This is a genomic window from Streptomyces hoynatensis (genome assembly GCF_003626535.1).
GTDB lineage: Bacteria > Actinomycetota > Actinomycetes > Streptomycetales > Streptomycetaceae > Streptomyces > Streptomyces hoynatensis.
Genome location: NZ_RBAL01000009.1, coordinates 57,411 through 109,295, shown reverse-complemented (window position 1 = coordinate 109,295; position 51,885 = coordinate 57,411). Strand labels below are relative to the sequence as shown.

Here is a 51,885-nt window from a genome sequence, read left to right as displayed (position 1 = left end):
CGTCGAACGGCGTGCGGGAGGCGGTGAGTTCGTGCCCGTACAGCGGCATCCCCGCCTCCAGGCGCAGGGTGTCGCGGCAGGCGAGGCCGCAGGGCCGCAGTCCCTCCGGCTCCCCCGCCTCGGTGAGGGCCTGCCACAGGGGAGTGGCGTCCCCGGGCGCGCAGAAGAGCTCGAAGCCGTCCTCCCCGGTGTAGCCGGTGCGGGCGAGCAGCACCTCGCGCCCGGCGACGGTGGCGGCCTCGGCCGCGTAGTAACGCAGCCCCGCCAGGTCCGCCTCGGTGAGGCGGGCCAGCACCGCGGGGGAGGCCGGGCCCTGGACGGCGATCAGCGCGTAGGCGTCCCGGTCGTCGCGGACCGCGGCATCGAGCCCGGCCTGCCGCTCGGCGAGCGCGGCCAGCACGGTGCCGGTGTTCGCGGCGTTGGCCACCACCAGGTAGTCCCGTGCGGTGAGCCGGTAGACGATCAGGTCGTCGAGGATGCCGCCGGACGCGTCGCAGATCATCGTGTACCGCGCGCGGCCGGGGGCGAGCGCGGAGAGCTGCCCGACGAGGGCGCGGTCGAGGAGGGCGCCGGCCTCGGGGCCCGAGACGGTGATCTCGCCCATGTGCGAGAGGTCGAAGAGACCGGCCGCGGTCCGCACCGCCTGGTGCTCGGCGCGCTCGCTGCCGTACCGCAGCGGCATCCGCCAGCCGGCGAAGCCCGTCATCGTGGCGCCGAGTGCCAGGTGCACGGACTGCAGCGGGGTGGCGCGCTCCCCGGCGGGCAGCACGTCGGGAGCGCCGTCCCGGGGACGGCCGGGGGAGGGGGGCGTGGCGTCGGTCATGGGCTGGCTCTCCGGGAGTGCGAGGCGGTCTGGGCAGGACGGGGTCCCTACCCTCCCCCTCTGTCATCGGCACCTGAGAGGTTCGCCCCGGCCCGGCGGCCGGCGGCTTGCACCGTGGGTGGGGCCGCGCCGCGGCGGCCCGCTTTTCAGATTCGCCTTCCACGCGCGGTATCTGGGCCTGAGAGATTCAAGGGAGGACTTGCTCCTTCGGCGCCCCAGAGGCTGGGGACTCTCCCGCGCGGGGTCGAACGGCCAGTATGCGGTTGTCCGGGCTGCCCGGCGCCGCGTGGCGGTGGCGTGGGCACGCCGCCCGGACATCATCGCACGAACGCCGGGAGCGAGCCCGGCGGGCCGAGCCGTTAGGGTGCCTGCCGTGGGGGGAACGGGAGTTCAGCCGGACTAGGGGACGAGTAAGCGATGACCATGCCACGGCAGGGACCCGGCTTCGGCGGCGGCTGGCCGAGCAACGAGCTGGAGGAGGTGCTGGCCGCCTCCCTCGGCGTGGCCGACGCCGGGCCGAGACTGCTGAAGGTGCTCTCCCGCAGCGCCGTGTGGGTGCCGCTGCCCGAGGGCGGCAACCGGGAGAGCCGCAGCCTGGACCTGCCGACCGTGGAGGTCAACGGCGGGCTGTACGTGCCGGTGTTCAGCTCGGCCGAGCAGCTGCACCTGGGCGGCGCCGCGCACCTGCCCTTCGCGGTGGCGCCCTCCTGGGAGTTCGCCCGCGGCCTGCCGCCGCAGCTGGGCATAGCCGTCAACCCGGGCGGCACGGTCGGCATGCCGGTGCCGCCTGCCGCCGTCGCCCAGCTGTGCCGGGCCACCCCGGGCGAGCGGGTGCCGGGCGTGCCCACCGGGGCCAGGATGCGCCTGTTCCAGCCGGACTGGCAGGAGGACCCGGTGGACTTCCTGGCCGAGGCGGGCCGCGAGCTGTCCGCGCTGTGGTACGTCAGGACCGCGCGCCGCGGCCTGGCCAGCGCCGAGGGCGGGCCGCCCTCGCTGTTCGTCGGCGTGGAGCTCGACGAGCTCGACGAGGAGCGGCGCGCCGAGGTGAACGAGGCGCTGGGACGTGCGCTCGCGCGCCGGGCGGTGGCCTGGCCGGTGCAGCTGGTGCTGCTCGACGCCGCGGAGGACCCGGTCGTGGACTGGCTGCGCGAGTGCGTGCGGCCGTTCTACGCACGTGACGTGTGAGACGGGGGCCGTTTTCGCACCTTGCCGCCCGGCGGAATGCCTCTCAAGCTGCTGTGGTGGGCATGTGACTAGGGGAGCGAGATTTCCGGGACAGCCGAGCGCGAGGAGGACCGGCCCAGGTGACTGCGCGACGAGGCGTCGAGGAGCTGCTGCCCCTGATCACCGCCGATCGCCCCGACCGCTGGGACACCTACGAGGAACTCCTCGCCGCGCTGGCCGACAGCGAGGTGTGGATGCTGCTGTGGCACGGCAGCCCGGGGGAGCCGGAGGCCCAGTACGGCAGCGTGGAGGTGGAGGGCCACGGGTACGCCCCCGCCGTCACCTCGGAGCGCGAGCTGGCGGCCAGCGGCTGGACCCGCAAGTACGAGGTGGTCGGCGGCCGTGACATCGCCGCCGCCCTCTACCCGGAGCACTGGGGGCTCTGGCTGAACCCGCATGCGGGCGGCGGCGGCCTCGGCGTCCCGTGGCTCGACCTGCGCCGGATCGCCGGCGGCCTGGACCGGCTGCCCGCGGGGCCGTTACGCATCGGCGAACCGAGCGTCGCCGCGGACGCGTTCTACGCGCGGCTCGCCCTGGAGGCGCGGCGCACGCCGGTGCTGCGCAGCCTGCGCCGGGCCTGGGTCCAGCCGGCGGTGGGGGCCGCGTACCTGGTCATCGGCCTGGAGGTGGACGACCCGGACGAGCCGGCCGCCGAGGAGGTGCGGGGGATGATGCGGCGGGCGATCGCCGACGTGCCCGAAGGGCTGCCGGTCGGCACGGTGGCGATGGCGGACGCCTACGACCCGGTGGCGATGTGGCTGCGCGCCCACACCCGTCCCTTCTACGACCGCGACGCGCCCGCCGCCCAGGACCCGGGCGCGCTGCGGCAGGGCGGCTACGGCTACCCGGGCCCCTGAGGCGGCGCCCCGCACGGTCTCCGGCCGCCTTCCGCCGCGCCCGGCCGCGCCCGGCCGCGTTCCGTTCCGTTCCGGAAGGGCGGTTTCGGCGGCGCCACTCGGGTTACCCGTGACCGACAACCTCCCGAGGACCACGACGCCGGACACCGGGAAACACCGGGGAACTCTGGGAAACACCGGGGAACTCTGGGGAACACTGGGAAAGGGGCCGCCGCAATGCAGGCCGTCAAGAGCACGCTGCCGGACACCACGCTCAAGATCATCGGCGAGGCGATGCAGGGCGCGCTGGTCGATCTCGTCGACCTCTCCCTGGTCGCCAAGCAGGTCCACTGGAACATCGTCGGGCCGCGCTTCCGCTCGGTGCACCTGCAGCTGGACGACGTGGTGGAGACCGCGCGCACGCACTCCGACACGGTGGCCGAGCGGGCCGCCGCGCTGGGTCTGCCGCCCGACGGCCGGTCCGCGACCGTGGCCTCCGGCACCGGGATAGCGACGGTGCCCGAGGGCTGGCTGCGGGACACCGACGCGATCCGGACGATGGTGGAGGCGCTCGGCGCGGTCATCGTCCGGATGCGCGAGCGCCTGGACGACGTCGGCCAGGTGGACACGGTCACCGAGGACATCCTGATCCAGCTGACCAAGGACCTGGAGAAGCACCACTGGATGTTCCAGGCGGAGAACGCGGGGTGAGGTCGGGGCCTCAGGGGGCCTATGACCTGCTGAAATATGCGTGACGTGATGTGACGGGGCGCGACGAGGACGCACGAGAGGTGACGGAAGAACACCGGAATCTCGCGGGTGACCGGAACGCGACCGGAACGTAGTGAGGCCCCGACCGGACCCTGTGAAGGGCGGTCGGGGCCTCCTGAGGGCGCCTCGGCCGGGCGTCGGGACCCGGGCAGGCGCCCGCCCGTGAGGGCGCAGTGAGGGTGTGGTCTGCACCACACCCTAGGTGTCTCTCTAGGGTGTGACCACCCCTTTGCCCACATCGTGATTTACCACGCCGTGGTATGGGCTAACTGATCTTGGTCCGATGATGTGGTCCGGGTGCCAGCCGCCCGGCCCCCAGACCACCTCCTGCCGCTCCGCGCCGCCGTCGGCGACCGCATCCGCGCCGCGCGCCGCGCCCGCGGCCTCACCCAGGAACAACTCGCCGAGCTGCTCCTCGCCGACTTCAAGACCGTCTCCCGCATCGAGGGCGGGGTGACGTCGCCGCGCCTCGACCGCATCCTGGAGATCGCCGTCGCCCTCGACGTGCCGCCCGCGGCCCTCATGCCGGCCGGCCCGTGGCCGGACGGGCTCGGGCCCCGGCCGGCGGCGTAGGCGAGTGGCGGGCCGCGGCCCCGGTGGTGCTGGTGCGCCTGCCGGACGGACAGGAGGTGCACGCCGCGGTGCTGCGCCGCCGGCGGGACCCGGCCGGCGGCTGGGCGTACCTGCTGGAGCTGCCGCTGTGGGCGCGGGCGGAGCTGGGGGGCGGCCGGGGCAGCTCCTCGGTCAGGGGTAGGTCCCCGCGTCACAGGGGGAGCAGGACGCAGGGGCCTGAGGTGGGGGTGTGGAGACGATACGCCCGGGGCGGCCGGGAAGCGCCCGGCGTGCGGCCGGAAACGGGCACACGGCCCCGACGCGTCTGCCAGGGTGGTCCCATGGACTCGACGGTGACCCTCTACGGCGGCCCGCTCGACGGCGAACGCCTGGATCTCTACGACCCTGGCGACGACAGCGTGCGGCGCTGGGGCGGGGATGTGCCGTGACGGAGCCGCGGGGATGGAGTAAGGCCGCACGCCGCCGAAGCGCGGGCCGCACGCCGCCCGGCGGTTGGCCGGGCCCGGCGTGCAGTCAGTGCGGGCAGCACCCGGGGCGGCACCCGCGGACCGACGCAGCCGGGGTCCGGGGGGTCGTGTGTGACGACTGCCAGTGGGAGCCGCGCGAAGGGCTCGCGTTCGGCTGACGCTACGCCGCAGGCACCTCGCCTGCGGCGATCTGGCCCGCGGTCCACGGCTCGCCGGGGCCCGCGGGGTCCAGCAGCACCGCCACCGCCTCAGTCACCTGCTCCAGCCCCACCGTGACGCCGCCCACGGCCACCGCGCCCACCGTCATGACGGGAGGATCGCACGGCGAGCGCCGCGACGGCTACCGGGCCTCGTCGAGCCGGGCCGAGAGGCGCGCGGCGAGGCCGTAGGCGGGGTGGTCGTCGAGCTGTCGCCGGCGCCGGTTGTACCGCTGGGTGGTGCGCGGGTCGGAGTGGCCGACGGCGTCCTGCACGCGCTCCAGCGGCACCTCGTCGGCGAGGTTGTCGGTGATGAACGCGTGCCGCAGGACGTGGGGCTTGATGCTGTCGGCCTGCGGGAGCCCGGCCTTCCTGGCAAGCATCCGCAGGTGCTTGTGCACCTCGGGTTCGGACCAGCGCCGGCCGGTCGCGGTGATGAACAGCGGGCCGTCGGCGCGGTCGCCGAGGTAGGTGCGTAGCGCGTCGTAGGCGAGGGGGGGCAGGGGCGCGGCCTTCCGCTTCCCACCTTTGAGCCGGAGCGGCAGGGTGTGGTGGCCTCGGTCGTAGCCGAGTTGGTCGGCGTCGAGGGACAGCAGTTCGTCGATGCGGGGTCCGAGGAGGTACAGCAGCGTGACGAGGGCGTAGGAGCGCGGGTCGTGCTGCCGGGCGGCGTCGATGAGCGCGGCGGTCTCTTCGGGCAGCAGGCCCTCGGTTGGCGAGTGGTCGGGGTCGATGCGGGGCCGGAGGACGCTGGCGAACGGGTCGGCGGGGACGGCTTCGACGCGGACGGCGTAGGTGTAGAAGCTGCCGCAGGCGGCGAGGGCCTGGGCGCGGCCGGAGTCGGAGAGCGGCGGCCCCGTGGGCGCGGCCTCGCCCGGTCGCCCGCCCTTGACGCGGCGCATGGTGGGCGCGGTGGTGAGGTGGTTGCTGTAGGCGTCGGCGAGCGGCAGCTTCGCCTGGAGCGGGTGGATGCCGGCGGCACGGGCGTAGTCCTCCCAGCGGAGGAGGTTCCGAGCGTAGGCGCGGCGGGTGTGCTTGCTGCGCTGGCGGGCGATCCACGCCCCGGCGACGGTGGGCAACGGGTCGTGGTCGCCGTAGATCTCCGTGAGCCGGTCGCGGAGGGCCTTCGCTTCGTCGGGCCAGTCGTCGCGGGGGTCGTGGCGCGCGGTGGAGACGGCGCCGGCCTGGCGCGGGACGAGGGCGGTCATCGCCTCCTCACTTCGCGCCTGAACGGTCGGCGGCACGAGCAGCCTGGACTTCCTCGGCGGTGACGGTCTCGAAGTGCCACCACCGACCGTTCTCCCACTGCATGATCCGGGCGGTGTCGGCGCCGGAGCCAAGCGCGTTCCGCACGTGCTGGTACGCCTTGGCCTCACTGGCGTGGTCGATCTCGACGAGTTGCACTCCGTTCTGGGTGAGGATCACCCGCCACGGCTTGCGGGGCTTGATGGTCATGGTCGACTCCCTCTCACCTTCTCACTAGTAGTGGATAACTGTCATTATCCACCATCGAGAGGAATGCGAGCGAGGGGCGTGGGTCGTGCAGACGACGGTCGTCCCCGGCGGAAGCAGCAACTGGACGCGGGTGTGGGACCCGGATGCCAGGCCGGCGACGGTGGCGGAGCGGAAGAGGCTTCAAGAGCTGCTCTTCGGAGGCGCTGGGCGTACATCGAGGTGCAGATCCCGGCCGCCCGCTGACCGGGCACACGACGAACGCCCCGCCCCCGCCATCACGGCGGGGGCGGGGCGTTGTCGCGAAGCGGTCGCACGGCCAGCATGGCACGCAGGTCTGACAGCGGCGTCAATCGGCGAGCCAGGGTGGCACGGGAGGCTCGGGCCGGCCGCCGCCGACCTCGGCCGCGGCGCCCTGTGAGGCGAGCGTGCCGGAATCCGCGGGCGGGGGCCCCGTTGGCGCGGCAGGGGCGGGCTCTTCGGGCATCGTCACCCCTCCGGGGAGAGGCGGGCCGTGCGCCGGTCGACCCGGTCGACCGCATCGCGGAGGCTGGCGCCGGAGTTGGGGTGCAGCTCGTGCTCGATCGCGGTGACACGGTCAGCGATCTGCGCGGTCTGCTCCTCGATGGCCGCGACCCGCGCCATCAGCCCCGGCCGCGCCGGCACCCCGGACCGAGCCGGGGTGCCCTTCCAATCGTCCACCAGGTCATCGACGCGGCCGACGACCCGGGCAGCCGCCCGCGCCGCCCGCCACCCGGCACCGATCAGCGCGAGCACGCCCACGCCTGCGCCCGTCCAGGCCGCGATCTCCTCCGGGCTCACCGGGCGGCCACCTGGTCGCGTGCGAGCGCCGCGGCGAGCGGATCGCCCGCGGGCGCCGGGTACTGCGGCGGCCGGGCCCAGCCGAGGGCGATTCCCGCCGCGGTCCGCAGCCAGCCCGCGCCGAGGCGCCCGGCCCACTGCTCCAGCAGCCGGAAGGCCGCGTAGTAGCCCATGGTGAGCGCGGCCGTGACCTCGGTGGCCACGGTGGCGTCGTCCAGGTCGAGGCGCATCCGGGCCGCGGCGCCGAGGATCAGGCCCGCGACGATCGGCACGACCGTGCGCATCAAGGACGTGAAGAGGTTCATCGGTCACTCACCCCGCCGAGTGCGTCGCCGAGCTCGGCGAGCGCCGCGCGGGCGCCGGCTTCTGCCGCGGCCTGGATCTCGGCCGCGGTCAGGCCGCCGCCCTCCGCCAGGCGCGCGAGCACGGCGCCCTGCGCGCCCTGCGTGGCGATCACCTCGCGGAGCCGCGCGCCGAGGTACGTCAGCCACGTCTCGGCGGTCACATCCGGGTTGCCCTTCGCCTTCGCCTCGGGCGCGGCGGTCAGGAAGTCCCGGCGCCACACGCGCTCGGCGATCTTGTCTATCTCTGCGGCGGTCAGCGCCACGTCATCCTCCTCAGGGGTGGTGTTCGGCGACCAGCTCGCCGGGTGCTTGAGCCGCTCGGCCACGCGCCGGCGGATGTCGGGCATCGAGATGCCGGGGCCGCGGGGGTCGATCTTGCCCGGCTGCCACTCCAGGTGGCCGATCACCGAGGTGTCGCCCGCCTTGCCCCAGCCGTGGGCGCGGCAGATCGCGGCCGAGGCCCGGACGATCGCCTCGACCTGGGCCGCCGGCCACGGGTCGCGGTTGTCGCCGAGGTTGACGCACTCGAAGCCGTAGAAGCGGGTGTTGCCGTCGGTGTCGGCCTCGTCGACACGCGGCAGGGCGCGCTCGGCGATCACGGCGGCGAGGACGTCCCCGTCGCCCTTGCCCGCGTGGTTGGCGCGCCCGTGCCCGACGAGGTGGACCGTGCCGTCCTTCGCGATCACGCCGTGGCACAGCGGCCCCGGCAGGTCGGAGCGGCCGTTGTAGCACAGCTTGACGGAGGCGTCGGTGCCGGAGGTGACGGTGTGGTGGATCATCACGCCGTTCACCGGGCCCCAGGGCCCCGCACTGTTGCGGTTGTGCGTGCGCCAGGACCGGTACTCGACCACGCGCACGCCCTCCGCCCGGAGGGCCGCCAGCAGCCGGTCAGCAGACAGCGGGGTGGCCACGTCACGCCTCCTCAGCGGGGGCGGGCCACGGCTCGCCGGGGGTCGTCAGGTCGTAGCGGCGTCCAGCACCGAATGAGGCCTCAGGGAACGCGGCGGACAGCTCGCTGAGGAGGAGGTTTGCCGCGGCCTCCATGGCGGCGTCGATCCGGTCCCCCTGCGCCGGGTCAAGGCCGGCGGGGAGGGTGATGTCTACCTCGCCGTCGTCCGTGTAGCCGCTGATCGTGTAGGTGACGCGCTGGGCGCCGGCGGGCATGGCCACGTGCCTCTCCTTCAGAGTGAGGTGAAGGTGCCGTCGAAGCTGATCCATTGGGGGCGGACGTTGGTGTCGACGTCGTAGAGCCGCATCTCGCCGGACGGCCGCACGTCCACGCGGATCACGGTCTTGGCGCTGCCGACGGCGGAGCAGGCGACGGGCATGCGCCGCAGGGCGACCGGCCGTGCTGCCGCCGGGAGCCCGGCGTCAAGGCCGGTGATCGACACGTAGGGGCTTGGGTCGGTCGGCCAGGTGGCGCGGCTGATGCAGCCGCGGAACATGAGGGCGCCCTCGCCGAGGAGGTTGACCACGCGGTACTGGAGCGCTGGTGCGCCGTCCGCGCCCTGGGTCCAGTCGGAGGTGATGGGCACGTCGGCCCAGTCCTGGGCGCCGGTGCCGACGGTGACCCACTGGGTGCCGTCGTACCAGGTGAGCTGCCTTTCGGCCTGCGTGGATGCAAGCATGCCGAAGGCGGGGCTGGCCAGGGTGGCGTTGCGCTCGGCGCTGGAGGCGAACCGCATCGCGCTGCGGGGCACGAGCCCGTCGGCGAGGTCGCGGGCGAGCCTCGGGCCGTTGGGGGCGTCCGTCAGGGCCGCGATCTGCACGCCCTGCCCGTAGTCATCGGTCGTCGGCACGGGGCCTCCTCAGATCGTGTAGTAGGTGACGCAGTCGAGCGAGATCCACTGCGGGCCCGAGGTGTCGAACAGGCGGACGATGCCGTCTGGCTGCACCTCGACTCGGACCGGCGCCGCGGTCGACCCGTTGCGCGGCGAGGACCAGCCGATCGGGTACGGCGGCCTGGCGGCGGCCGGGATGATGGCCAGGGTGGTGTTGTTCGGGATGGCGCCGGCGTCGGTGCGCCCCAGGCGCCCGCGTAGCATCACGCGGCGGCCCTCGAGGAGGTATCCCGGCGGGGCGCCTCCGCCAGCGGCGGTGTAGCCGCTGGTCAGCGGGATCGCAGTCCACGCGCCGCCGCCAGCGGCGAGGGGCGGGGCGGCCTGCCAGTTGCCGTCTCCGGCCCGCCACAGGACGCATAGGTCGCCTGCCTGCGGCAGGAGGTATCCCTGGGTGCGGCGGGCGCGGATCTGCCCGCAGTCCACCGTGCCGTCGTTTCCGACGGCGGTGACCTGCGCGGTGTGCCAGTCCGCCCCGCGCACGTCCGGCGTGGTGGCGCCCTGGATGCGGGCGGCGGTGGCGATGGCGTCCGCGAGGCGCGCGGAGGTGCTGGTCATGCGTCCTCCCTGCCGGAGATCATCTCGATGGTGAACGCGTCGCCGAGCCCGAGGCCGATGCTGTACGCCTGCACCTGATACAGGTCGCGCCGCCCGGAGCCGTACACGGCGCGGACCACGTCGCCGGGCTCCAGCAGGGGGTTCGGCAGCGAGGTGATGTCCGCGGTGACCGCTGGCTTGACGGACTGCTTCAGCAGGGCCGCAGCGGCGGCCTCGGCAGACCCGGACGTGATGATGGCCGGCGAGCTGTAGAAGTACGGCACCCGGCCGAAGGGGCCGTCGACGTAGGTCGGGCTGGTCGGGTCGTCGTCTTCAGCGACCGCCACCACCCGCGCCGAGCCCGTCTCCGCGTTCTCGCCCGAGGCGACGACGACGTTGTAGATGCCGTCGCGGGACCAGCCGGCCGACGCCTCGATCAGCACGCCGCCCTCGCCCGCGTCGATCTGCCACGCGACGGGAGCCGTCAGCAGATCCGGCAACGGCTCGATGTGGAAGACGCCGTCGGGGTCGGCCCAAACCTCGGCGCCGACGGTGGTGGCCAGCTCCTGCACGGCCGCCCACCGGTCGTCCCCCGCGTCCCATGTGCGGGGCCCCAGCAGCGTGTCGGGGGCGGTGCTCGTGACGACCGCGGTGGGCAGCGTCGAGTGGATCAGGGCCGTGATCGCGGTGACCGCCGCCGCGGCGAGGCGCGTGCTGTACGGCGCGGTGAACGAATCGTCGGCGATCACCGCTTCCAGCCCGCTCGCCGTGATGGTGACCGGCCCGACGTCCGGGTCGCCGTCCAGCGAGTCGAGCCTGCCGTAGAAGATCGGCACCGTCTCGGTGATGCCGTCCGGGTGGGCGACGCCGTACAGAACGCGCACCCGCGCGCCGGCCACCCGCAGGAAGTCCGCGGGGCTGGCGGGTAGTAGCGACAGGTCGGTCGAGGTGACGGTGGCGGTGCGGCGCACGGCCTGCCCGCGGTCCACCCGCACGCTGCCCCCCGTATGCGGCACGGTCGTGACCGAGCCGTCAGGCCAGTGCAGTTCCACAACCGTGACCAGGCGGTGCGTCTCTCGCAGGGCGGCCAGGAACCGCGGGCTCGGGGCTGGATACACGAAGTCACCCCCCGATGCGACGGTCGAGGAGCACGTCCTCCCACGTCGCGTAGGAGTCGAGGACCTCCTGCCAGGTGGCGCACTCCGTCAAGATGTCGCGCCATGTTCGGCCCGCGCTGCCGTTGACGCCGGTGGCGGTGGGCATGTCCGTCTCCGTCAGCGGAAGCGTCCAGCCCCGCCACGGCTCCCGGCCGTAGGGCGAGACGCGGGCCTCCGTCACGTCGCCGACCGTCGCGTAGACCTGCCCGACGCCGAAGCCGGGCGCGGTCTGCCACAGCAGCGGCGCGCCGGAGGAGAGCAGCAGCCGCAGCGCCTCGCGCTCGGCATCGTCCCGGGTCCACACCTGGAGGTCGCCGACCCGGCCCCCACGCACATCCGACACGGTGACCGGGTTCTGCCGGCCGCGCACCACGTACTCGGCCGCGCGCGCTGGCCGCGTCCAGTCCGGGCCGCCCCCGGCCTGCACCACCAGCCGCATGTTCCGCTGCGGGTTCGCGGGGTCCTTCAGCCAGCAGGTGTTCGGGTCTCCCGGGTCGAGGGTGACCGGGTCCGTGTGGCGCCGCTCGGTCAGGGCCCCGGTGCCGGCGTTGTAGGTCTCCACCAGGTACGTCACCGGCGTCCCGAGGGGCGCCTCGTAGTCCTCGATGATCAGTTCGTCGGCCGGGATCGGCACCCGGTCGTACAGCCCGCTCGGCCCGCGCACCAGCACCCGGGCACCGTCCGGCGTCACCCGCCAGATGCTGATGAGCTGCCCGACGTGCAGCTCTCGCAGGGTGAGCCGGATCGCGCCGATGTCCGGGAGCGGCTCCGCGGTCTGGAGGCTGAGTGCCTGCCACAGCGCCACCCGGTCCAGCCACAGCGTGCTCGACGCCGCGGTGGCGGTGAGGGTGTACTCGATCGCCGCCTGCGTCGCACCAGCCGGGGCGACGGCGTCGTTCGTAAGGCTCCACCAGCCCGGTGTCGGGGCGGCGCCCGAGGTGTCGGTGGTGACCCCCACCTCGGTGCCCTCGTCGTCGTACCAGCGGACGGACCGGGCGATGTCCCAGGCTCCGGAGGCGACCTGGGCCCACACCTGCCACCGCCAGGACAGGCCGCCGCCGTCCGTGCGCAGCGGCCAGATCCCGGAGCGCAGCACGCTGGCGGCAGCAGTCGCGGAGGTGACGACCAGGTAGTAGGTGCCGTCCCCGGCGGCCGACGACCACACCGAGCGGGCGATCGTCCCCGGGCCCGAGACGATCTCCCAGGAGCCCACGCCCTGCTCGAAGCTGGCGTCCGCGTAGGGCACGACCGTCCCGGCCTGGAACTCGGGCGTGAGCGCCATGACGACGCCCTCGGCGAAGAGCGCCTGCCCCGCGGATGCCGAGTCGATACCTGCGGCCATGCCCGCGCGCACGGTCCCGGGTGGGGCCGTGCCGGAGACGATCTGCCGGTACAGCCCCGTGCCGGGCTGGTCCAGGTAGGCGCGGACCGTGTCGATCAGCGCGTCCGCGGCGTCGTACCAGCGCAGCTCCACCCAGCAGTCAGCGGTTGAGGTGGGGGGTGCGAGGTAGGCGTAGGCGAGGTACTCCGTCCCCGCCTCGGCCACCGGCCGCTCCGCCGCCGCCATCACCATGTCGCCCGCGACAGAGGCGGTGGCCGCCGCCATGTGGCCGCCACCAAGGTAGAAATCGACCGGCCAGCTCACCGCAGGCACCACGCGGCTGACCGTCGCGTTGGTCTCCCCCTCCCAGCCGGAGGCGTCGATCTCCGCCGACTCGACGTTGAACCCGAGCAGATTGCCGGTGTACCGGATCGGCAGCCCCAGATAGAGGTTGTCCCAGTAGTGCACGGCTCCCGCGGCCTGGGCCGTGGCCGATACCAGTACCTGGGCCTGCACGGCGTCCGCCGGCGCTGGGCCAGCCACGCTGACGCGGTGCCAGCTGGAGCTCGCCGCCGAGGTGGTCAGCGACCACGTGATACCGAGCTCCGCGTTGCCAGCGGACAGCCAGCGGATCCCGATCCGCTCCGGCTGCGTGCTCGAGGAGGCATCGGCGAACGCGAAGTACGTCGTACCGCCGATGACCGGGTATGACGCGGCGGTCCGCGCCTGCATCTCCCCGGCCGCCGTGGCGGTGAGCCGCAGCGTCCCGGGGCCATTCCGGCCGCCGCTGCCCAACGAGATCGCGCAGTTGGCCAGTGCCGCCCAGCCGGACGTGTTCGGGTCCACCATCTCCGTGGTGGACCCGAGGAGGTTCCCCGGGATGGGCATGGTCACCTCCTTCGGGCGCCGAGCGCGGTCGCGACGTTCCCGAGTTCCTGGTGGACGGTGCCGCGGAACGCGCCCATCAGCTCCCCGCTATCGAGGACGAGGGTGCCTGTCATCGCACTCGGACCCACGCCCGCGGCACCGAACGAGGAGTCGGAGACAGCGGCCTGGATGCCGGCGAGGTTGCCGTGCGCGATACCGGCCACGGTCAGCGCGGCGGCCCGCACCTGCCCCTGCCGGTCGAGGATGCCGTCCGCGAGGGACTCAGCGATCGACCGGCCCGAGTACAGCGTCCAGCCGCGGCCCGAGAAAGGCCCCTCTCTCGCGGGGCTGAAGGGCAGCAGGGCCCGGGCTCCGGACAGGACTCCGCCCACCGCATCCTTGACAGCGCCGCCCATGTCCTTGATGCCGTCGACGAAGCCCTGGATCAGGGCTCTTCCGCTGTCGTAGAGGTAGGAGCCGATATCGCCGAGGGCATCGGCGGCCTTACCCGGGAGGTCCCCGACGGCGTCCGCTGCGTCGCCGATCTTGTCCTTGGTCGCGCGGACCAAGTCGCTGCCCGCCTCCCACATGCGGTCCCACAGCTTGTCCGCCAGGGATGCGAGCGCGGCGTATGCCTGACCCGGCAGCCGGGTGAAGGTGCTGATCACCTGGCGTCCGAATCCGACCACGAGGTCCTTGGCCGCGGTGAGCGCGCCGGAGAAATCGCCACGCAGCAGTGCGGCGATCAGCTCGGCGGCCGGGATCACGATGTTGTTGATTGTGTCGGCCAGGTCGTCGGCGAACGCCGCCGCGAGTCCGGCGACGAGGTCGATGACCTGCGTGATCAGCGGCATCGAGGCGGTCAGCACGTCGGCGAGGAACAGCAGTCCCGCCTCGATGACCGGCCCGAGTGCCACCAGCAGCTGCGCGAGCGACTCGCCGAGGCTCGTGATGCTGGGGGTCAGCGCCGTCACCAGCTGCGACAGGATCGGCATCAAGACGGCGGTCAGCTCGGCGATCGCGTCCAGGATCGGCTGGAGCACCGATGGCAGCACCGCGAGCACAGGCTGCAACGCACTCGCGAGCACGGTCACCACCTGCTGCACGACCGGGGACAGCCGCCGCAGCACGTCGGCGACGGTGGCGATGACCGGGGTCAGTGCCGGGCCGAGGTGCGCGATCAGGTCGCCCACGATCGGCAGCAACGGCGTGATCGCCTCGGCCACTTCGCCGATCACCCCAGCCACCTCGGCCAGGACCGGGCCGAGCGCGGTGACGATCGGCACCAGAGCGGTACCCAAGGAGGCGACGAGGTCCCCGACCGAGGGCAGCACCGGCGCAAGAGCGTCAGCGAGTTGCCCGAGAGTGCCGCCCAGAGCGCGCAGCAGCGGGCCCAGAGCCTGGGCGACGGGGCCGAGTGCCTGAAGCAGCGCCGAAGCCAGGTCGCCGAGCGACGGCAGCAGCGGAGCGACAGCGCCCAGCAGGTCGTCGAAGCCGCCGGCCGCGTCGATCAGGAGAGGAGCCACACTCTCCAGGGCGCCGGTGAGGGCCTGCCCGAGGGTGGCGATCAGGTTCTCGACCGGGGGACCGAGTTCGGCGAAGATCCTGCCCAGGATGGGCAGCGCGGTTTGCAGGACGCCGCCCACGCTGACCGACAGCTGAGCCATGACGCTGGCCAGTGCAGCCAGCCCGGCCTGGACGTTCGGGTCGGCCGTGACGTCGGCCAGCGCCCGGCTGATGTTCCGGAGCCCGACGAGGAAGCCCTCACCGGACAGGGAAACGCCGCTGAAAATGTTGCCGAGCGCGGTCGCGACGTTCCCGGCGATGTCCCACAGCTGGCCGAGCATGTCGACTGCGCGCTCGATCGCCTGCTGCATGGCGCCGGAGGCGAACGCGTTCGCCATGCGCTGCCTCAGCCGGTCGAGGGCACCCCCGGCCGCCCCGGTCAGCCGCGCGAAGCTGGGGCCCGCGGCGGCGCCGATCTGCACCAGGCCCTGCACGATGGTCGCGGGCAGCCCGGACAGGTTGTACAGCCCGGTGTTCGCGTAGGACAGGGCCGTCCCCAGCGCGCCACTCTGGCCGAGCCCGGTGGCGGTGTTGAGGACCTGCCTGCCCATGAGGTTGAGCGCACCAGCCGAGTTGGTCAGGGCATTCTGGAGGATCGGCAGGGTGGTCTGCGCCGTCCGCCGGAACGTCGAATCCAACTCGGTGAACAGCCGGTTCTGGACCGACTGCTTCAGCGCGTCCAGCGCGGGCTTCATGCCGCGGAGCTCACGCACGAACGCGCGGGCGTTGGGGCTGAGCTTCTTCAGCGCCTCCGCGAACGCCTCGGGGTCGCTGGTGTCGAACGCCGCGGTGACGGCGTCGCCGACGCCCGAAAGGCCGATCTTCAGGGCAGCCCCTGCCGAGACCGCCGCCGTGATGCCCGTGGCCGCCAGCCCTGCCGCGGGGGCGATGCTCACCATCAGCCCCGCCAGGCCGCTGACCGGGCCGAGCGCCGCGCCCACAGCGGAGCCGATCACCGCGATACTGCGGGCGGCCCCCAGCGCCGCACCGCCCACACGGCCGAGCGACGACGCAGCCGACGACCCCAGCGACCCGATGCCCGCCAGACCGCCGGCCAGGGCGCGCAACGCCCCCCGATCGGCGTCCAGCCCGGTGCGCACCACAGGGCGCGGACGCAGCCCCGCCAGGGTCCGCCGCAGCCGTGCGATCTCCGCGCGGGAGACCTCCAGCCGCACCGGGAGCCGCAGCCTCGTGCGGCCGGACGTCAGTGACGCCCGCAGCCGTGCGATCTCCGCCCGCGCGAGATCGAGACGCACCGGCACCCGGATGCGGGCCCGGGACAGGGCGAGCCGTAGCCGGGCGATCTCGCCGCGCGCCAGATCAAGGCGGACCGGCACCTCGATGCGGGCCCGCTCACGAGCCACGGCCCGTCGCAGATCGGCGGCGAGACGCGAGACATCCGGGACGACCGGCACCTCAATGCGGGGCCGAGCTCTCCCGACCTCGGCGCGCAAGCGCGACGCGAAGCCGCTAAGTTCCGGGACGACCGGGACATCAACGCGAGGAGAGACACCCGCCAGATCCGCCCTCAGGCGGCCCGCGAATCCCGCCGTCCTCGGGACGACGGGCACCTCGATCTGCGCTGCCGCGCCCGAAAGACCGGCTCGCAGCCGCGCGGCGAAGCCGGCGGTGTCCGGCGCCACGGGCACCTTGATGCTGGAGCGCAGCGTCGACAGGCGTGCGCGGAGGTCGGCGGCGAACCCAGTCAGGTCCGGCACGGCCGCGACCTTGACCTGGGCGCGTCGCTCCACCCGGTCGAGATACCGCTGGAGCGACGTGGCGAAATTGCTGGTGTCGGGCAGCACGCGGATCGAGATCCGCCCGCGCTCGACACCGCCGGGGCCGGCCATGTGTGATCACCCGCCCCTCAGTGGTCTCAGCTGGCCATGGCCGCCAGGTACTGCTCAGGGATGGGGCGCGCGTCTGGATGCCGCGACAGGTCCAGGGGCTTCGCCTCGGCAGCCGGCTGCTCCGCTGCGGGGCGGGGCACCGGCCGCGGTCGGGTGATGCGCTGCTTGCTGTTGGCCTGCGCGGTCACCCACGCCGCCAGGTGCACGCCATCCACTAGCGCGGCCAGCAGGTGCGTCTGCACGTCCCACGCCCGGTGCGCCGGGCCGCCCCGCACGCTCGCGGCGAGGGCGGAGTCGTCGGGGAGGTGCTCGACCAGGTCGACGACACGGCGCGGCGCCAGCGTGCCCCGCCACACGTCGGCCAGGTCGAGGCCGATGCGCTGGAGGTCGTAGCGGAGCGCGGCGCCGTGCCCGTCGTCGATCAGCTGGCCGAGCTGGGCGCTTCCGGGAGCTGGGTGGTCTCCGTGTACTGCTCGATGACGAGCAGGAGCAGCGGCAGGTCCCAGGTCTCAACCTCGGCCCGTAGAGTGTCAGGCTTGTCAGCGACGAGGAGGAGGAAGTCCCGGATCGCGCGCTCTTGGAGGCCGATCCTGGACATGTCGTCGGAGTCGGCGCCGTTGGTTTCGTTGATGGCTCCGAGCAGGGCCTGCGCCGTCGTCCGGCCCTTGTCGTCCAGGCGCAGCAGGTTGCGCAGCCGTACCGTTGCGCCGTCGTCGAGGTCGATCGGGTAGTCGATGAAGCGCTGCTCCGCCTCCGCGCGAAGCTCGGCGATGCTCGCCATGATGAGGTCCCTCCATCAGGGTGGTCCCGTCGGGTTGGCCCGCCCACCCGGCGGGACCTGCCGGGCGGGCGGGAGATCAGGAGCCGGAGCCGCCGGAGCCGAGGACGGCCCACTCGCCGAGTGCACCGTCGAGGAGCGAGGAGCCCAGGAAGGTCGCGGTGACGGGGAACTCGGCCAGCGCGTTGGGGTCGAAGGTGATCGCGTCCGAGCCGACCAGCGACACCCGCGGGTGCCACAGCGGGAGGAACACCGTCCCGTCCACGGCGATCACCAGGAGGGCCCGGACCTGTGCAGTCGGCCGGGCGGGGATGCGGAAGCTGCCGTCCGGCTGGACGGCCTCGGGGCCGGCGCCGAAGTACAGCTGATACGTCTCGACCGACGCCTGGAGGGCGTTGATGGTGAGGGTGTAGGTGATCGTCGGGTCCGTCGTGCGCAGCGCCGGGTTCTGCCAGCTGCCGAGCGTCTCCGGGGTGTCGCCGTCCCGGCCGAAGCTGATGCCGTTGCTGAGACTGGTGTGGCCGAGGTTGGACCAGCCCGGACCTGGGGCGAGCGGGTCCGTGACGGTGGGCTTCGCCGTGTCGGGGTCGGCGAGGTAGATGTAGCCGGTGCCCGGCTTGAGCACTGCGGCGTTGTCGAGTGCCATGGTGGCGGTCTCCAATCCCCGCGGCACGCGGGCAGGAAGGGCCGCTGGTCCCGAGCGGCGAGTGAATGGTCAGGAGTCCCGCGCCGGGCGGGCCTGGATGCTGTAGGTGGCCTGGAAACGGAAGGCGTCTGCGGCCAGCACTGCGTCATCGCCGGTGCGCAGTTCCGTTGGGCCGCCGAACTCGCTGGCGAACCGGCTGAGGTAGCCGCCGGCCGCCGCGCTGGCGAACTGGGCCTCGCACGCGTCCCACAGCGCGGCCCGGGCCCGGCGGGCCAGCAGCGAGGCTGCGTCGCGATCGGCGGCGCAGGTCTGCACATCGACCAGGGCGCCGTCCAGGAAGCGGGGATCGGGGGCGCCCCCGCCGGGGATGCGGTGCGCGACGACGAGCGGCAGGCGCGCAGCCCAGTCCTCTGGCCACAGCGACCACACGCTCGCGTCCGGCAGTGCGGCCGTCAGCGCCTCGCGCACGAGGACGTCGAGGTCGGGCAGCACGGCGGTCACGTGAGCCCCGCCTCGAACGCGTGGATACCAGGCACCATGCGGCCGTCCGGCGCCCGGTGCCCGTAGTTGATGGACAGCGCCGCCGGATCGTCGCTGTAGATCAGGGTGTCCGGGCCGCGGGGAGCCGTCTTGATGGAGGCGTAGAAACGGCCGCTGCGCTGGTGCGCGGCTGCCACCGCCCGGATGCGCGCGGCCCGTTCCTCGGCCTCGTCGGCGACGGCGTCCACGACGCCCCGCATGTGCGCGATGATCGAGTCGAGGTTGCGTGCCAGGGTGGCCACGAGATCACCTCCGTCGGATGGTGGCGGTGTCGTGGCGGGTGCGTCGCGATCCGCGGTACTGCTCCGGCTGGCCCGTCACGGTCCAGTCCGAGCCGCGCCACGCCACCCGATCCCACGGGCCCGCAGGCAATTCGCGGGCCAGGATTCGGTACGTCGTGGTGGTGGTGTAGCCCTCGACACCGGGCGAGTCGGACGCGATGGGCTGGACCCGGCAGCGCATCGTTACGGGTTCACCAGCCGGGCCCCGGGTGCCGTCGGGCCGGGGCGGCCCCGCGGGATAGATGGTGATGGTCTCCGTGCCGTGGTCCAGGAGGCTCACCGGGCCACCTCCTCCACCGCCTCACACCACGCCTCCAGCTCGACCGTGGGGTCGAGTTCGGCCGAGCGCGCCCGAGCCTTCCTCGCGGCGGCGTTCCATGATCTTGGCTTCAGCAGGCGCCGCACGGTGGCTTCGATGGCCGCCAGGTCGCCGCGGTCCACGAAGTACCCCGCCGGGCCGAGGCACTCGGTCAGGCCCGGGGTGGCGTGCGCGACGACCGGGATCCCCGACGCCATGGCCTCGGCCGCGACCCGCCCCCACGACTCGTACTCGGACAGCACCAGCAGCACCCGCGTGCGGGCGTACACCCGCTCCCGCATGCTGCTGCCGGGGATGTGCTCCAGGACCTCGACGTTCGGCAGACCCCGGCGCACGATCTGGTCGCCGTAGGAGCCCTTGACGCCCAGGAACTCGACGTCCGGCATCCGGGCCGCCAACTCCCAGAAAATCGTGCCGCCCTTGTTCTCGTTGAGGTTCACCAGGGTGACGCGGTCGCCGGGAGTGGTGGCGTAGTCCGCGGCCCACACCGGCGGCCGTACCACCAGCGAGCGGGCCGGCGGCGCTTGGCCGCGGGTCTCGTCCGCGAACCACTTCCCCGCGTACTCCCGCATCCACTGGCTGTTGTAGACCGCGAGGTCGATCCCCGCCGCCTCGGCGAACGTCTGGTCGAAGGTGTTGTGACAGATGCTGACCGCGGGAATGCTGGCCGTCTCGGCGGCCTGCCGCACATACGGCACACCTTCCAGGTGACTCACCAGCACGTCCGCCCCCGCCGCCAGCGCCCGGGGCGTGCGGGAGGCGACGCCGGCGGGCCACACCTGCACCCCATCCAGCGAGTACCGGCCCCAGATCGGTGCCCTGCGGAACAGGTGCACCCGCACGTCGTGCCCGCGGCCCGCGAGGGCGGCGAGCATCTCGTGGGTGGCCCACTCCGCGCCGGCGTTGTGGTCCGGGGGGTAGCCGTGGAGGCGGGCGATCACCCGCAGCCGTCGGCTCACCGCGGCGCCCCAGGGTCCCCCGGAGCGCCCCACGGAATCGGGTCCCCGCCACCGGCCACCGGCGCATACCAGGTGTCATCGACCCGCACCGGCCGCTGCACCTCCACCGACACGAGCCCGGCGCGGCCGGCCAGGTCGCGCAGCTGCTCGATCTCCGCGTCGCTCAGCGCCACGCCGGTCGGCGCGGAGGCAGGCAGCTGGTACTGGTAGTTGCCGTCCAGTTCGGCCCGGTAGCCCTCGGGGTTGCGCACCCGCCTCTCGGCCGCGGCCAGAGTGATGGTCCGCGCCAGGTCCGGCGCGGTCGCCGGGTCGGCCCACGCCGCGCCGTAGTAGCGCACCAGGGCGGAGGCGTCCGCGAGGGCCGCCTGCGCCTGCGCCAGCTCCGCGCCCGTCAGCGTGTACCCGAGCCGCGCCTCCAACTCGGGGATCGTCGCCAGCGGTTCAACCATCGCGGATCACCTCCTCCCCAGGGTCAGGAACCGCTGCCGGCGAGCTGGAGCTTGACCGCGCGCACGAGCTCCAGGTTCTCCGGGTCGCCTGCCGCGGCGGCGTTGTCCATCACGACCGCGCTCCCGATGAAGGTGTTGAGCACGGACCGGTCGCGCAGCCGGGTGGCGTCGTAGTCCCGGATCCAGCGCATCGCGATGCCCTGGTCCGAGGTGGACTGCCCGAACGCCACGCCGGACGGCACCATGGGCGCGCGCATCGCGAAGATGAACGCCGACCGGACGAAGGCGTAGGCGGTGCCGGGGTCGATCGCGTTGGAGCCGACGACGTTGAACCCGGCGTACCTGCCAATCATGGCCTCGCGCAGCGCGTCGTCGCTGCCCGACTCGTCGACCCGCTTCAGCAGGTCCTGCTTCAGCATCGCGGCCTCGAAGTCGGCGCCCACCAGGAGCGTCCTGCCGTCCCTGGGCACCTCGGCCTTGTTCAGCGCGGTGCGCGCGTCGACGGCGCCGCCCCACGGGTCGGACGGGTCCACGGTGATCGTGGTCGCGTAGGTCGCGCCCTCGATCGTCGTCACCAGCAGATCCTCGACCGCGCGGGCCACCGCGTAGGTCTGCGGGGACAGGACCTGCACCCCGAAGTCGCGGATGTCGAGGGTCAGCTCCTCGTCGGTGACCGCGACCGCGCTGTAGATGTCGTGGTTGAGGGTGACGTCGATCTTTGTCTCGGTCAGCTCGTCCAGCACGATCTCGCTGGCCCTGTTGTTCCGCCACCCGTACTCGCGGGCCTGGAGACGCCCCGGCACGCGGATCGACACCGTGTCGTTCTTGGCGCCGGCGAAATCGGAGACGGCGTCGTTCCAGACGAGCCGCGGCAGCACGATCTCGCGCTGCAGCAGACCGAGCGCAGTAGCCGCGATGACCTCGGGCTTCAGGAAGCTGTTTGCCATTTCCCCTCCTTGGGGTCACGCCCCAGGCAGGGGGCGGGTAGTCAGTGGAGCCGCGGGATCTTCGCGGCGAGCTTCTTCGGATCGGTCTCGACCGGGCCCTCGGTCGGGTCCAGGCCGCCGCGTCCCAGCGCGGCACCCCCGCCGCCGATCAGCGGGGCGAGCTGCTTGGCGTGGGCCTCGATCTCCTCGGGCGTGTCACCCTTCAGCAGCTCGATCAGCTGCTCGGGCAGCCCGTAGCGGTGCCCGACCTTGACTCGGGCCACCTCCCGGGCAGCATTCGTCTCGACCAAGGCGATCGCCGCCTTAGCCTCGTCGGGATCCACGCGGGATTCCAACTGCGCCTTCAGGTCGTCGAGTTGCTTACGCAGGCCCTTGGCCTCGGAGTTGGTCTTGCGGATCTTCTCCATGGCCCGCTCGCGGTCGAACGGCTCGTCGTCCGCCTCCGGGGCGGGCGCGGGAGCCGGTTCAGGGGCGGGCGCGGGAGCCGCAGGGGGCGCCGGCGCGGGGGTAGGAGCCGGTGTCGGCTCGGGAGGCGTCGGCCCGTCGGTGGGCTCGGGCGCCGGGGTCGAGTCCGCCGTCGGCTCGGCCGGGGCGGGCGTAGGGGTGGACATGGGTCACTGCCTCCAGGGCAACAAGGGGATGCGGGGCGCCTCCAGGGCGGCCCTCAGGTTGTGCTACGCGGCGCGCTGTTGGCGGCGCCGCTCCTCGATCGCGCGGCGGAACGCGGCCCGCGCGTCAGGACCCGCGAGACCGCGAGTCGAGTCCGTGTACAGGCGCCGCCACTCGGCGGACGTCTCCGGTACCCAGCCGTCCCGGGAGTAGACCGGCACGAGGGTGCAGTGGCAGTTGTCGTGAAACCGGTTGAGGCCCTGCTCGGCCTCCCAGTCGGCGAGCCGCTCCGGCGCCCAGTCCTGCCAGCCATCGGGCATCCGGTCCGGCCGCTGCGCGCCGCGCCGGGTCTGGCCGGTGTAGCGGGCCCGCCACTGCGACCGATACACCGCGCCGCGGGAGGCGAGCATCGCGCAGAACCAGCACGGATCGCCGTCCGTGACCCGCGCCCAGCCGACGACCGCCCGGTCCGCCGCGGCGTAGGAGGCGATCAGGTCCCGGCCGCCGCGCTGCGCCTCACGATCCGCTGCCGCCGCGGCGGTCGCCCCGGCGTCCCGCATCACCGCATCCAGCTCGGCCAGCACGGCCGGCGCGTCCAGACGCCCGCGCTCTGCGGCGCCCTGGACTCGGGTGATGCCGTCCTGCGCGCGCACCGGTCCGGTGACGATCAGGGAGACCGTGGCGGCGCGGTCGTCGCCCTCCTCGTCCCCGTCTGGCCACTCGAAGTCGTCCACGGTGACGCGCACCGTGTCGTCATCGCGTGGCCGGGGCCTGGGTTCGCCGGCCAACCGGTAGAACTCCTCCCGCAGCTCGCCGAGCCGCACCTCGCGCCGGTCCGGGCCCGGGTCGAGGGGCGGCAGGGTGCGGCCGGTGCGCTGCCCGCGCAGCAGCCGCAAGTACGCGCCCGACAGGCGCCGGGAACGCCGGCGGAAGCCGCGTAGCAGCGGGATCGCCCTGCCAAGCCATGATCGAGACGTCGGCTCCAAGTCGGTAGGCGACACGCCCAGCCACGACTCCCGGATCTCGCGGGCCGCGTCGGCAGCGATGCGCACCTGCCCGCGGCGGTGGGCCTCCGTCATGCCGCCGCCCGGCTCAGGCGCCACCGTCGCCCCCGACAGTGCGGGAGGCACGCGTCAGGGACTCGGCCAGCCGCGCGGAGGAGTCGGCCTGTGCAGCCTCCTCGGCGGCCAGCTCAGGCCACGTCACCCGGTCGGTGTCCGTGAACCCGGGCAGCTGTGTCCAGGCCGCACGCTTCGGGACGCCGAGCATCTGCACGGCCTTGCCCAAGGCATCCACCGTCTGCGCCAAGCTGCGCGACTCGGGGTCGCGCCATACGATCTGGCTGGATGTGTCCTCCGCTCCGGCCGCGTCGCCCGTGATCCGGGCGCACAGCCGCAGCACGCTCTCCCACGCCTCACCGAAGGAGCGCTGCAACTCGCCGACCCACCGCATCAGGGTCGTCTCTGCCGCGGCCAGGGCCTCCGCGCTGAGGTTGACCATGTCGCCGAGCAGGTAGTGGGGGGGCACCTGGCTCACGACGGCAAGGTGCTTGAGGCTCATCTCGACGCTCTCTATGAAGCCGCCGAGCGGCGTCTCATCGAGGGTGCCGAACCTCGTGTCCGGGTCGGGCGCCATCAGCAGCCGGGACGAATCCATCGGCACCGGCTTGGGGATCGGGTTGCCGTCCGCGTCCAGCAGCGGCTCCTTGGTCTCCGGGTCGCGCTTCAGCGGGGGCGCCATCCCGGTCGCCCACCGGACTTTGAAGCTGCCATAGGTCTGTGCGATCAACAGGTCGAAGATCGTCTGGTTCAGGCGGTCTTGCAGCGGGATCAGCGGCCACACGACGCCCGTCGTGCGGCCCTCCAGATCCACGCTCGCCGCGAATCTCCGCACCGGGCAGACCCCAGCGCCGTGCGCGCGCCGCTCCGAGAGGATCACGCCCTCACTCGACGCCACCGCCCGGTACACCGCGACATCGTCGTAGAACCAGCCCTGCACCCGCTCTTCGCCAGGCAGGCGGGGCAACTCCAGCGCGTACAGCGGCCACTCGTCGGCAGCCGGGTCCTCGTAGGCGGCCCACATGCAGCGCGGCGACACCGTCCGCACCACCGGCCGACCGGCGTCTGCGCGATCCGGCAGCACGACGACGAACGCGTGCCCGTAGCCGATCGCCGCGCGATAGACCGCGGCCTGCCGCTCGTCCAGCCGGTTCGCCTGCCAGGACGCCCACTCTGGGGCATCGTCCGCACCACCGGACCGGCGGATACCCTCCACGCTCAACGCCTGCGACGGGGCCGCGATCACCATCGGCAAGAAGTTGGAGATCGCGCGCTTCGCCAGCAGGCGGTACTCCTTCGTCGCCGTCCGCGGCATGTACGGGCCGGCGTGCTCGCCGCGGATGTACCGGTCGATCGTGTCGAGGATCGCCTGATCCCGCCGGAGACCAGCCAGGGCGTGCTCGGCGCGTTGCTGCGCCCCCCGCTCGGCGCCGGCCAGCGGCAGCTCCAGCTCCGCGTCCAGTTCGTAGGCCGGATTCTGCACGGGGCTCGTCACGGTGACCACCCCCTCACATGAAGTAGACGGCGCCGGAGCGCTCCTTCGTCGTCTCGCCCTTCGCCAGGGCGTCAAGGCGGCACTGCCACGCGAGGACGGAGGCGACCGCGGCGTCGATCTTCCGCGGTGAGTCCGGGTGTTCCTTCGCGATCTGGATGCCGGCCCGCGACTCACGCCTGCGGGCGTTGAGCACGTGCCGGGTCAGCGCCCCCGAGGCGCAGTGCGTCAGCTCCCTGTCCACCACCGCGTCGTGCAGCGACCTCGTGGCGCGGACAATCGCGTTCGCCCGGCCACCCGTCATCCACCACTCGATCGGGTGCGCCTGCGAGGACTTCACCCGCAGCCGGCCGCCGTAATTCGCCTCCCAGGAGGCGATGTGGCTCTCCCACTTCGCCGGGTCCGCGTAGAACCCGATCACCTTCCAGCGCCTGAACGCCCCGTCGACCTCGGCCAGCACCTCGGCGACCGGCACCTCCCAGCCGTCCCCGGCCGGGCCGTCCGGCTGCTCCCACACCCGCACCTGAAAGAGGTGCCCGTCGCTCACGCGGCAGCCCATCAGGGCGGTCGCGTCCGTCACGCCGCGGTTCCGGCGGCGCGAGCCGTCGAAGCCCAGCACGATCGTGTCCCCGTCGGCGACGACCTTCTCCGGCGCCGCGCAGGCCGCCCATTCCGGCTGGGACAACCAGCTGTCGGTGGCGTGGGTGATCTGGTTCAGGTAGTAGGCGCGGGCGTTCTGCGGGTCAGTCGCGGGGTCCCAGATCTCCGCGATCAGCCGCTCAAGGTCCACCCAGCCGCCGGCCGGCTCGGCCGAGTCCCCGTAGGCATGCGCCAGCCCGGCCAGCAGCGACTCCCGGTCGGTCAGGTCCGTCTCTGGGGGCGCCTCGCGGTGGTCGTAGAGCAGGCCGTCGTCGCGCGCCCGGCCTTCTCGGATCCGCTTCCAGTACTCCGCGGACTCCTCGGCGACCGAGCCTCGGCCCGGGACGAAGGCGTTGGGCGACTCGATGCTCGTGCCGCCGGTCTTGCCGAGGTTCCGGCGCAGCGTCGCCGCCAGCTTCCGGCCGCCGTTGCTGCCCGTCCACTCCTCGGTCTGGTCCAGGACGCAGAACACCGGCCGGTTGCCCTCGCGGCTGGTCGCGGCCGAGGTGACGAACTCGATCCGGCCCTTCGGGAGGTTGACGAACGTCTCCAGAGGCTCCAGCCCCAAGAACTCATCCACCGCCGGCCCCTCACGCAGCATCTCCAGCAGCGGCGCCCACGCGTTACGCGTCTGGTCCTCCGAGACCGCAGCCAGTTGCACCCACGGCGTGCGCACCTCGGCCCATGGCTTCCCGACCGGCTCGCCAGCCGCGTCCCAGCCGTCCGGCACCACCGGCGCCAGCGCCTCCGCGCAGGCGATCGCCGCCAGGATCGGGGACTTCCCCCAGCCCTTCGGCCTGCTCAACACCCCGCGGCGGTACTTCCGCCGGCCCGTCGCAGGGTGCAGGGCATAGAAGTTGAGCACGAAACGGGCCTGCTCGCGCGTGAGGACCAGCGGCTCGTACTCCGACCGGTCCGGCGTCGCGAGCATCTCGCCCATCCAGTCCAGCACCGACCAGCCGAGCGTCGGCAGCTCGCCCGGGTAGCTAGGACCCCGCCACGGCATCGCCGCCTCCTGGCAGCACCTTGAGGTCTCCGTAGCGCTCTCGGGAAGACGCGCCGGCCGGGCGGCGGGAATCGGCCTCGTCGGCCTGGGCAAACTGCATCCTGAGCCTGGCACGGTCTTCCGGCGTGGCGCCGAACTTCGCGACGCGGAGCCTCAGCTCGGCGCCGGCCGCCAGGTTCCCCGTCCAGAACCGTGCGTGCACCAACGCGGTGTCCAACAAGAAGTCCCAGTCGGTGCTGCTGAAGTGCTCGGCCTGCGGGCTGGCCTTCCACATCTCCCACCACTCGACCGTGCGGTGCGGCCAGGTGAACTCGACCAGCTTGCCGTCCTGCTCGACCTGGAGCGTGGGCAGTTCGGGCGGCTCGGCCTGCTCGAACCGCAGCACCGTCTGCTGCTGCGCGTCCGCGTTCCGCCGGGCTCGGCGCTTCGGGTCCTTCGGGGCGGGGCCTCGACCGGCCACGGCGACCACCCCCTCTGTATGGCTATGCACCCGGCGGGGTCACGCTGGGTGCCTGGATCGCCCAGACCCGTACTGAGGGCGAGCGGCTACACGCTTGCGGTCCGGGACCATGATCGTTAGGGGTCCCTCCCCACCCTCCGCGCGCATGACTATGCGGATCACGCATGACTATGCGGCGCGATGTGAGGGTCAGAGGAGTCCTGGATGGCGCTCGGCCGGCCGCCTGCGCCGCTCCTTGGGCCGGGCACGCCGGGCCTGGGCGCTCTCGGCCTGCGTCTTCCGCTTGTGGTGCCGGCGGCACAGCGTCTGGAGGTTGGCGTCGCCGTGGTTGAGCGGGTCGCCGATGTGGTCGACCTCAAGCCGCTCGGTCTCGGTGCACCTGGTGCCGTCGGTGAGGCGGGCGACACAGCGGTGTCCGTCTCGGGCGAGGATGCGCGGCACGATTCGCGACGACCAGCCCTTGGGGAGTTGGGCCCTCCGGCCACTGCTCGACCACGCCATCAGCCGCCTCGCTCCTGCTTGGCGTGGGTGGCGGGGTAGATGCCGAGGGCGCGGTGGTGGAGGAGGTTGCAGTAGCCCTCGGCGCGGCCGGGCATGTACTTCTCCAGCCGGCGGACGCACCGGTCGAAGTCGCCGGGCGTCCCCCAGCGGATCTTCGCGGCTCCTTCGCCGGTGGTCCAGTAGCGGCGCAGCGTCTCGGCGTCCCCCTCGCCGGGGTGGGTGTCTGCCACGGCTACGCTCTCCTTCGTGTTCGTGGGGTGCCCGGTTCGTAGCGAAGGTCCCATCGACGCTTGCCGCTGAGGGCGACGGGGTGTCGGTCGACGCCAGCCATGTGCGCCTCGGCCGCCTTGGCTGGATGCGCGAGCAGGAGGTGCTGCTTCGCGGCCCAGGCTACGAGCGGCCGAGGTGTCCAGCGGCGCGATTCGATGAGGACTGTGAGGGCCCCGCTGCTTGAGGTGCTGCGGCTGCACAGTGTGCGGGCGATGCCGGTTCGGTGGAGCCATCCTTCGAGCACGGGGGCCTCCTGGAGTGTCAGCAGTCGTCGTATCGCCAGGTGCCGCCCTCGCGGACCCAGGGCTGCTGCTGGCGGTTGAGTTCGGGGGCGCCGACTGTGTAGGTGACGCGGGCGAGGTCGCCGGCGAGTTGGTCGACGTGGATGCTGTCGACGTCCTGCGGGCCGACGAGGTCGGTGGCGGTCTGGACGCGCTGCTCGAACTCCGCGCGCCCCCAGAGCTGCTGGCACCGGGCGGAAACGAAGCCCCAGCCGGTGTCAGCGTCGCCGGTGGTGTTGGCCGCGATGTAGTCGCGGACGGCTTGTTCGAGGGCCTCGGCGGCGTCGGGTGTGTCGCTCGGGGCGGCCTGGTCGTCGCTGTTGTCGTCGCCTCCGCATGCGCCGAGGGTGAGGAGGATGGTGGTGATGCCGGCGGCGAGCGCGAGGCGGGTGCGGGTGTGTGACATGCCGTCAGCCTGCCGTGCCTGACCCGCACGTGTGGCCGGTGTGATGGTTCTGTGACGGACGGGCGCCGCCCGGAGCCCAACCCGGGCGGCTCCTCACCCATCGCCCACCTGCCACGGTGGTCTACGCGGCGCGCGCGCCTGCGGGGAGCGGGGGCGCCGGAGGCAGGTAGGTGATCTGCCGGGTCAGGTCGTCGCGTTCGGCGTGCGGCAGCTGCTCGAGGTCGTACCGGCCGCCGTGGCTGGCGATGCGCCCTTCGCTCGCCCATCGCCAGATGGTGCCGGGCGAGCGGCCGGTCCAGTAGGCGGCGCCCCTCGCGTCGACGAGCCGGGGCATGGTCACCTCCCTGGGAACGACGAAGGGCCACCCGGTGGGGGTGGCCCTTGAGCGCACTGCATCTATGAGATCAGATGATCGCTTCGCCGCTGGTCATTGTCAAGCACCGGGGCGATGGCGAGTTGTCCGGGGAGCGCGGCGAGGACGCGCCGGGCGGTGTCGTGGGCGGCGTCCTGTTTGGGGCAGGCGAGGCGCCCGTCGCGGAGCAGGGTGAACCGCTCGCTCGGGTCCCAGGCCTCCTCGGTGGCGTGCTCGACGGCCTCCTCGGGGGTGTCGTAGTAGCCGACGAACTCGGCGTTCTCGTCGTACTCGTAGCCGCAGCCGGGGACGTCGCAGACGGCGACGTAGCAGGCTCGGAGCTGGGCGGGCATCGTGTTCTCCTCCGGGGTGGGGGTTAGGCGGCGAGGCCGACGGCGGCGACGAGGAGGGCGAGTGCGTGTGCGGCCTGGTCGACGTGCTGCGCTCCGCCGCGGGCGAGGTACTCGGCCTGCCCGGTGTTCTCCATCCACCAGCGGACGGGCCACCTGCGGTCAATCACGCTGTGGGTCGCCCCGATCCAGGCGAGGGCCGCGACCGTGGGGGCCGGGTGCAGCGTGACCTCCGGCAGGAGGGCGGCGCCGATGCCGAGGAGGACTCCGCAGATCGCCACGTGAGTGCCGGCGTGCGTGAGGTTGGCGCCCCAGCCGTGATGGTGCCTGCCCGGGTGCGGGTCGTCCTTCCCTTCGGTCCATCCGGCCTTGCGCTTGGCTTGCCTGTCGGTCTGCCCGGGGTAGTCGGCCAGCCAGTGGCCGACCAGAAGCAAGGCGAACACCTCGGCCATCACACGCCCGCCGTCCGCGCGTTGGCGGCGGCGGTGCGCAGCATGTCGAGCACCTGCTGCTTCGTGCGCCACCGATTGTTCTGCCACTGGACGTAGTTGACTCCGCCGCCGAGTTGGCGGTTGAGCCAGTCCCCGGCGCGCCTGCCGAGGTCGCGGTCTCCGTACCCGTAGTGGATGAGTAGATGCTGGGCGCCGACGATGCAGCACCGCCGCTGGCCGTCCCACGTGGTGTTCTGGGCCCACCCGTAGCGCTGGATGACCTCGGCGATGAGGTCGATGTGCTGCGCGACGGTGATCGAGGGGGCGGCGGCCCGTCGCAGCAGCCAGCCCCGGCGCGGGAGCGGGGCGGGGCCGGTCTGGATGCCGGCTTGGGCGATGAGCTCGTCGACGCTGGCCGAGACAAGGCCGGTGTCGGTCCGCGGGGCGTGCTGGGCCAGGTAGCGGTCCAGGTCGGCGAACAGTTGGTCGAGGGCTGCGGGGCTGATCCCGAGGTCGCGCGTCGGGGCGCGGCTGGGCATGATGTGGACACCTCCGTGTCTACGTTGGTGGATGCAGGTTGGTGCGGGGGCGCCCCGGTGCTTGGCGGCAAGAGGGGCGCCCCGGGCTGAGTTACCAGGTGGAGCGGAAGCGGGTGCCGGCGCCGGCCTGGCCGATAGCCTCGGCCCAGCCGGGCGAGTTGAGCATGCCGGCGCCGATCTTCTCGGCCTCCTCCGCCATCTCGACCGTGGTGGGCAAGCGCCGGATGTCGGGGTGCCCGCGATCGGTGTAGACGCGGCCGTACTGGAGCCACAGCTGCTCAGGCGAGCAGCTGCCGGACATGAGGCCGACGAGCGGCTTCTTCGTGAACTGCCTCTCGGACACGACCCGGGTCCCGGCGTCCGGGCCGCCGACGAGAAGGTCGACGACGTAGTAGACGCGGCCCTCCTCGACGCTGCGGGCGAACTCGCGGGCCCGCTGGCGGTCGGACGGCCGCCGCTTGATCTTCGGGGGGGTGAGCTTCACGATGCGGGCGACGGCGGTCGGCTTGGGCATGATTTTCTCCTTCAGTAGTTGGGTTGGCGTCAGCGGAAGAGCTTGCGGAACAGGTGGAACTCGCCCTTGGCGACCTTGACCTCGGCGTACTGCTGGAGTTCGGCGGATCGCTGGTCGAAGCGGGGGTCGCCTACGTGGCGGGCGAACCGCTGGGGGCGGCCGTGGGCCGACTGGAAGATCAGGGCGGCGTCCGGGTCGGTGCGGACGGCCTCGCGGATGCGGCGGTCGAGCGCGCGCTGGGTGGTGGTCTCGGCGATCAGGTCACGGACCGCGTCGAGAGGGCTCCTCATGGCTCAGACCATTTCCCGGTACTCGTCGACCGCGTCGTCGGCGGCGGCGAGGTGCCGGGCGGCCCGCCGCAGCAGGATCTGCCGCTCCCGGCCCGGCTCGGCGGCCAGCGCGTCCGCCAGGTAGCTGGCGGCTGCGCCGATGTCCTCGGCGCCGATGATGTCGGCGGCCCCCAGGCGGTCCGCGGCCACGCCGAGCTGCTGGATCAGGGCCTCAGGGGTGGTGGCGGCCGGCGTCTCCGTGACGAACGCGATGTCAGCGGCGTAGCGGTCGATCAGGGCCTCAGGGGTGGTCAAGTGGGACATGATGTCTCCTCTCGGTTTGTGGTGGTTCGTCTGGTGCTAGCTGGGTGCTGTCGGCTGCTAAAGCGCAGGTCAGGGGCTGCTATGAGGGTGCTAGGCGGGTGCTATCCGAAGATCGTTTAGTGGTGCGGTAGCAGGGGCCTAGCAGTCGCTGACCTGCGGCGTAGCGGCGGCTAGCAGCCCTCTAGCAGCAGACATACCAGGGCGTAACGGGCGGGTCAGATCGCCCGCTCCAGGTCCTCCAGGCGGTAGCCGCGGGGGTTGCTCCGGCCGTCGAACGCGCCCAACTGGACGGGCTCCAGGCCCAGCTCGCGCAGCAGCCCGCGCAGCGTGTCGGGCCCGAGTCCGAGGGCCTCGGCGAGCGGCTCCGTGCGCGCCCGGTCGACGCCCTTCTCATCGAGAACGGCGATCGCCTTGCGGGCGGCCTGCCGCGCCGGGGTGTCCGGGGTGATCGCCTCGGCCGGCGGGTCGGCCTCGCACAGTCGCAGCAGCTGCTCCCACGTCAGCAGATCGACTGGGGCTTCCTTCTTCAGGTTTCCCTCAACATCGAACTCGGGGAGCACGTAGTCCGGCAGGTCCACGTCGGCCATGGCCTGGAGTGAGTCGGGGTCCGGGTCGAGGAGGCCGGCGTCGCGCCGCTCGTCGGCGAGCTTCGCGAGCATCCCCTTCGCGTGTTCGTGGATCTTGTACTCGACGGGGGCATCCTGCGTGCCGGGGATCCCCTGGGCGTAGACGTGGCCGGCGTCGCGTGGGTCCGTGTCCGTCGCGGGCGCCAGCCGGTGCGGGAGCCAGCCCTCGGCCGCGGAGCCGTCGCCGAACACGGCGGCGGTGTCGACCTTCTTGCACGGGCCGACGATCTTCATCGCGAGCATCTGCGCGATGTTCTCGCCCAGGTAGGCGGTGGTGCCGCCCTGGGACGCAAACACAACCGGGACTGCCTCCTTGCGGCCGACGAGCAGAAGATCCCAGGCCAGCTTCTTGGCCAGCCTCGACAGCTTCGGGTACTCGTCGATGAACACGACGATCGACGGGTGCTCCGCGCTGGCCGCCCACTTGCGGCCCATGCCGAGCGTCTTCCGCAACCGTGCCCGCGCCTTGCACAGGATCAGCAGCCACAGCAGGACGTGCTCGATCTGCTCGTGGGTACGGCCCTGGAGTCGCGCGGCTGGGCCGAGGTCCTCCAACCCGTCGCCTGCGGGGTCGAGATCGATTGTGATCGCGTCTCGGCAGGCGGTGGTGATCTCGGCGAGGGCCTGGAGGATGCCGGTCTTCCCGCCGCCCGAGGCGGCGACGACCTCGCCCATGACCCCGGCGAGCGTGGCCAGCAGCTCCTCGCCGTCGATGCTGGAGCCGATGCGGCGCCGGTCCCGGATCGAGATGGACTTCGGCGCCAGGTACTCGGGCGGCGGGGCGGACGCGAACGGGTCGGACTCGATGATGCGGAGCTTCGCACACGCCCGCCGCTCGATCATCGGCTGAGGCCGGACCGACCCGTGGGCGGTGTCGAACAGCGTCTCCAGGTTGTCCGTCACCTTGATGATCGCCCCGGGGGTTCCTTCGGTGACGCGCACGACGCACTGCCAGCCCCACGGCTTGCGCTCGACCTCGGAGATGTCGCCGACGGGCACGCCCTCCTTGACGAGGGCCCGCAGGATGCAGTCGGCGGCCTCCGCTTCGGTGGTGGCCCGCGAGATGGGGTAGGGCTTGGCGCCGCGCGGCAGCATCGCAGGGGAGTAGACGCCGGCCTCTTGGGCGGCCGTCACAGCGGCCTCGACCTCCTCCTTCGATGGGCCGCCGGGCTCCAGGGCGGCCGCGTTCTTGGCGGCGGCCAGCTCAGCGGCCTTGGCCCGCTGCTGCACCTCCTTGCGGCCAGCCAGGTAGGCGCCCCCGAGGCCCGCGCCTGCGGCGGCGGCCGGGGCGACGGGGCCGATGACGAACGCGAGGATCAGCAGCGTCATCACGAACACCCCACCAGCCAGCCCGGCGATCGTCTTCTTCTCCCGGTGCCGGTCGTGCGTCGCAGCCGCCCGCGCGGCCCGCAGCTGTGCGATCTCGTCGAGGAGTACCTTCTTGCGCTCCGGGTCGTTCTCGTTGGTGATGAGCAACTCGTTGAGACGGATCTGCTGGGTGAACTCGCCTCCCTGCTGGTAGCCCCACGCCCGGCGAACCGGGGTGACGGTGCCGACGCCGGCGGTCTTCACCACCCGCCAGGTGCCGGCCGCGGCCCGCCGCCAGGCAGGCGCCCGGAACGTGGCGTCGGCCGCCTGCTCGACCGCGGGGGCGGTCTGCCGGATGGTGCCGATGGAGGCGTCGGTCGCGCCCGCGGGGGTCGCCTGCACAGCGGCACGGAACGGGGCGCCGGGCCGCCGCCCCAGCACCCGGGTGACATCAAGAACCGTCGTCGGCTGAACCTCGGTGCTCACAGCGCACCCCTCTCCTTCTTCACCGCGTCGCGCAGACGCATGGCGTACTCACTGCGGCAGCCGACCGTTTCCCGCACCTTCCGGACCGACAGCTTGTCGAGGTCGCCGAGGGCGTCGGCGAGGGTGCGGACACGCTTCAGGTCGGCCTCTTCGAGGGGCCTCTCGGCACCCTTCTCAGAGGAGGCCCGAGGGGCCTGCTTCCCTTTACCCCCAAGGGTTGTAGCGGCTTCGGGGCTGCCCTTCGGGGGCTTACCGGAGGGGCCGCGTAGGGGGGTACCGGCGGGGCCCTCGTCGCCCTTCCCTCGGGCAGGGAACAGGTCGGTCAGGAGGGCGTCGACAGCCCGCGATTCGGGCGTCACCCCGGCCGCCTCCAGCACCTGCCCGACCTCGGTAACGGCGGACTGCCGGTGCCCGAGCACGTCCTTGTCCTGGGAAACGGGGGCGCCCCGCCGGTCGGTCCACGCCTCGGCCCACGCGTCCTCGGGCTTGATCGTGCCGTAGGGGTGCGCGATGAGGATGTCCTCGTACCGCTCCCACACGTCGGGGAACCGCTGCCGACGCTTCTTCTCTTGCTTGGCGCGCTCCTTCCGCTCCTTCCGCTCGGCCTTGGTGAGCCCGTTGGAGCCGTGGGTCTTCAGGTCCCACAGGTAGAGCGCGAACAGCGACGAGAGGCCGAACGTGGCGGCCACCCACAGGGGGGCGATGGCGGCCCAGTGCCACACCTGGATGCCGGCCGCGACGAACGCGGTGCCCCAGGCGGCGACCCTGAAACGGCCGGTGGGCCGCCCGGCGTCCTCGGCCTCCTTGCCCATGAACGTCAGCGCCCACGCGCCGCCTTCGAGCATCGAGGCGAGCAGCAGCGCCAGCAGCATCCACACGCCGGCGTGGTTGAGCGCGGCGACCTGGGAGAAGACGGCCGGGACGACGGCGGCGACCATGACGTAGCCGACGAACACGGTGACGGGGTTGTTGTTGAGCCGGCGGCCGACCTTCGCCCAGCGGGTGCGACGGGCGTTGCGCTTCTGGCCCTTGCGGGAGCGGCGGGCGGCTTCCTTCTTCCGCTTCCGCTCCTCCTTGGCGTCCTGCTTGAGGCGCCTCCGCTCTTCCTTGCGGTTGAGCGCGTCCTGCGCGCGCTGGTAGCGGGCGTCCTCGTCGAGGCGCCGCTGTTCGGCGTCTGCGGCGCGGTCGGCGCGCCGGTCTTCGGCCCAGGTCATCGGGTTACTCCTTTCTCGGCTCGGGCGGCGGCGATGTAGCGGTCGGCTTCGGTCTCGTCGATGGTCAGCTGGTGGCGGCCGAACGCGAGGGCGATCAGGTCAGCGGTGGTCGCCTCGTACTGGGGGGTCCGGAACCCGGAGGTGATCTTCCGGGAGATGAGGCGGCCGGCCGCGGCCATCAGCTGCTCGTGCCGCCGCCTCGCGGCTCGCGCCTTGGCGACGCTGCGGAACGGGTTCATCGAGTCACCTACGGGCGGGGCGTGGGCAGCGCGGTGCACTCCTTGGCGTGCCGCTGCGCCAGCTCACACAGGTGCCCCTCGGCGTCGGACTTGTACGAGCCGCCGCATCCGGCGCACGCGTAGGCGTAGCGGTCCACGCGGCGGTCGCCGCGGTCCTCGACGACCACCGCGATCTCGGGGTTGGCGAGCGCGGCGCCCGAGACGGTGAGGAAGCGAGCAATCACGTTGGCGTGGGGCGCGACAGGCTGGGGCTCGGGCGCGGCCTGCTGGCGGCGACGGAACTTCATGACTTGACCTCCGGGCGGTAGTTGGCGATGGCGATCAGGGCGCGGTAGAGGAGGCCGAGCAGCGGGAGGGCGGCGCCGGCGACGATCCAGGTGGCGACCGCGGCGGCGGCCAGGACCGTGGCCAGCGGCAGCATCAGCGCCGCGATCAGGGCCGACGGCAGCAGCATCAGCGGGTGCACCTTCGGCACGACCACCATCAGCAGCGCCCCGGTCTGCGCGACCCGCACGGGCAGGGAGGGCCCCATCACCGCACCGCCTCGTCGAGGACGCGCCAAAGCCGGTCGTGGGGGCCGAAGCGCCGGTCGGCGATGAGGAGTCGGTGGGCGGCGAGGATCGGGGGGACGGCAGCCCGCGGCCAGCAGTGACGCACGTAGCTGACCGGCGGCTGGGCGCCGAACGCGGTCTTCGTCTGGCCCTGGGAGCGGGTGACCGGGATGCTGCGGCCGTCGACCTCGACCAGCAGGCCGGCGGCGCTGGCCGCGGCCACGATCCGGTCGAGCAGGGGCCCAGCGGCGATGTACCCGTCGACCGCCGCCCGCTGCTCCCACCGGTGCCCGTCGTAGCCGATCCCGTCCCAGCCGGGCTGCGACACGTCGGTCACGAACCTGGCGCGGTTCGCGGCGGCGAGCGTCGGGATCAGCGGCAGCGTCTCGGGGTCGGGCCGGTCGTAGCCGCCGGGATGGCCGCCAGGCAGCGAGCCCTCCAGCCAGTCGGCGGTCAGGGTGCCGAGGTCGGCCAGCGTGCGGGCGGCCTTCCAGCGGCGGTCGATGCGTCGGAACATCGGATCATCGGACCTTTCGCGAGGGCGGAAGTCTGGGTTGGCGGGGGTACGGGGTGCTCAGCGGGTCTCCACCCGCCCCGGATGGGCGTCCGGGGCGGATGGGCTACCGCCGGGCCGCGAGGTCAGAGCTTGCGCATCGAGAACTCGATCAGCTCGCCGCCGGCATTGGCCGGGTCCGCGGCGAGCAGATGCTCGATGACCCGGCTGCGCGGCGTGCCGGGCGCCACATACAGGTCGCCCCACAGCGTGGCCACGTGACCGGTCACGAGACGGACCGTCGCCACCACGTGGTGAGTGGGTGCCGGATCAGCCACGGCCACCACCCCCCTGCGGGCCGTGCTCGCGGGCGAACCGCGCCGCCGCGGCCAGCAACTCCCCGACCTCCGGCCAGGTGCGGCCCGCGCGGGCCTCCCACGCCTCGAAGTCCGGCCGGATCAGCCCGGGCGCCTCCGCCCGCACCTCCAGCAGCAACTCCAGCAGCGTGCTCGCCGCCGTCAACGCGTCCGGGTCCGACGACCCCTCCCACAGCGCCGCGAACAGCCCGCGGTCCCGGTCGCGCGCCACCCAACCCGACCGCGCCAACGCCTCGCGCGCCTTCGACAGGCACTCCGCGACCGCAGCGCCCGTCACGAGCGCCCCCGACCGGCCCGACCACACGCGGACCTCATCCGCCCGCCGCGCCAGCGTCTGCCGCCCCCACTCCCGACTCGGCAGCGCCGGCGTGGCCACCGCCATCAGCAACGGATCGTTCACCGCGCACCGCCCTGCCGCTCCAGCCGCGCAGCGTCGGCGTCGAGCACATAGGCCAGCCGGTCGGCCTGCGTGTTGGTGAGCCGCCACGCGGGCCCGTCGGGCAACGCGACCTCGCACCCGTGCGCCCCGTGGCCTCGCAGCACGCGCGCCGAGGCGGCATCCCAGCGCCGCAGCGCCTCCAGAAGACTCGCCATCAGAGCCGCACCACCTTCATGCTGGCCAGGTCCTGCCGCAGGAACCCGGTGACCGTGGCGACCGCGGCATCCACCTCGCCCTCCGCGAGACCATCCCGGAGCCCGGACACCATCGCCGCCGGCCGACGGCGCGCCCGCGGATTGCGCCGCAGACGCTCCCGCTCCTCCTCCTGCTCCCGCGCCGTCGGGGGGCGCCACGCCGTCACCACGAACCCGTCGCCGACAGCCGCCCGCGACACCACCACCACGCCGGCGCCGACCGGCAGCACACGCACCCGGGCGCCAGACGTCTCGATGTACGGCAGCAGCGGATGCGCCATCACGCCACCGCCCGCAGCTCGTCACCCGCGACCGCGGCCAGCACCTCGTCCAGCAGCGACAGCTCACCCGGGTGCTCGCGGTCGTACTCGGAAGCCACCGCCGCGAACCGGATCTGGTCCAGCGCGGAGGCGCTGGCCATCGCCCGCACCAGCTGCTCGACCAGCTCGGCCCGGTGCGCCTCGTCGGCCTCGGCGACCGTGGTGCGGGCCCTACGCCGCGCCGCCAGCTGCGACGAGGCGGATGCGTCACCGTCGGACAGGACAGAGAGGTTCCTCATGCCGCCACCGCCATCACGCTGCGGCCGACGGGGAACTCGACGACGGCGGGCGCGTGGCTCCGGCGCCACGCCGCGGTCCAGATGCCCTCCGTCACCACCGGCGATCCGGCCTCCCGGGCCAGCCGACGGGCCACGTCCGCGACCGCGGGGTGGCGCTCCATGCGTTCGGCCGCGAACCACATCTCGCGGGCCGCCTGCACCCAGGGGCGCAGATGGGTAGGCTTCACCTTGATCTCCTTCGTTTTCGTTGCCACGGATACGGGTTGATCACCAGGCCCCGGAGGAGGTGCAACTCCGAAGGGGCCGCCTTGCGTTGTCCCGGCCGATCGGCCGGAGCGCCCTGGGCGGAAGTCGAATCCGCCGACCCGCCTGCGGGCCACCGTCAGGGCTGCGAATGCGGGGCTCAGGCGCCGGACCCGGCGGCGAGGCGCGAGAGGCGGCGAACGCGGAAGGCGAATGCGATCAGACGGTCGGCGAACTGCTCGGCCTCGGCCGGGGCGAGGGTGACGCCGTCGTTGTCGCCCGCGCCGATACCCACGCGGGTCTGGGGGAACTCCTCCGACCAGTACAGCTCGGCGGCGAGCAGGGGGGTCGTGGGGACGTTCAGGCCTCGCCGGCTCCGCGGGAAGGTCAGCGTCGCTGTGGCACTCGTGTGCTCACCCGGGAACCGGCCGTCGTGGGCGCACCACGGGAAGCAGGGAGAGGAATCCTGAGTGAGGGCAAGACTCGGTAGAGTGATGGACATGGTTGGACTCCTGGAAGAGAGGGGTCTGACCTAGGCCCCGGGCTGGTGTTGGCGCACCTCGCGGGGCCGCCTCCGTTTCTGGAGGGCGTTCCTTGTAGCTACACACTGACACACTCGTGTAGCTACATGCAAGTGGATCCGCGAGGAAGATTTGTGCCCCCACGAAGCGGCAGGCGCCTTGCCCTGTGTAGCTACATAGGGCTACGGTTGTCGGGTGCCCAATAACGCGACCCACACGAAGCCGCGCCAGATCCGCATCCCGGATGAGGACTGGGCCGACTTCGACGTGGCAGCGAAAGCTGCGGGGAGCGAACGGGCCGCCATCATCCGCGAGTTCATCTGTTGGTACCTCGGCCGGCCAGGCGCAAAGCGCCCAGTCCGCCCGAAGCCCGATCTCGCCGTTGATGCTGATCCGCATGAGCACCAGTCAACTCGGGGCGACGAGCCGTCACCATGACGTGTCGGAGCGGCTGCAATGCAGATAGTGCACCGACAGTGCACTGAAGATGCGGTAGCCCAGGAGGGGGCGCGACGGAGGCTGATGATGGACGTCGTCGAGACGTGGACCGGCGCCACTGCTGCCGCACTCCAGGACGCCATGAGGATGACCAACGAGAGCTTCGCCGCGCATCTGGGTATCGCTGTGCGGACCGTCGCCACCTGGAACGCTCAGCCGGAGATCATCCCCCGTCCCGACATGCAGCAGGTGCTCGACACGACTCTGGAGAGGGCGGGTGAGGCGGTGAAGCGACGGTTCGCACTGCTGTCCCGCCCGGGTGACGCAGTCACTGCGCAGGCCCTCCGGGTCGCAATCGCCGTCGTGATCCGGCCCGGCGAGGTGCTGCTCGTGTGCCGCCGCGACGGCGACGCGCTCCGCTGGCAGTTCCCGGCCGGAGTGGTCAAGCCGGGCGCCGACCCTGAGGCCGTGGCCGTACAAGAGACCCACGCGGAGACCGGGGTGCACTGCTCGGTCCGCCGCCAGCTCGGGCAGCGCCTCCACCCGGTGACCGGTGTCGAGGCGGTCTACCACCTGGCCGACTATCTCGCCGGCGAGGCCACCAATCGCGACCCGATCGAGAACACCGACGTGACCTGGGCGCCCATCTCGGTGCTCACCCGCTTCATCCCAGCCGACCGCATCTTCCCGCCCATCCTCACCGCCCTGGAGACCGCGTGACCGACCAGACCACCGAAGAGAAGCCGGGCATCAGCGCGGGCATCGTCGTCCAGAGCGGCCGAGTCCTCATGGTGCGGCGGCGCGTGCGCGAAGGTGAGTTGTCCTGGCAGTTCCCGGCCGGCGCCATCGAGCCCGGCGAGACCGCCGAAGAGGCGGCCGTGCGGGAGACGCTGGAGGAGACCGGGCTGGCGGTCGAGGCAATCAAGCTCCTCGGGGAGCGCGTGCACCCGAAGACCGGCCGGGCCATGTCGTACACCGCCTGCCGGGTGCTCGACGGCGAGGCGGTCGTCGGCGACGAGGAGGAGATCGCCGAGATCGCGTGGGTTGCACACGAGGAGATCTCAGAGTTCGTGCCGTATGGGCTGTTCGAGCCCGTGCAGGCGTGGCTCGATGAGGAGTTGCCGGGCGGGGAGTCGCAGTGACCTCGGAGCGGGTCTACGTCATCGGGACGCCGGGCAGCAGCACGGTGAAGATCGGCCGCACGATCGACCTGAAGAAGCGACTGGCCGAGATTCAGCGCATGTCGCCAGTGCCGCTCGAAGTGCTGTGGAGTACGCCCGGCGGCCACGAGTTGGAGACTTGGTATCGACCTTCCGTTTTCATGCATTCTGTTCGGCTGGCCTGGTTTTCGAGGGGTGGCGCTTGCAGCCAACCAGCCAAGCTCGCGTGTGGACTGCTAGTCTCAAAAGGGCTTACGGGACGGAGAGGGTATGGCTGGCGGCGGACAGTGGACGATCGAACGCATTTGCGAGGCGCTCGGGAACCCCACCCTGTCGCAACGCTTCCTCGCCGAGATCAACCGGGCGCCCGCTCACCTGCTGCTTCAGGTCTTCGCGAAGTGGCAGCAGATCGCTTCGGATCTCCGCTCCGCCGTAGAACGCGGCGAGGAGCTGGCCGCCCTTGAGGAGCGCGGCGAGGACGCGCCGGGCACGTGGGTGGACCGCACGGAGCAGGTGATGGCAGAAGCGGCCCGCATCCGCAGCCGCGGCGCCGCCTGATCTTCGGATTTGCTAACAGGCTGCGTCTGATCGGCTACTGTTTCGATCACACGGGTGGCGTAAGGTCGCCGGGCGGGCCCGTGTGGATCGAGGATCGGGATGTTCTACACCCTGAGGTATGACGCTGCCGCCGCGACGGTGCACGACGCGCTGCCGCCTGCGTCCAGCGAGGCTCTGACCGAGGCCTTGGCCAGGACCTGCGAGGACCCGATAGGCGCCACCGAACCCTACGGCCATGACGACGGGGTGATGCGGATGGTGGTCACCGAGCGGGCCTTCGCCGTCGTCCTCGTCGGGCATGCCACGAAACGCATCACGGTCCTTCGGATCACCTACCTGGCATGACGAAAGCCCCGCCGGCGAACCGGCGGGGCTTCGCTGATGGCGCCCTCATGCTGGCGTCCCCGACGCTACGCCGCGACGGCCCGGGCCGCGAGGGGCAGCGCGAGGACCTCGGCGTGCCCGTACCTGGCGCCGCATCCGTGGCAGTCGGCGCCCGCGGTGGAGACGCCGACACGCAGGAGGCCGCCGCAGCCGCACTGCACGGTGACGCGGCGTTCCCCACGCTCCCCGGTGGCTGCGGCTCGGGCCGCGCGATGCAGGTCGCTGATCTCCCGCACGAGGTCGTCGGCGGCGGCCCAGGAGCGGGCGGCCCAGTCGAGCCTCCAGCGGAGCCACCGTGCGGGTCCGGCGGCCGGGTCCTCCCACCGCTCGGGCAACTCTTCGCCCGCGTCCTCGCTGACGGCCCGCGCCCAGCTGTCCAGCACCATGAGCACCTCGCCGCGCAGGTCGACGATGCCGAGGTCGACCGGCGGCCGGCTGCCGGGGGCGGCGTGGCGGCTGCCGCTGCTGCCGGTGCGCCCGGGGTCGAGGCGGTCGGCGAGCGCCGCCCACAGGCCGGGGAGGGTGGCGAGCGCGGTCGCGGTCTGCTGCTGGCAGCCGGTGCAGACGTGGCGGGGCCGGTCCCAGGCGGGGATGGTGCGGTGGCAGGCGGTGCAGGTGTCCATTGGGGCTCCTGTGCTTGTGCGGTGCGTGGTGGCGCCGGGTCGGCTGGGTCCTGGCGCCGGGGCTGTGCTGGCGCCTGAGCGCCTTTCAGAGGGTGGGTGGGACTCGGGTGCCTGGAGGGGGAGTTCGGGCGCGAGAGGGCCGCCTGTGGCCTCTCCCGGGTGCGCTGGGGCTCTCGGCGTCCCCCAGCGTCGGTGTCGGGGGTGGCCCGGCCGGTGCGCGGCCGGGCCACCAGGGGTTACTGCGGGGTGTCGGTGTCGTTGAGGGCGGCGGCGTTGATCTGGTCCCGGGTCGCCTCGTAGCCGACGAGGCGGTCCCGCCATGCGGTGGGCTCCGGGCCGGCCTTGCCGTGGTGCGCACGGAGTTGGGCGACGAGGGCGTTGTCGCCGGGGTTCTCGGTGGGGTGGCCGAGGACTTCGCAGAGGACATCGCGGAAGCGGTCGGCGGCTCCGGCGGCGGTCTTGTACGCGGCCTCGGCGTACTCGGCGAGCAGGCCGGTGAGGCGCTTCACCTCGGCCTCGGCCTTCTCGGCGCGCACGTGCCACCGCTGCTTGGCTGCCTTCTGGCTGGCGATGGCGCGGCCGAGTTCGGGGATGGTGGCGCGTTCCAGGTGGCCGAGTTGGTCGGCGAGCCGGTCGCGATCGGCCTCGATCTCGTGTGCCTTGGCGAGGGCGGTCTCGCGGCCGGCGGCAAGCTGCTCGGTGTACCGCTCGACCACGGCCAGTACGGCGTCGGCGAACTCCTCGGCGTCGAAGTCGCGCCGCACGTACAGGTCGTCGAGCGCCTCGGCGATCCGCTCGCGCAAGCCGGCGGGCGTGATGGTCGGCTCCTCGGGGGCGGCCACGGCGTTGATGGTGGGGTACAGGTCGGCGAACGAGAGGCAGGCGTCGATCACCTCGGCGAGCACCTGGCTGTTCGTGGGGTGCGGTTCGCCCTCCGGGTGGCGGCGCCCCTGGGCGTACCCCATGACGGCGGCCTCCCGGGCGAGGGCCTGTTCGCGGTCGGTGAGCCGGGCGAGGACGGCGTTCACGGCGTCGGCGCGCTGCTGGGCGCGCTGCTCCAGGTAGCGGACGAGGTAGTCCGGCAGGACGTCAGACACGGCGGGTCTCCTCGGTGGGGTGGGCGTCGGCGACGTGCTCGCGGCCGGCGTCGTCGGCGGCGGCGCGGGTGCGGCCCAGGCCCCACGCGCCGCAGCGCGCCGCGACGAGGCCGGTGGTGACGACGGCTTCGCAGCGCCACTGCCACGGGGTGGCGCGGCTGTGAGGGCTGCGGGTCACGCGGTACGGGTCAGGCACGGTCGGTCTCCTCGGCGGTGGTGGCAGTCAGGGCTCGCAGTTCGGCCGCCTTCGCCGCCTGCTGCGCCGGGGTGAGGGTGCGGAGCGCGTCGAGCGCCAGCGCGTCGAACGTCAACTGCCGTGCGCGTGGCGTAGCCAGTGCGGCGAGTGCCTTGCGGCGCCAGGCGAGCGCGTAGCGGGGGCAGTTGGCTTCGTTCTTGTGCGGTCCGCGGCTCCCGGGTGAGCGGTAGTCGCAGCCGGCGCGTTCGCGGCGGCCGGCGTAGGCCCAGGCCATGGAGTCGGCGGAGGCGAAGCGGTCGCCGACTTCCCGCAAGCCGTCGATCTTGAAGCCGAAGCCGTGCAAGGCGATCCCGTGGTCGGCGATGCGGGTTACCAGCTCGGCGGCTTCGCGGGTGCCCTGCCGGCGGCACACCGAGCCGATGCCGACGATGGGCTGGGCGCGGAGGTCGACACCCGCCTGCTCGTACATGGCGATGTGCCGCTCGTAGTCTGCGATCTGCCAGCCCTGGATCACGGGGGCGATCGGCAGTGTCGCGTCGATGCCCTTCAGGTCCAGGTAGGAGCCGATGGTGCGCCGCTGGTGCTCGACCACGGACAGGCCGGTCTTGGCGACGATCCACGGCTCGCACATCCAGTCCTGCGGGGCAGCCCAGCGGATACCGATGTCGTCGCGGTAGCGAGCGACCTGTGCGGCGTACCGGCGAGGTGTGGGGCCGTGGTCCCATGAGCCGTGCTCGGACAGTTCGGAGAACCCTCCGGAGTCCACGGCGACCGGGCCGAGCGCGCGGGACAGGCGCCGCAGCCGCGACAGCGGCCGGTTCGACACGAACATCGGGATGCCGGCGAACTCGGAACGGTGCAGCCACGCGGGCGGCACGCCGAGGTAGAACGTCGTCACGCCGTCACCCCCGCGCGTGATCGGCGGGCGGCCCGGATGCCCGCGAGCACGGCGAGCGCGAGCGCGGTCATCCACGCCTTGCCGAGCAGCTGCCCCGGCAGGAACGAGAGCGAGCCGAACGCCAGCCACAGGAACAGCAGCGAGTCGGCGCCCGCGCCGGCCGCGTTGGAGGCGGCGAGCGCGGTGGCCAGGCCGCGGCGGCGCAGCGGTTCGTACACCGCGAAGTCCAGCAGCTCGGCGGTGGCGAACGCGATTGCAGAGGCGGTTGCCAGCTGCTCGTCGGCCAGCAGGTACGACAGCAGCGTCCCGGCGGCGATTGCAGCCAGCACCGCAGCACGGCCTGCCGCCTCCCGGGCAAGGTCCCGCAAGACCAGGGCGAGGCCGGCCATGTAGACCCCGGCAGGGGCGGTCTGGCCGAAGCCGACCGGCTGCGCGCCGAACTCGGTCACGAGCCAGTTCGCGGCGGGGATCGTCACGATGTAGGCCGCCAGCGTGGTGGAGGCGAGGGCGAGACGAGCTGGGGTCATCACAGGCTCCAGAGGCTCGGTTGGTGGGCGGGTACGGGGATGGCGGTCTGCCCGGGCCCCGGCTCTGGCCTGTCCGTGTGGCCGGGTGTCGGTCCGGGGCTGGGGGCGAGGCGCCGGCGGCAGACGGGGCCGTAGCCGTCCTCGGACGGGCGGCGCAGGGCCCTGCGGCACGCGCGGCAGCGGGCGGCGGTCATGCGGCAGCCTCCATCGCCGGGGCGGGCGCATGCCGCTCCAGCTCGGCGCCGGTGATGGCCTCGACGAGGGCGCAGATGATGACCTCGGCGGCGTTCGGGGTGACGGCGTTGCCGTACTGGCGGACGCGCTCCCGCTTGGAGCCAAGGACGATGTACTGGTCCGCGAAGCTCATGGCGCGGCCGATCTCGTGCGGCTCCAGCATGCGGAACAGCACGTCGTCGACGTCGACGGAGCCCTTGACGAGGGCGTACCGGTCGCGGGTGGACAGAGTGCCCACCGGCTCGGAGACGGGCCGGGCGGCGCCGTTGCCGTAGTACGGGACCAGCAGGTGCTCCCAGGTGATGAGGGACTGGTGGCCGGCCGTCGTCAGCGTGCGCAGCGGCTCGGCCACCGGGGTGCAGTGCTCGCCGCCGTCGCCCCGGGAGCTGTTGTTCCGCATCACCATCGCGGTCGGCGGGGTGACGAGGCCGTGGTGGTTGCCCGACGCGGTGACCGTGGCGAGGGCCTCGCTGACGGGGCGGGCGACGGAGCCGCCGCCGCGCAGCTCGGCGACGAACGGCAGCCACGCGAGCCCGGTCTCGTTCCGGGCGGTCTGGGTGCGCAGCGGCGCCGTCGCGGGGGCGGGCTCCTTCCCGTCGCGACCCTCGACCGGGACGAGCAGCGGGGGGATGGCGAGGGCCTTCGTCGCGGTCGTGGTCTGCGTCGTGAGCGGCGCATCGATGGGCCAGGTGCGGACGCCGGGCCGTCGTTCGAAGGTGTTGCCTGCGGCCTCCAGCGTGATCGGCCGGGTGAACCTCTTGAGGCCGGCCTCGATGCGGGCGAGGGTCTTCGCGGCGAGGGGCTTGGCCCGGTCGCCGATGCGCTGGCCGGGGATCGACCAGTCGATCGCGACGGCGGCGGGGAGCGTCTCGGGCTCGACCACGCTGTTGCGGCAGGCCGTGCTGGGGCAGCGGTAGACGTACTGCTGCCGGTAGCGGCCCATGTCCCGGCCGGGGGTCTTGAACACCTGCACCGCGCGGACCCACTGCTCGCACGAGCCGCACCAGGCGGTGGGGCGCAGCCACTTGTCCCAGTCCGGGGCCCGCCGCAGCGTCCGGTGCCAGTAGGCGACGTACAGGCGGTCCCGGGACTGCGGCGCCCGGTGCACCGTGCGGGGCTCAGCGTGCATGCTGTTGAGGGCGATGACGCGGGTGTCGTAGCCGAGCTTGCGGATCTCGCCGAGCCAGCGGTCCCACTGGTCCCAGGCACGGACGTCGATCACATTCTCGACTACGCCAGCCTTGACGAGACCGCCGCGCTCGATCACGCCGCGCAGGTACATCGGGACTTCCTCCATCAGGGCCCGGGACCGCTCGACTTCCTCCGACGGGCCGAAGCCGTCGAACAGGGCGGCCTGCAAGGACGCGTCGAAGTCACGCTTCTTGCCGCGGGCGTTCGACCACTGCGGGCACTCGGGGGAGGCCCAGAAGATGTCGGTGACGGGCCAGCGCTCGACGGGGGCCTCGCGGATGTCGCCGCGGTAGTGGTCGGTGCCGGGGAAGTTCGCGGCGTGGGACTCGATGGCCAGCGACCAGTGGTTCGCGGCGCGCTCGACCCGGACGCCAGGGACGGCGTGGGCGCCCTGGCTGGAGCCGCCAGCGCCACAGAACCAGTCCATAACGGTCAGGGCGTCGTCGTCGTGTCGGTAGGCGGTCACGGGCTGGTCCTCTCGGGTTCGGCGATACGGCTGGGGTGGCTGGTGGCTCTCCGGTATGCGGCGTTGAGGCGGCTGGTGACCCAGGCGTGGCAGCAGGCGGGGCAGCGGTAGCCGTAGACCGTGGCCGCGCCGCGTGAGCGCACCGCGCACGGGTGTATGCCTCGCCGCAGGCAGGCAGGGCAGGAGTCCGTCACCAGATCGCTCCCGTCGCCGAGTAGCCGGTGAACTGGTCGGCGTCGACCGGGCGGTAGGACTCCCACGGCCAGCTCTGGCCCTGCTTCACGAACTGCGGCCAGTCCCGCTCGTCGCGCATGCCGCGCCAGGGAACGACTCGGCGCCCGCGTGCACCTGGCTCGTTGGCCGCCGACTTCTCGTCCTCGACGGGGCGCAGGCCGAAGCCGAACTCGGGCCAGCGCATCCACAGACTGCTGCCGAGGGGGCGGAGGGAGCGGGGGCCGACCGGTCCGCCGTGCGGGGAGTGGGCCTCCATGAGGACGGCGCAGCCGGCGGTGGCCCTGGCCTCGTCGATGACCACGGAGACCTTGCGGGCGAGTTCCTCGTCGTTGGGGTTGCCGGCGTGGAGGCGATACACGGGGCCGACGATCAGCACGTCCGGCATGAGCCGCTCGACGCGGCGCATCACCCAGGCGCGATCGGCGGGGCGGGTGAGGTCGACGCCTGCGGGGCGGCACTCGATGTGGAATTGGCCGCGGCGCAGGCCCCGCTTCGCCCGCTCGGCCGCATTGAGCAGCGGCCGGTACTTGCGGCGGGAGGCCGGCTCGCCGTTCTCGCAGTCGAGCACCAGCACACGCACCGGGTCGGTGTAGGTTGCCGGGTCGAACGGGTGGATGCCGGCTGCCAGGCATACCGCGATCTGCCGCAGCAAGGTTGACTTGCCGCCGCCCTCGCTCGCGGTGAGGATCAGCCGGTCGCCGCGCTCGAGGAGCCCGGGCACGATCCAGTCGTAGTTGTCCTCGTGCTGCACGAAGTCGAGCAGGTCCTCGGTCGGCAGGTCGTCGGTGGCCTGCCCGCGGTCGCGGAGTTCGCGGGCCATGGCGACGGCGCGTTCGACGAGGTCGTAGGTGTCGTCGTCGGTGGCGTAGCCCATGGTGACGACGGAGGTACCGAGCTTGATCAGTTCGCGGCGCAGGTAGCGGTCTTCGACGATCTCGGCGTAGTACTCGCCGTTCGCAGCGGTGGGCACGGCGCGGGCGAGTTGGTGGATGTAGCCGGGGCCGCCGACGCGTGCAAGGTCGCCGGAGTCGGCGAGGTGCTTGGCGAGGGTGATGGGGTCGATGGGCTGGCCGGTGGCGTGCATGCGGCCGATGCCGTTGAAGATGTCCTCATGCCGGCGCTCGTAGAAGGCGGCGGGGTTGAGGAAGTCCAGGACGGCGCGGCATGCCTCCGAGCTGAGGAGGCAGGCGCCGAGGACGCTCATCTCGGCGACGGGGTCGTGGGGTGGGGTGCGCTCGAACGGTGCGGGGTCGAGAGCGGGCTCCCAGGCGATCTCGGTGGTCATCAAAAAATCCCTCGGTCTTCGGGGTTGCTGTAGGGGGCGCCTACGGCACGCAGGTGCGGGGTGGGCCGGTAGACGGGGGTGTCCTCGGGGGGCGCCGGCGGGAGTTCCTGCCAGCCGCGGAGGAAGTACTTGGCGGAGGTGACCGCTTGGGGCGCGTTAGCGGCGGCGCGGTGGGCGTACTCGACCATCGCCTGGACGCCGACCGCTTTGATGAGCGCGATGATCGGGAACCACCCGCTGCCTTCCCAGGGCCACCGGATGTTGGGGAAGCCGCTGGCGCTCATCGCGTGCACAAGGGGAAGCACTTGGGCCGGGTAGCGGTCGCCCGGAGCCGCTTGCTCGTCGCCCACATTGATATGAGGAGGTGAGGTGTATGAGGAGAAGGGGGGAGCCACGGCTCCTTCAGAGTGAGCCGTGGCTCCTTCTGAGTGAGCCCCTGCTCCCCCTTGGGGGGGTGAAGGGGGAGCCCCTGCTCCTTCTGAAGGAGCCGTGGCTCCCCCTTGGGGTAGCCCCCGCTCCCCCTTGCCTTCCGAAGGGGTAGCCACGGCTACCCCTTCAAAGGGGGGAACCTTGAACGTCATTCGCCTGCCGGGAACGGCATACAGGACCCTGCCATCCGCGCCCTTGCCGATCGGCACCCGGAACTCCCAGCCGGCCGCTGCCAGCCTCTTGAGCGCGTTCCGCACCACCGTGGCGTCCTTTGCCCCAGTCCACCGGGCAAGGTCATCCAGCACGGCGTAGCTCTCGCGAGACGTCTCGTGCGCGTCATCGGCGATCTCCAGGGCCACAGCGCGCTGGAGGCCGGTGATCTCGGGGCCGAGCGCCTCCCTCAGCAGGCGGCGCAGCTGGTAGCCCATGGGTTCCTTCTCTCGCTGGTCAGTTGGTTGGCGTGCTGGCTCGGTCGCGGGCGGCCTGCCGTGGCTGCGTCTGTGCGCGTGCCGTGGGGGTGAGGCCGCCGCGGATGCCGTGTCGCCGGTCGGCGCCCGCGGTGCCTTCCTCGGCGAGGGCGGCGTCCAGGCAGGCGCGCCGGACGGGGCAGCGGCGGCAGATGCGGATGGCGCGGATGCCGTTGTCGCCCGGCGGCGGGAACCAGAGTTCGGGGTCCGTGGTGCGGCAGACCGCGGACCGCTCCCAGTCGTGGCTGGTCACGCCGCCTCCCCGTAGCGCTGGGGCCAGCGGCGGATGCACTGGTCGAGGTACGACTTGGTGACGCCGAGCCGGTACGCGGCTTGCTCGCGCGTGTAGCCGTGGGACTCCATCCAGGCGGCCTCTTCAGCCAGTTCGGCGCCGCTCGTGGTCTCCACCGTGACGCTGGCGGGGTCGTACTCCGGGTTGTCGATCTGGCCGCAGTCCTCCCAGAACAGCGGGTCCTGCCAGCCGAGCCGCTGGGCTCGCCTTATGGCCCGGACGTTGGGCCCCTGCTGCTGGGAGAGGGCGTTGTAGGCGTCGGCGATGCGCTCGGCGGTGAACTTGGTGACTGTGTCGCAGCGGGCGTTGATCAGCGCGTAGAGCACGGTGTGGTCCACCCCGGCGCGACTGGCGATGACCTTGCTGGTGTGGCCGGCCGCCATGAGGGCTCGGGCGCGGCGAATGCTGCCGGTGGCGTCGACCGCTCGCCGCGGGGGGACGGCGTCGCCGGGCGACAGGGCGAGGATGCGCTGCGCGGTGCCGCGGGTGACCTTCTTGTACTTGCCGTGGAGGATGGCCGCGAGGGTGCTACTCGAGCTGCCCGTCGCGTCTTGGAGTTGGTTCCAGCCGGCGCCGGCGTCCATGAGGAGTCGGAGGTGGGCGGAGACTTCGGCGACCGGCACGGTGAGGGGCGTGCCGTTGAGGGCTTGGAGTCGCCGCCATGTGTCGTAACGCCGCAGGGCAGCGGTGCACTTGGGGCAGTTGCATCCGCCGATGCCTTGTGCCGGGCGGCCCTTGGCGCGGGCGGTGGTGCCGTGGGGGGCGAGCGGGCTGATGACGCCGCGGGTGGGCCTGGCCGGGATCGCGCTGCTCACTCCGCCACCTCCCCGCGGGCCGCGCGGACGCCGATCCACTGCTTGCAGAGGCTCTTGTGGACGGTGGCGCGCTTGCTCGGGACGGCTCCGGCGTCGCGGATGATGCCGTGGCGGGCGGCGGCGCCGAAGCGGGCGCCCCACTGGTTGGGGTGCTCGGGCTCGTCGACTAGGCCCTCGGCGATGAGGTCGGCCGCCTGGAAGGGGAAACCGCGGGCCGCCATGGTCTCTATGGCGGCGTCGCACGCCTCGGCCCAGGAGACGTCGGTGGCGGCCTCGGCGCGGGCCGTGCCGACCTGCTTGGCAGCCTCGCCGGCGGCCGGGTTGACGGTGCCGTGGATGACGGTGGGGAACTGGAGTTGGCCGGTGGTGGGCGTGAGTCGGGGCATGGCGTGCTCCTCTCGGGCGGTACGGTTCGGGGTGGCCGCCCCCGCCCGGTTCGGGCGGGCAGGGGCGGCTGTGGATCACGGCTGGCCGCTCGCGCCGCCGGCGGTGCCCTCGGACGGTGCGGGGGCGGGGGCGTGGGTGGGGCCGCAGCCGGTCAGCAGCAGGACCGCGGTGAGGGCGGTCCCGGCGGCGAGGAGCGCGGTGCGCCCGCGGGCTGGGGTGTGGATGGGGGCGTCCGGCTCCGGCCCGTGGACGGGGCATGCGGCGCCGCGGGTCTGGTCGCAGGTGCAGGTGGCGGCTGTCGGGAAGGGGCGGCTCACCGGGTGCCTGCCTCGGACAGGGGCCCGACCTCGTCGATGACGGCGGCGAGCGGCCACGCCAGGTCGGGTTCCGAGTCGCGGGCCCACAGCGAGGTGCCGTCGCAGATCCCGACGTAGCTCCAGGTGCCGCCGTCCGCCGCGCTGTAGGTCACGCTGGACCGGTAGGTGCGGCCGTCGTAGACGACAACGGACGGGCTGGTGGTGCGCATGTAGCTCTCCAAGTGGGGTGTTGGGGGTCCCGCCGGGCCGGTGTGCGGTCACGGCCCGGCGGGACCAGTCAGAAGGGGGTGCTGTCGGGGCCGAGGCGCAGGCCGGGGATGGGCCACGCGGTGGCCGTGATCCGCATGCGCATCACTCGCCTCCGTCCGTGACGTGGTTGGCGGCGAGGACCTGCGGCAGGGGCTCGGTCAGGGCGGTGAGCATCCGCACGCCCTCCAGCGGCTCCCGCGGGCCGAGCGTCAGCTGCCCGGGCGGCTCCGGTACGGGGCGCGGTTCGGGCCCGGCGTCGTTCTCGTGCCGGTACTCGATGCAGCGGTACTGGTCCGCGATGCCGTAGCGGCCCTCGGCGTCCCGCGGCCCGTCGAGCCACTGCGCCGGGGTCCGGCCGACCAGGGCCAGCAGGACCAGCGGACAGCCCTGTTCCTCGTGCCCTTGCCGTGACGGCCCCTCGTGGATGCAGGTCGAGCAATTCGCGTCCAGCCAGCCATAGCCCTCGGTGCCGTTGGCGAAGGGGCGCCGGTCGCGGGACTCGGCGAACAGCGCGTCGTAGTCGTCGGGGCTCACCGGTCGCTCCCCTCGGCGCGCTCGGTCAACTCGGCGTGCCAGTCCGGCCGCTCGACCGGGGGCGGGACCGGCCCGAGGTCGGCGGCGCCGGTCAGGACCCGCCCGGCCCGGGTCGAGCCCGCGTACACCAGCGCGGCCCCCACGCCGGCCAGCAGGACGGCGGTCACGATCAGCGGCAGGTAGGCGCCCATCACGCACCGCCGTCCGCGGCCGGGGCGTGGCCGGTGATCTCCTCGGCCGTCACCGGGGCGGCCGGGAACTCCTCGTCGGCCGTGATCTCGCCGCGCTGCAACGACTTGTAGGTGACGATCAGCTGCGCCACGTCGTGCTCGGTCCACTTCGCGGATGGCCGGCCGAGCTTGGCCTCGATCCGATCAGCGGTGATGCCCAGGCCCTCGAACACCCTGATCGCGTCGGCGATCCGCTGCGGCAGCGGCTTTCCGCCGCCGTCTCGGAGCGTCTTCGAGCACAGCTCCTTGGCCTCCTCGACGAACCAGGGCGGCAGGATCGCGAAGATCGCCTCCCGGACCCGGCGGGCGCCGTTGTTGGCGTTGTTCTCGTAGATGTCCCGCATGTCCGTGAGCTGCTTCGGACCGCCCTTGGTGTCGCGGCGGTGCGGCACGATGAACGTGGAGCTGTTGCGGGAGTTCTTCTCGACGTCCCAGGCGAACGCCTGCATCTCCGACTGGCCGAACTCGTCGTCGCGGCGCAACTCCACGAGGCCGTACTGGACGTTCCCCCAGCAGCGGGCCAGCTCGCGGGCGAGGTGAACGGACGCCCCGGTGACGG

At 72.7% G+C, this 51,885-nt stretch carries 76 protein-coding genes, 1 pseudogene and 1 riboswitch (2 of these 78 running past the window's edge); of the genes and pseudogenes, 10 read left to right on the top strand and 67 right to left on the bottom strand.

The features are described 5' to 3' along the window. Positions 1-823, bottom strand: the 5' portion of a protein-coding gene (gcvT, locus tag D7294_RS17220) for a glycine cleavage system aminomethyltransferase GcvT (protein WP_120680652.1). Its footprint begins 353 nt before the window's first position; the window shows 823 of its 1,176 coding nt (coding positions 1-823); its start codon is at positions 821-823; the stop codon falls past the left edge of the window. Between the two features lie 156 nt (positions 824-979). After that, positions 980-1,070, bottom strand: a riboswitch (glycine riboswitch). Between the two features lie 170 nt (positions 1,071-1,240). On the opposite strand from gcvT, the gene D7294_RS17215 reads away from it, so the two are divergent. The 4 genes from D7294_RS17215 (at position 1,241) to D7294_RS17200 (ending at position 4,227) form a co-directional block, all read left to right on the top strand. Next, the gene (locus D7294_RS17215) at positions 1,241-2,008 is read left to right on the top strand and encodes an enhanced serine sensitivity protein SseB (protein WP_120680650.1); all 768 of its coding nucleotides are present in this window, start codon (positions 1,241-1,243) and stop codon (positions 2,006-2,008) included. Between the two features lie 119 nt (positions 2,009-2,127). Then, positions 2,128-2,904 carry an enhanced serine sensitivity protein SseB C-terminal domain-containing protein gene (locus D7294_RS17210; RefSeq protein WP_120680648.1) on the top strand — a complete coding sequence of 259 codons (777 nt, stop codon included), beginning with the start codon at positions 2,128-2,130 and terminating at the stop codon, positions 2,902-2,904. Positions 2,905-3,120: 216 nt separating this feature from the next. Beyond that, positions 3,121-3,594 (top strand): Dps family protein, encoded by a 474-nt coding sequence (locus tag D7294_RS17205; RefSeq protein WP_120680646.1) that lies wholly within the window; start codon positions 3,121-3,123, stop codon positions 3,592-3,594. A 357-nt stretch (positions 3,595-3,951) separates the two neighbouring features. Then, a complete protein-coding gene (locus tag D7294_RS17200) occupies positions 3,952-4,227 on the top strand; it encodes a helix-turn-helix domain-containing protein (protein WP_120680904.1) in 276 nt (91 codons plus the stop codon). A gap of 627 nt (positions 4,228-4,854) precedes the next feature. Here D7294_RS17200 and D7294_RS31985 read toward each other — a convergent pair. From D7294_RS31985 to D7294_RS16960, 49 genes are all read right to left on the bottom strand, one after another. Next, positions 4,855-5,001, bottom strand: a complete 147-nt coding sequence (locus D7294_RS31985; RefSeq protein WP_158674642.1) for a hypothetical protein — start codon at positions 4,999-5,001, stop codon at positions 4,855-4,857. Positions 5,002-5,034: 33 nt separating this feature from the next. Then, positions 5,035-6,099, bottom strand: a complete 1,065-nt coding sequence (locus D7294_RS17190) for a tyrosine-type recombinase/integrase (protein WP_120680642.1) — start codon at positions 6,097-6,099, stop codon at positions 5,035-5,037. Between the two features lie 7 nt (positions 6,100-6,106). Further along, positions 6,107-6,346 carry a hypothetical protein gene (locus D7294_RS17185; RefSeq protein ID WP_120680640.1) on the bottom strand — a complete coding sequence of 80 codons (240 nt, stop codon included), beginning with the start codon at positions 6,344-6,346 and terminating at the stop codon, positions 6,107-6,109. Between the two features lie 486 nt (positions 6,347-6,832). After that, positions 6,833-7,165, bottom strand: a complete 333-nt coding sequence (locus D7294_RS17180) for a hypothetical protein (protein ID WP_120680638.1) — start codon at positions 7,163-7,165, stop codon at positions 6,833-6,835. Further along, positions 7,162-7,470: a hypothetical protein gene (locus D7294_RS17175; protein ID WP_120680636.1), complete on the bottom strand. Its 309-nt coding sequence runs from the start codon at positions 7,468-7,470 to the stop codon at positions 7,162-7,164. The genes D7294_RS17180 and D7294_RS17175 overlap by 4 nt, the downstream gene beginning before the upstream one ends. Next, a complete protein-coding gene (locus D7294_RS32270) occupies positions 7,467-8,420 on the bottom strand; it encodes an N-acetylmuramoyl-L-alanine amidase (protein WP_174248371.1) in 954 nt (317 codons plus the stop codon). Before D7294_RS32270 ends, D7294_RS17175 begins: the two co-directional genes overlap by 4 nt. A 1-nt stretch (position 8,421) precedes the next feature. Then, positions 8,422-8,679 (bottom strand): hypothetical protein, encoded by a 258-nt coding sequence (locus D7294_RS17165; protein WP_120680634.1) that lies wholly within the window; start codon positions 8,677-8,679, stop codon positions 8,422-8,424. Positions 8,680-8,690: 11 nt separating this feature from the next. Continuing rightward, positions 8,691-9,308 carry a hypothetical protein gene (locus tag D7294_RS17160; RefSeq protein WP_120680632.1) on the bottom strand — a complete coding sequence of 206 codons (618 nt, stop codon included), beginning with the start codon at positions 9,306-9,308 and terminating at the stop codon, positions 8,691-8,693. Positions 9,309-9,317: 9 nt separating this feature from the next. Further along, a complete protein-coding gene (locus tag D7294_RS17155; RefSeq protein WP_120680630.1) occupies positions 9,318-9,905 on the bottom strand; it encodes a hypothetical protein in 588 nt (195 codons plus the stop codon). Then, positions 9,902-11,002: a DUF5047 domain-containing protein gene (locus D7294_RS17150; RefSeq protein WP_120680628.1), complete on the bottom strand. Its 1,101-nt coding sequence runs from the start codon at positions 11,000-11,002 to the stop codon at positions 9,902-9,904. The genes D7294_RS17155 and D7294_RS17150 overlap by 4 nt, the downstream gene beginning before the upstream one ends. Before the next feature lie 4 nt (positions 11,003-11,006). Beyond that, positions 11,007-13,250 carry a hypothetical protein gene (locus D7294_RS17145; protein WP_120680626.1) on the bottom strand — a complete coding sequence of 748 codons (2,244 nt, stop codon included), beginning with the start codon at positions 13,248-13,250 and terminating at the stop codon, positions 11,007-11,009. Positions 13,251-13,252: 2 nt separating this feature from the next. Further along, positions 13,253-16,645, bottom strand: a complete 3,393-nt coding sequence (locus D7294_RS17140; RefSeq protein WP_120680624.1) for a phage tail family protein — start codon at positions 16,643-16,645, stop codon at positions 13,253-13,255. Positions 16,646-16,671: 26 nt separating this feature from the next. Next, the gene (locus D7294_RS17135) at positions 16,672-17,001 is read right to left on the bottom strand and encodes a hypothetical protein (RefSeq protein WP_120680622.1); all 330 of its coding nucleotides are present in this window, start codon (positions 16,999-17,001) and stop codon (positions 16,672-16,674) included. A 65-nt stretch (positions 17,002-17,066) separates the two neighbouring features. Next, entirely contained in the window at positions 17,067-17,426 is a 360-nt protein-coding gene (locus D7294_RS17130; protein WP_120680620.1) for a phage tail assembly protein, read from the bottom strand. A 76-nt stretch (positions 17,427-17,502) separates the two neighbouring features. Further along, on the bottom strand, positions 17,503-18,069 hold the full coding sequence (locus D7294_RS17125) for a phage tail tube protein (RefSeq protein WP_120680902.1): 567 nt from the start codon (positions 18,067-18,069) through the stop codon (positions 17,503-17,505). A gap of 69 nt (positions 18,070-18,138) precedes the next feature. Further along, on the bottom strand, positions 18,139-18,570 hold the full coding sequence (locus D7294_RS17120; RefSeq protein WP_120680618.1) for a hypothetical protein: 432 nt from the start codon (positions 18,568-18,570) through the stop codon (positions 18,139-18,141). Further along, positions 18,567-18,851 (bottom strand): DUF5403 family protein, encoded by a 285-nt coding sequence (locus tag D7294_RS17115; protein WP_120680616.1) that lies wholly within the window; start codon positions 18,849-18,851, stop codon positions 18,567-18,569. Before D7294_RS17115 ends, D7294_RS17120 begins: the two co-directional genes overlap by 4 nt. Positions 18,852-18,855: 4 nt before the next feature. Then, positions 18,856-19,170, bottom strand: a complete 315-nt coding sequence (locus tag D7294_RS17110; protein ID WP_120680614.1) for a hypothetical protein — start codon at positions 19,168-19,170, stop codon at positions 18,856-18,858. Next, positions 19,167-20,168 (bottom strand): glycosyltransferase family 4 protein, encoded by a 1,002-nt coding sequence (locus D7294_RS17105; protein ID WP_241562426.1) that lies wholly within the window; start codon positions 20,166-20,168, stop codon positions 19,167-19,169. Before D7294_RS17105 ends, D7294_RS17110 begins: the two co-directional genes overlap by 4 nt. Next, on the bottom strand, positions 20,165-20,617 hold the full coding sequence (locus tag D7294_RS17100) for a hypothetical protein (RefSeq protein WP_194117753.1): 453 nt from the start codon (positions 20,615-20,617) through the stop codon (positions 20,165-20,167). Before D7294_RS17100 ends, D7294_RS17105 begins: the two co-directional genes overlap by 4 nt. 23 nt (positions 20,618-20,640) lie before the next feature. Next, the gene (locus tag D7294_RS17095; RefSeq protein WP_120680612.1) at positions 20,641-21,564 is read right to left on the bottom strand and encodes a phage major capsid protein; all 924 of its coding nucleotides are present in this window, start codon (positions 21,562-21,564) and stop codon (positions 20,641-20,643) included. A gap of 41 nt (positions 21,565-21,605) precedes the next feature. After that, complete coding sequence (locus tag D7294_RS32480) at positions 21,606-22,175, bottom strand: hypothetical protein (protein WP_120680610.1); 570 nt, start codon at positions 22,173-22,175, stop codon at positions 21,606-21,608. Positions 22,176-22,238: 63 nt separating this feature from the next. Beyond that, positions 22,239-23,303 carry a VG15 protein gene (locus D7294_RS17085; protein ID WP_206619518.1) on the bottom strand — a complete coding sequence of 355 codons (1,065 nt, stop codon included), beginning with the start codon at positions 23,301-23,303 and terminating at the stop codon, positions 22,239-22,241. Further along, positions 23,266-24,726: a phage portal protein gene (locus D7294_RS17080; RefSeq protein WP_241562425.1), complete on the bottom strand. Its 1,461-nt coding sequence runs from the start codon at positions 24,724-24,726 to the stop codon at positions 23,266-23,268. Before D7294_RS17080 ends, D7294_RS17085 begins: the two co-directional genes overlap by 38 nt. Before the next feature lie 13 nt (positions 24,727-24,739). Continuing rightward, positions 24,740-26,368, bottom strand: a complete 1,629-nt coding sequence (locus D7294_RS17075; RefSeq protein WP_120680606.1) for a terminase — start codon at positions 26,366-26,368, stop codon at positions 24,740-24,742. Then, positions 26,349-26,828: a phage terminase small subunit gene (locus D7294_RS17070; RefSeq protein WP_120680896.1), complete on the bottom strand. Its 480-nt coding sequence runs from the start codon at positions 26,826-26,828 to the stop codon at positions 26,349-26,351. The genes D7294_RS17075 and D7294_RS17070 overlap by 20 nt, the downstream gene beginning before the upstream one ends. Before the next feature lie 189 nt (positions 26,829-27,017). Further along, positions 27,018-27,329, bottom strand: coding sequence for an HNH endonuclease (locus D7294_RS17065; protein ID WP_120680604.1), 312 nt, complete (start codon positions 27,327-27,329; stop codon positions 27,018-27,020). Further along, positions 27,329-27,559, bottom strand: coding sequence for a hypothetical protein (locus D7294_RS17060; protein ID WP_120680602.1), 231 nt, complete (start codon positions 27,557-27,559; stop codon positions 27,329-27,331). Before D7294_RS17060 ends, D7294_RS17065 begins: the two co-directional genes overlap by 1 nt. Positions 27,560-27,860: 301 nt before the next feature. Beyond that, positions 27,861-28,286 carry a hypothetical protein gene (locus D7294_RS31980; protein ID WP_120680600.1) on the bottom strand — a complete coding sequence of 142 codons (426 nt, stop codon included), beginning with the start codon at positions 28,284-28,286 and terminating at the stop codon, positions 27,861-27,863. A gap of 121 nt (positions 28,287-28,407) precedes the next feature. Next, complete coding sequence (locus D7294_RS17050; protein ID WP_120680598.1) at positions 28,408-28,620, bottom strand: DNA-binding protein; 213 nt, start codon at positions 28,618-28,620, stop codon at positions 28,408-28,410. A gap of 62 nt (positions 28,621-28,682) precedes the next feature. After that, positions 28,683-28,991 carry a hypothetical protein gene (locus tag D7294_RS17045; protein WP_120680596.1) on the bottom strand — a complete coding sequence of 103 codons (309 nt, stop codon included), beginning with the start codon at positions 28,989-28,991 and terminating at the stop codon, positions 28,683-28,685. 23 nt (positions 28,992-29,014) lie between these two features. Then, on the bottom strand, positions 29,015-29,440 hold the full coding sequence (locus D7294_RS17040) for a DUF3307 domain-containing protein (protein WP_241562424.1): 426 nt from the start codon (positions 29,438-29,440) through the stop codon (positions 29,015-29,017). Beyond that, positions 29,440-29,958: a DUF6197 family protein gene (locus D7294_RS17035; protein WP_120680592.1), complete on the bottom strand. Its 519-nt coding sequence runs from the start codon at positions 29,956-29,958 to the stop codon at positions 29,440-29,442. Before D7294_RS17035 ends, D7294_RS17040 begins: the two co-directional genes overlap by 1 nt. A 91-nt stretch (positions 29,959-30,049) precedes the next feature. Continuing rightward, positions 30,050-30,472, bottom strand: coding sequence for a hypothetical protein (locus D7294_RS17030; protein WP_120680590.1), 423 nt, complete (start codon positions 30,470-30,472; stop codon positions 30,050-30,052). A 29-nt stretch (positions 30,473-30,501) separates the two neighbouring features. Then, complete coding sequence (locus tag D7294_RS17025) at positions 30,502-30,762, bottom strand: hypothetical protein (RefSeq protein WP_120680588.1); 261 nt, start codon at positions 30,760-30,762, stop codon at positions 30,502-30,504. Positions 30,763-30,765: 3 nt separating this feature from the next. Beyond that, complete coding sequence (locus D7294_RS17020; protein ID WP_120680586.1) at positions 30,766-31,065, bottom strand: hypothetical protein; 300 nt, start codon at positions 31,063-31,065, stop codon at positions 30,766-30,768. A gap of 215 nt (positions 31,066-31,280) precedes the next feature. After that, positions 31,281-33,485 carry a hypothetical protein gene (locus D7294_RS17015; RefSeq protein ID WP_120680584.1) on the bottom strand — a complete coding sequence of 735 codons (2,205 nt, stop codon included), beginning with the start codon at positions 33,483-33,485 and terminating at the stop codon, positions 31,281-31,283. Beyond that, complete coding sequence (locus D7294_RS17010) at positions 33,482-34,699, bottom strand: hypothetical protein (protein WP_120680582.1); 1,218 nt, start codon at positions 34,697-34,699, stop codon at positions 33,482-33,484. Before D7294_RS17010 ends, D7294_RS17015 begins: the two co-directional genes overlap by 4 nt. Next, positions 34,696-34,938: a hypothetical protein gene (locus D7294_RS17005; RefSeq protein WP_120680580.1), complete on the bottom strand. Its 243-nt coding sequence runs from the start codon at positions 34,936-34,938 to the stop codon at positions 34,696-34,698. Before D7294_RS17005 ends, D7294_RS17010 begins: the two co-directional genes overlap by 4 nt. Before the next feature lie 8 nt (positions 34,939-34,946). After that, positions 34,947-35,225: a hypothetical protein gene (locus tag D7294_RS17000; protein ID WP_120680578.1), complete on the bottom strand. Its 279-nt coding sequence runs from the start codon at positions 35,223-35,225 to the stop codon at positions 34,947-34,949. Continuing rightward, entirely contained in the window at positions 35,222-35,470 is a 249-nt protein-coding gene (locus D7294_RS16995; RefSeq protein WP_120680577.1) for a hypothetical protein, read from the bottom strand. Before D7294_RS16995 ends, D7294_RS17000 begins: the two co-directional genes overlap by 4 nt. After that, the gene (locus D7294_RS16990; RefSeq protein WP_120680575.1) at positions 35,470-36,006 is read right to left on the bottom strand and encodes a DUF6919 domain-containing protein; all 537 of its coding nucleotides are present in this window, start codon (positions 36,004-36,006) and stop codon (positions 35,470-35,472) included. Before D7294_RS16990 ends, D7294_RS16995 begins: the two co-directional genes overlap by 1 nt. Positions 36,007-36,128: 122 nt before the next feature. Next, a complete protein-coding gene (locus tag D7294_RS31600) occupies positions 36,129-36,320 on the bottom strand; it encodes a hypothetical protein (protein WP_147450851.1) in 192 nt (63 codons plus the stop codon). Then, positions 36,313-36,759, bottom strand: coding sequence for a hypothetical protein (locus tag D7294_RS16985; protein ID WP_120680572.1), 447 nt, complete (start codon positions 36,757-36,759; stop codon positions 36,313-36,315). Before D7294_RS16985 ends, D7294_RS31600 begins: the two co-directional genes overlap by 8 nt. Next, positions 36,756-36,953: a hypothetical protein gene (locus tag D7294_RS16980; protein ID WP_120680570.1), complete on the bottom strand. Its 198-nt coding sequence runs from the start codon at positions 36,951-36,953 to the stop codon at positions 36,756-36,758. Before D7294_RS16980 ends, D7294_RS16985 begins: the two co-directional genes overlap by 4 nt. Further along, positions 36,953-37,273, bottom strand: a complete 321-nt coding sequence (locus D7294_RS16975; protein ID WP_120680568.1) for a hypothetical protein — start codon at positions 37,271-37,273, stop codon at positions 36,953-36,955. Before D7294_RS16975 ends, D7294_RS16980 begins: the two co-directional genes overlap by 1 nt. After that, complete coding sequence (locus D7294_RS16970; protein ID WP_120680566.1) at positions 37,273-37,551, bottom strand: hypothetical protein; 279 nt, start codon at positions 37,549-37,551, stop codon at positions 37,273-37,275. Before D7294_RS16970 ends, D7294_RS16975 begins: the two co-directional genes overlap by 1 nt. Further along, positions 37,548-37,778: a hypothetical protein gene (locus D7294_RS16965; RefSeq protein WP_147450850.1), complete on the bottom strand. Its 231-nt coding sequence runs from the start codon at positions 37,776-37,778 to the stop codon at positions 37,548-37,550. Before D7294_RS16965 ends, D7294_RS16970 begins: the two co-directional genes overlap by 4 nt. A 176-nt stretch (positions 37,779-37,954) precedes the next feature. Continuing rightward, positions 37,955-38,296, bottom strand: a complete 342-nt coding sequence (locus tag D7294_RS16960; protein WP_120680562.1) for a DUF6907 domain-containing protein — start codon at positions 38,294-38,296, stop codon at positions 37,955-37,957. A 214-nt stretch (positions 38,297-38,510) separates the two neighbouring features. On the opposite strand from D7294_RS16960, the gene D7294_RS31595 reads away from it, so the two are divergent. The 6 genes and pseudogenes from D7294_RS31595 to D7294_RS16935 all read left to right on the top strand — a co-directional run bounded on the left by D7294_RS31595 (position 38,511) and on the right by D7294_RS16935 (position 40,816). After that, positions 38,511-38,753, top strand: a complete 243-nt coding sequence (locus D7294_RS31595) for a ribbon-helix-helix domain-containing protein (RefSeq protein ID WP_147450849.1) — start codon at positions 38,511-38,513, stop codon at positions 38,751-38,753. 87 nt (positions 38,754-38,840) lie between these two features. Continuing rightward, on the top strand, positions 38,841-39,473 hold the full coding sequence (locus D7294_RS16955) for an NUDIX hydrolase (RefSeq protein WP_120680894.1): 633 nt from the start codon (positions 38,841-38,843) through the stop codon (positions 39,471-39,473). Then, complete coding sequence (locus tag D7294_RS16950; RefSeq protein WP_120680559.1) at positions 39,470-39,895, top strand: NUDIX hydrolase; 426 nt, start codon at positions 39,470-39,472, stop codon at positions 39,893-39,895. Before D7294_RS16955 ends, D7294_RS16950 begins: the two co-directional genes overlap by 4 nt. Beyond that, positions 39,892-40,011, top strand: a pseudogene (locus tag D7294_RS33970) (GIY-YIG nuclease family protein); the annotation flags it as partial. The gene D7294_RS16950 and the pseudogene D7294_RS33970, both read left to right, overlap by 4 nt. A 172-nt stretch (positions 40,012-40,183) precedes the next feature. Further along, entirely contained in the window at positions 40,184-40,471 is a 288-nt protein-coding gene (locus tag D7294_RS16940) for a hypothetical protein (protein WP_120680558.1), read from the top strand. A gap of 99 nt (positions 40,472-40,570) precedes the next feature. Beyond that, on the top strand, positions 40,571-40,816 hold the full coding sequence (locus D7294_RS16935; RefSeq protein ID WP_120680556.1) for a hypothetical protein: 246 nt from the start codon (positions 40,571-40,573) through the stop codon (positions 40,814-40,816). A gap of 65 nt (positions 40,817-40,881) precedes the next feature. Here the strand turns inward: D7294_RS16935 and D7294_RS16930 are convergent, their stop codons facing one another. The 17 genes from D7294_RS16930 to D7294_RS16855 form a co-directional block, all read right to left on the bottom strand. Then, positions 40,882-41,478, bottom strand: coding sequence for a hypothetical protein (locus D7294_RS16930; protein ID WP_120680554.1), 597 nt, complete (start codon positions 41,476-41,478; stop codon positions 40,882-40,884). 236 nt (positions 41,479-41,714) lie between these two features. After that, a complete protein-coding gene (locus D7294_RS16925) occupies positions 41,715-42,575 on the bottom strand; it encodes a hypothetical protein (protein ID WP_120680552.1) in 861 nt (286 codons plus the stop codon). After that, positions 42,568-42,771 carry a hypothetical protein gene (locus tag D7294_RS16920; protein ID WP_120680550.1) on the bottom strand — a complete coding sequence of 68 codons (204 nt, stop codon included), beginning with the start codon at positions 42,769-42,771 and terminating at the stop codon, positions 42,568-42,570. The genes D7294_RS16925 and D7294_RS16920 overlap by 8 nt, the downstream gene beginning before the upstream one ends. Further along, positions 42,764-43,669, bottom strand: coding sequence for a deazapurine DNA modification protein DpdA family protein (locus D7294_RS16915; RefSeq protein ID WP_194117752.1), 906 nt, complete (start codon positions 43,667-43,669; stop codon positions 42,764-42,766). The genes D7294_RS16920 and D7294_RS16915 overlap by 8 nt, the downstream gene beginning before the upstream one ends. Further along, positions 43,666-44,196: a VUT family protein gene (locus D7294_RS16910; RefSeq protein ID WP_120680548.1), complete on the bottom strand. Its 531-nt coding sequence runs from the start codon at positions 44,194-44,196 to the stop codon at positions 43,666-43,668. Before D7294_RS16910 ends, D7294_RS16915 begins: the two co-directional genes overlap by 4 nt. 190 nt (positions 44,197-44,386) lie before the next feature. Beyond that, a complete protein-coding gene (locus D7294_RS16905; RefSeq protein ID WP_241562423.1) occupies positions 44,387-46,087 on the bottom strand; it encodes a DNA cytosine methyltransferase in 1,701 nt (566 codons plus the stop codon). Continuing rightward, positions 46,084-46,230 (bottom strand): hypothetical protein, encoded by a 147-nt coding sequence (locus tag D7294_RS31970; protein ID WP_158674641.1) that lies wholly within the window; start codon positions 46,228-46,230, stop codon positions 46,084-46,086. Before D7294_RS31970 ends, D7294_RS16905 begins: the two co-directional genes overlap by 4 nt. A gap of 47 nt (positions 46,231-46,277) precedes the next feature. Beyond that, a complete protein-coding gene (locus D7294_RS16900; RefSeq protein WP_120680546.1) occupies positions 46,278-47,606 on the bottom strand; it encodes an ATP-binding protein in 1,329 nt (442 codons plus the stop codon). Next, a complete protein-coding gene (locus tag D7294_RS31585) occupies positions 47,606-47,911 on the bottom strand; it encodes a hypothetical protein (protein ID WP_147450847.1) in 306 nt (101 codons plus the stop codon). Before D7294_RS31585 ends, D7294_RS16900 begins: the two co-directional genes overlap by 1 nt. 571 nt (positions 47,912-48,482) lie before the next feature. Then, a complete protein-coding gene (locus D7294_RS16890) occupies positions 48,483-48,755 on the bottom strand; it encodes a WhiB family transcriptional regulator (protein ID WP_174248370.1) in 273 nt (90 codons plus the stop codon). After that, positions 48,752-49,609: a helix-turn-helix domain-containing protein gene (locus D7294_RS16885; RefSeq protein WP_120680540.1), complete on the bottom strand. Its 858-nt coding sequence runs from the start codon at positions 49,607-49,609 to the stop codon at positions 48,752-48,754. Before D7294_RS16885 ends, D7294_RS16890 begins: the two co-directional genes overlap by 4 nt. Then, positions 49,606-49,995 carry a hypothetical protein gene (locus D7294_RS16880; protein ID WP_120680538.1) on the bottom strand — a complete coding sequence of 130 codons (390 nt, stop codon included), beginning with the start codon at positions 49,993-49,995 and terminating at the stop codon, positions 49,606-49,608. The genes D7294_RS16885 and D7294_RS16880 overlap by 4 nt, the downstream gene beginning before the upstream one ends. Positions 49,996-50,070: 75 nt before the next feature. Next, the gene (locus tag D7294_RS16875) at positions 50,071-50,313 is read right to left on the bottom strand and encodes a hypothetical protein (RefSeq protein WP_120680536.1); all 243 of its coding nucleotides are present in this window, start codon (positions 50,311-50,313) and stop codon (positions 50,071-50,073) included. Then, on the bottom strand, positions 50,310-50,522 hold the full coding sequence (locus D7294_RS16870; RefSeq protein WP_120680534.1) for a phiSA1p31-related protein: 213 nt from the start codon (positions 50,520-50,522) through the stop codon (positions 50,310-50,312). The genes D7294_RS16875 and D7294_RS16870 overlap by 4 nt, the downstream gene beginning before the upstream one ends. Positions 50,523-50,664: 142 nt before the next feature. Beyond that, complete coding sequence (locus tag D7294_RS16865; protein WP_120680532.1) at positions 50,665-51,096, bottom strand: hypothetical protein; 432 nt, start codon at positions 51,094-51,096, stop codon at positions 50,665-50,667. Further along, on the bottom strand, positions 51,093-51,287 hold the full coding sequence (locus D7294_RS16860) for a hypothetical protein (protein ID WP_120680530.1): 195 nt from the start codon (positions 51,285-51,287) through the stop codon (positions 51,093-51,095). The genes D7294_RS16865 and D7294_RS16860 overlap by 4 nt, the downstream gene beginning before the upstream one ends. Beyond that, a protein-coding gene (locus D7294_RS16855) for a hypothetical protein (protein ID WP_120680528.1) crosses the window boundary here: on the bottom strand, positions 51,287-51,885 show its 3' portion. Its footprint extends 232 nt past the window's final position; the window shows 599 of its 831 coding nt (coding positions 233-831); its start codon lies beyond the right edge, outside the window; it ends in the stop codon at positions 51,287-51,289. Before D7294_RS16855 ends, D7294_RS16860 begins: the two co-directional genes overlap by 1 nt.

Excerpts from the sequence above, each read along its gene's own strand:
- D7294_RS17005 (WP_120680580.1), bottom strand. The coding sequence starts at position 34,938 with ATGAACCCGTTCCGCAGCGTCGCCAAGGCGCGAGCCGCGAGGCGGCGG.
- D7294_RS17095 (WP_120680612.1), bottom strand. The coding sequence starts at position 21,564 with ATGGCAAACAGCTTCCTGAAGCCCGAGGTCATCGCGGCTACTGCGCTC.
- D7294_RS17175 (WP_120680636.1), bottom strand. The coding sequence starts at position 7,470 with ATGAACCTCTTCACGTCCTTGATGCGCACGGTCGTGCCGATCGTCGCG.
- D7294_RS17215 (WP_120680650.1), top strand. The coding sequence starts at position 1,241 with ATGACCATGCCACGGCAGGGACCCGGCTTCGGCGGCGGCTGGCCGAGC.
- D7294_RS17045 (WP_120680596.1), bottom strand. The coding sequence starts at position 28,991 with ATGCCCGCCCAGCTCCGAGCCTGCTACGTCGCCGTCTGCGACGTCCCC.
- D7294_RS17040 (WP_241562424.1), bottom strand. The coding sequence starts at position 29,440 with ATGGCCGAGGTGTTCGCCTTGCTTCTGGTCGGCCACTGGCTGGCCGAC.
- D7294_RS17155 (WP_120680630.1), bottom strand. The coding sequence starts at position 9,905 with ATGACCAGCACCTCCGCGCGCCTCGCGGACGCCATCGCCACCGCCGCC.
- D7294_RS16900 (WP_120680546.1), bottom strand. The coding sequence starts at position 47,606 with ATGACCACCGAGATCGCCTGGGAGCCCGCTCTCGACCCCGCACCGTTC.
- D7294_RS17190 (WP_120680642.1), bottom strand. The coding sequence starts at position 6,099 with ATGACCGCCCTCGTCCCGCGCCAGGCCGGCGCCGTCTCCACCGCGCGC.
- D7294_RS17140 (WP_120680624.1), bottom strand. The coding sequence starts at position 16,645 with ATGGCCGGCCCCGGCGGTGTCGAGCGCGGGCGGATCTCGATCCGCGTG.
- D7294_RS16955 (WP_120680894.1), top strand. The coding sequence starts at position 38,841 with ATGGACGTCGTCGAGACGTGGACCGGCGCCACTGCTGCCGCACTCCAG.
- D7294_RS16960 (WP_120680562.1), bottom strand. The coding sequence starts at position 38,296 with ATGTCCATCACTCTACCGAGTCTTGCCCTCACTCAGGATTCCTCTCCC.
- D7294_RS16930 (WP_120680554.1), bottom strand. The coding sequence starts at position 41,478 with ATGGACACCTGCACCGCCTGCCACCGCACCATCCCCGCCTGGGACCGG.
- D7294_RS17185 (WP_120680640.1), bottom strand. The coding sequence starts at position 6,346 with ATGACCATCAAGCCCCGCAAGCCGTGGCGGGTGATCCTCACCCAGAAC.
- D7294_RS16870 (WP_120680534.1), bottom strand. The coding sequence starts at position 50,522 with ATGCGCACCACCAGCCCGTCCGTTGTCGTCTACGACGGCCGCACCTAC.
- D7294_RS16990 (WP_120680575.1), bottom strand. The coding sequence starts at position 36,006 with ATGTTCCGACGCATCGACCGCCGCTGGAAGGCCGCCCGCACGCTGGCC.
- D7294_RS17130 (WP_120680620.1), bottom strand. The coding sequence starts at position 17,426 with ATGGCGAGCATCGCCGAGCTTCGCGCGGAGGCGGAGCAGCGCTTCATC.
- D7294_RS31985 (WP_158674642.1), bottom strand. The coding sequence starts at position 5,001 with ATGACGGTGGGCGCGGTGGCCGTGGGCGGCGTCACGGTGGGGCTGGAG.
- D7294_RS16995 (WP_120680577.1), bottom strand. The coding sequence starts at position 35,470 with ATGGGGCCCTCCCTGCCCGTGCGGGTCGCGCAGACCGGGGCGCTGCTG.
- D7294_RS16975 (WP_120680568.1), bottom strand. The coding sequence starts at position 37,273 with ATGGCGCATCCGCTGCTGCCGTACATCGAGACGTCTGGCGCCCGGGTG.
- D7294_RS31980 (WP_120680600.1), bottom strand. The coding sequence starts at position 28,286 with ATGTCACACACCCGCACCCGCCTCGCGCTCGCCGCCGGCATCACCACC.
- D7294_RS16880 (WP_120680538.1), bottom strand. The coding sequence starts at position 49,995 with ATGCCCCGACTCACGCCCACCACCGGCCAACTCCAGTTCCCCACCGTC.
- D7294_RS17145 (WP_120680626.1), bottom strand. The coding sequence starts at position 13,250 with ATGCCCATCCCGGGGAACCTCCTCGGGTCCACCACGGAGATGGTGGAC.
- D7294_RS17205 (WP_120680646.1), top strand. The coding sequence starts at position 3,121 with ATGCAGGCCGTCAAGAGCACGCTGCCGGACACCACGCTCAAGATCATC.
- D7294_RS17050 (WP_120680598.1), bottom strand. The coding sequence starts at position 28,620 with ATGCCCCGGCTCGTCGACGCGAGGGGCGCCGCCTACTGGACCGGCCGC.
- D7294_RS32480 (WP_120680610.1), bottom strand. The coding sequence starts at position 22,175 with ATGTCCACCCCTACGCCCGCCCCGGCCGAGCCGACGGCGGACTCGACC.
- D7294_RS17025 (WP_120680588.1), bottom strand. The coding sequence starts at position 30,762 with ATGAGGAGCCCTCTCGACGCGGTCCGTGACCTGATCGCCGAGACCACC.
- D7294_RS17035 (WP_120680592.1), bottom strand. The coding sequence starts at position 29,958 with ATGCCCAGCCGCGCCCCGACGCGCGACCTCGGGATCAGCCCCGCAGCC.
- D7294_RS17010 (WP_120680582.1), bottom strand. The coding sequence starts at position 34,699 with ATGACCTGGGCCGAAGACCGGCGCGCCGACCGCGCCGCAGACGCCGAA.
- D7294_RS16910 (WP_120680548.1), bottom strand. The coding sequence starts at position 44,196 with ATGACCCCAGCTCGTCTCGCCCTCGCCTCCACCACGCTGGCGGCCTAC.
- D7294_RS16980 (WP_120680570.1), bottom strand. The coding sequence starts at position 36,953 with ATGGCGAGTCTTCTGGAGGCGCTGCGGCGCTGGGATGCCGCCTCGGCG.
- D7294_RS17000 (WP_120680578.1), bottom strand. The coding sequence starts at position 35,225 with ATGAAGTTCCGTCGCCGCCAGCAGGCCGCGCCCGAGCCCCAGCCTGTC.
- D7294_RS16940 (WP_120680558.1), top strand. The coding sequence starts at position 40,184 with ATGGCTGGCGGCGGACAGTGGACGATCGAACGCATTTGCGAGGCGCTC.
- D7294_RS17020 (WP_120680586.1), bottom strand. The coding sequence starts at position 31,065 with ATGTCCCACTTGACCACCCCTGAGGCCCTGATCGACCGCTACGCCGCT.
- D7294_RS17030 (WP_120680590.1), bottom strand. The coding sequence starts at position 30,472 with ATGCCCAAGCCGACCGCCGTCGCCCGCATCGTGAAGCTCACCCCCCCG.
- D7294_RS17075 (WP_120680606.1), bottom strand. The coding sequence starts at position 26,368 with ATGCCGTGGCGGGGTCCTAGCTACCCGGGCGAGCTGCCGACGCTCGGC.
- D7294_RS17100 (WP_194117753.1), bottom strand. The coding sequence starts at position 20,617 with ATGGTTGAACCGCTGGCGACGATCCCCGAGTTGGAGGCGCGGCTCGGG.
- D7294_RS17125 (WP_120680902.1), bottom strand. The coding sequence starts at position 18,069 with ATGGCACTCGACAACGCCGCAGTGCTCAAGCCGGGCACCGGCTACATC.
- D7294_RS16970 (WP_120680566.1), bottom strand. The coding sequence starts at position 37,551 with ATGAGGAACCTCTCTGTCCTGTCCGACGGTGACGCATCCGCCTCGTCG.
- D7294_RS16935 (WP_120680556.1), top strand. The coding sequence starts at position 40,571 with ATGTTCTACACCCTGAGGTATGACGCTGCCGCCGCGACGGTGCACGAC.
- D7294_RS16860 (WP_120680530.1), bottom strand. The coding sequence starts at position 51,287 with ATGGGCGCCTACCTGCCGCTGATCGTGACCGCCGTCCTGCTGGCCGGC.
- D7294_RS17065 (WP_120680604.1), bottom strand. The coding sequence starts at position 27,329 with ATGGCGTGGTCGAGCAGTGGCCGGAGGGCCCAACTCCCCAAGGGCTGG.